Annotated in this window: 45 protein-coding genes; 24 read left to right on the top strand and 21 right to left on the bottom strand. The window is 43.9% G+C overall.

Annotation, left to right across the window (positions count from 1 at the left end; genetic code table 11):
- Nucleotides 1-81: 81 nt before the first annotated feature.
- Genes bcsA through QME20_RS15315 form a run of 4 tightly spaced genes read left to right on the top strand, consistent with a single transcriptional unit; the run spans nucleotide 82 to nucleotide 7911 of the window.
- Nucleotides 82-2118, top strand: a complete 2037-nt coding sequence (gene bcsA / locus QME20_RS15330; RefSeq protein WP_281716202.1) for a UDP-forming cellulose synthase catalytic subunit — start codon at nucleotides 82-84, stop codon at nucleotides 2116-2118.
- Nucleotides 2115-4391 (top strand): cellulose biosynthesis cyclic di-GMP-binding regulatory protein BcsB, encoded by a 2277-nt coding sequence (locus QME20_RS15325; RefSeq protein ID WP_049588724.1) that lies wholly within the window; start codon nucleotides 2115-2117, stop codon nucleotides 4389-4391. Before bcsA ends, QME20_RS15325 begins: the two co-directional genes overlap by 4 nt.
- Before the next feature lie 29 nt (nucleotides 4392-4420).
- Nucleotides 4421-5491, top strand: a complete 1071-nt coding sequence (locus QME20_RS15320) for a glycosyl hydrolase family 8 (protein WP_281716201.1) — start codon at nucleotides 4421-4423, stop codon at nucleotides 5489-5491.
- The gene (locus QME20_RS15315; protein ID WP_281716200.1) at nucleotides 5488-7911 is read left to right on the top strand and encodes a cellulose synthase subunit BcsC-related outer membrane protein; all 2424 of its coding nucleotides are present in this window, start codon (nucleotides 5488-5490) and stop codon (nucleotides 7909-7911) included. The genes QME20_RS15320 and QME20_RS15315 overlap by 4 nt, the downstream gene beginning before the upstream one ends.
- A 39-nt stretch (nucleotides 7912-7950) precedes the next feature.
- Here the strand turns inward: QME20_RS15315 and QME20_RS15310 are convergent, their stop codons facing one another.
- The 5 genes from QME20_RS15310 to QME20_RS15290 all read right to left on the bottom strand — a co-directional run bounded on the left by QME20_RS15310 (nucleotide 7951) and on the right by QME20_RS15290 (nucleotide 13331).
- Nucleotides 7951-9363: a collagen-binding domain-containing protein gene (locus tag QME20_RS15310; protein WP_049588727.1), complete on the bottom strand. Its 1413-nt coding sequence runs from the start codon at nucleotides 9361-9363 to the stop codon at nucleotides 7951-7953.
- Between the two features lie 181 nt (nucleotides 9364-9544).
- Nucleotides 9545-9955: a biopolymer transporter ExbD gene (locus QME20_RS15305; RefSeq protein ID WP_049588728.1), complete on the bottom strand. Its 411-nt coding sequence runs from the start codon at nucleotides 9953-9955 to the stop codon at nucleotides 9545-9547.
- Nucleotides 9956-10097: 142 nt separating this feature from the next.
- Entirely contained in the window at nucleotides 10098-10886 is a 789-nt protein-coding gene (locus tag QME20_RS15300) for a CLCA_X family protein (RefSeq protein WP_281716203.1), read from the bottom strand.
- A 25-nt stretch (nucleotides 10887-10911) separates the two neighbouring features.
- Nucleotides 10912-11448 carry a flavodoxin FldB gene (fldB, locus tag QME20_RS15295; RefSeq protein ID WP_014950744.1) on the bottom strand — a complete coding sequence of 179 codons (537 nt, stop codon included), beginning with the start codon at nucleotides 11446-11448 and terminating at the stop codon, nucleotides 10912-10914.
- Between the two features lie 17 nt (nucleotides 11449-11465).
- Nucleotides 11466-13331: an isoleucyl-tRNA synthetase gene (locus tag QME20_RS15290; protein ID WP_049588729.1), complete on the bottom strand. Its 1866-nt coding sequence runs from the start codon at nucleotides 13329-13331 to the stop codon at nucleotides 11466-11468.
- 271 nt (nucleotides 13332-13602) lie between these two features.
- Here QME20_RS15290 and QME20_RS15285 point away from each other — a divergent pair, with 271 nt between their 5' ends.
- Entirely contained in the window at nucleotides 13603-14724 is a 1122-nt protein-coding gene (locus tag QME20_RS15285) for a hypothetical protein (RefSeq protein WP_281716199.1), read from the top strand.
- Nucleotides 14725-14825: 101 nt separating this feature from the next.
- Here the strand turns inward: QME20_RS15285 and msrA are convergent, their stop codons facing one another.
- The gene (gene msrA / locus QME20_RS15280) at nucleotides 14826-15371 is read right to left on the bottom strand and encodes a peptide-methionine (S)-S-oxide reductase MsrA (protein WP_014950741.1); all 546 of its coding nucleotides are present in this window, start codon (nucleotides 15369-15371) and stop codon (nucleotides 14826-14828) included.
- A gap of 224 nt (nucleotides 15372-15595) precedes the next feature.
- On the opposite strand from msrA, the gene QME20_RS15275 reads away from it, so the two are divergent.
- From QME20_RS15275 to QME20_RS15265, 3 genes are all read left to right on the top strand, one after another.
- The gene (locus tag QME20_RS15275) at nucleotides 15596-15991 is read left to right on the top strand and encodes a DUF393 domain-containing protein (protein ID WP_281716198.1); all 396 of its coding nucleotides are present in this window, start codon (nucleotides 15596-15598) and stop codon (nucleotides 15989-15991) included.
- On the top strand, nucleotides 15981-16706 hold the full coding sequence (locus tag QME20_RS15270; RefSeq protein ID WP_281716197.1) for an SDR family NAD(P)-dependent oxidoreductase: 726 nt from the start codon (nucleotides 15981-15983) through the stop codon (nucleotides 16704-16706). Before QME20_RS15275 ends, QME20_RS15270 begins: the two co-directional genes overlap by 11 nt.
- A 311-nt stretch (nucleotides 16707-17017) precedes the next feature.
- Entirely contained in the window at nucleotides 17018-18439 is a 1422-nt protein-coding gene (locus tag QME20_RS15265; protein ID WP_014950738.1) for a sodium-dependent transporter, read from the top strand.
- A 113-nt stretch (nucleotides 18440-18552) separates the two neighbouring features.
- Here the strand turns inward: QME20_RS15265 and QME20_RS15260 are convergent, their stop codons facing one another.
- On the bottom strand, nucleotides 18553-19365 hold the full coding sequence (locus tag QME20_RS15260; RefSeq protein ID WP_281716196.1) for an NAD-dependent epimerase/dehydratase family protein: 813 nt from the start codon (nucleotides 19363-19365) through the stop codon (nucleotides 18553-18555).
- 167 nt (nucleotides 19366-19532) lie between these two features.
- Nucleotides 19533-20363, bottom strand: coding sequence for a DUF2884 family protein (locus QME20_RS15255; protein ID WP_039227391.1), 831 nt, complete (start codon nucleotides 20361-20363; stop codon nucleotides 19533-19535).
- 346 nt (nucleotides 20364-20709) lie between these two features.
- On the opposite strand from QME20_RS15255, the gene QME20_RS15250 reads away from it, so the two are divergent.
- The gene (locus tag QME20_RS15250; RefSeq protein ID WP_014950735.1) at nucleotides 20710-20901 is read left to right on the top strand and encodes a hypothetical protein; all 192 of its coding nucleotides are present in this window, start codon (nucleotides 20710-20712) and stop codon (nucleotides 20899-20901) included.
- Between the two features lie 75 nt (nucleotides 20902-20976).
- Here the strand turns inward: QME20_RS15250 and QME20_RS15245 are convergent, their stop codons facing one another.
- From QME20_RS15245 to QME20_RS15235, 3 genes are read right to left on the bottom strand one after another with little or no spacing between them, the layout of a single operon-like run.
- Entirely contained in the window at nucleotides 20977-22314 is a 1338-nt protein-coding gene (locus tag QME20_RS15245) for a mechanosensitive ion channel domain-containing protein (protein ID WP_039231214.1), read from the bottom strand.
- Between the two features lie 3 nt (nucleotides 22315-22317).
- Complete coding sequence (locus QME20_RS15240; RefSeq protein ID WP_014950733.1) at nucleotides 22318-23211, bottom strand: acyltransferase; 894 nt, start codon at nucleotides 23209-23211, stop codon at nucleotides 22318-22320.
- Nucleotides 23208-24122 carry an acyltransferase gene (locus QME20_RS15235; RefSeq protein WP_281716195.1) on the bottom strand — a complete coding sequence of 305 codons (915 nt, stop codon included), beginning with the start codon at nucleotides 24120-24122 and terminating at the stop codon, nucleotides 23208-23210. The genes QME20_RS15240 and QME20_RS15235 overlap by 4 nt, the downstream gene beginning before the upstream one ends.
- A 113-nt stretch (nucleotides 24123-24235) precedes the next feature.
- Between QME20_RS15235 and fghA the strand changes: the two genes are divergently transcribed.
- Nucleotides 24236-25078 (top strand): S-formylglutathione hydrolase, encoded by an 843-nt coding sequence (fghA, locus tag QME20_RS15230; protein ID WP_014950731.1) that lies wholly within the window; start codon nucleotides 24236-24238, stop codon nucleotides 25076-25078.
- Nucleotides 25079-25155: 77 nt separating this feature from the next.
- Here the strand turns inward: fghA and QME20_RS15225 are convergent, their stop codons facing one another.
- Genes QME20_RS15225 through QME20_RS15210 form a run of 4 tightly spaced genes read right to left on the bottom strand, consistent with a single transcriptional unit; the run spans nucleotide 25156 to nucleotide 30105 of the window.
- Nucleotides 25156-27276 carry an EAL domain-containing protein gene (locus QME20_RS15225; protein WP_239220255.1) on the bottom strand — a complete coding sequence of 707 codons (2121 nt, stop codon included), beginning with the start codon at nucleotides 27274-27276 and terminating at the stop codon, nucleotides 25156-25158.
- Nucleotides 27277-27285: 9 nt separating this feature from the next.
- Nucleotides 27286-27771 (bottom strand): Rab family GTPase, encoded by a 486-nt coding sequence (locus tag QME20_RS15220; RefSeq protein ID WP_049589127.1) that lies wholly within the window; start codon nucleotides 27769-27771, stop codon nucleotides 27286-27288.
- 15 nt (nucleotides 27772-27786) lie between these two features.
- On the bottom strand, nucleotides 27787-29550 hold the full coding sequence (locus QME20_RS15215) for an OmpA family protein (RefSeq protein ID WP_239220254.1): 1764 nt from the start codon (nucleotides 29548-29550) through the stop codon (nucleotides 27787-27789).
- A 3-nt stretch (nucleotides 29551-29553) separates the two neighbouring features.
- The gene (locus tag QME20_RS15210) at nucleotides 29554-30105 is read right to left on the bottom strand and encodes a hypothetical protein (protein ID WP_014950727.1); all 552 of its coding nucleotides are present in this window, start codon (nucleotides 30103-30105) and stop codon (nucleotides 29554-29556) included.
- Nucleotides 30106-30459: 354 nt separating this feature from the next.
- Between QME20_RS15210 and dusA the strand changes: the two genes are divergently transcribed.
- From dusA to QME20_RS15160, 10 genes are all read left to right on the top strand, one after another.
- A complete protein-coding gene (gene dusA / locus QME20_RS15205; RefSeq protein ID WP_075177889.1) occupies nucleotides 30460-31494 on the top strand; it encodes a tRNA dihydrouridine(20/20a) synthase DusA in 1035 nt (344 codons plus the stop codon).
- A gap of 192 nt (nucleotides 31495-31686) precedes the next feature.
- Nucleotides 31687-31974 (top strand): hypothetical protein, encoded by a 288-nt coding sequence (locus tag QME20_RS15200; protein ID WP_049588678.1) that lies wholly within the window; start codon nucleotides 31687-31689, stop codon nucleotides 31972-31974.
- A 332-nt stretch (nucleotides 31975-32306) separates the two neighbouring features.
- A complete protein-coding gene (pspA, locus tag QME20_RS15195) occupies nucleotides 32307-32975 on the top strand; it encodes a phage shock protein PspA (protein WP_014950724.1) in 669 nt (222 codons plus the stop codon).
- Nucleotides 32976-33036: 61 nt separating this feature from the next.
- On the top strand, nucleotides 33037-33237 hold the full coding sequence (locus QME20_RS15190) for a PspC domain-containing protein (RefSeq protein ID WP_014950723.1): 201 nt from the start codon (nucleotides 33037-33039) through the stop codon (nucleotides 33235-33237).
- Nucleotides 33237-33599: a hypothetical protein gene (locus QME20_RS15185; protein ID WP_014977415.1), complete on the top strand. Its 363-nt coding sequence runs from the start codon at nucleotides 33237-33239 to the stop codon at nucleotides 33597-33599. Before QME20_RS15190 ends, QME20_RS15185 begins: the two co-directional genes overlap by 1 nt.
- Before the next feature lie 154 nt (nucleotides 33600-33753).
- Nucleotides 33754-34746: a DUF2333 family protein gene (locus tag QME20_RS15180; RefSeq protein WP_014950721.1), complete on the top strand. Its 993-nt coding sequence runs from the start codon at nucleotides 33754-33756 to the stop codon at nucleotides 34744-34746.
- A gap of 3 nt (nucleotides 34747-34749) precedes the next feature.
- Nucleotides 34750-35505, top strand: coding sequence for a TIGR04219 family outer membrane beta-barrel protein (locus QME20_RS15175; protein ID WP_014950720.1), 756 nt, complete (start codon nucleotides 34750-34752; stop codon nucleotides 35503-35505).
- Nucleotides 35506-35703: 198 nt separating this feature from the next.
- Entirely contained in the window at nucleotides 35704-37527 is a 1824-nt protein-coding gene (locus QME20_RS15170; RefSeq protein ID WP_168463627.1) for an assimilatory sulfite reductase (NADPH) flavoprotein subunit, read from the top strand.
- Complete coding sequence (gene cysI, locus QME20_RS15165) at nucleotides 37527-39248, top strand: assimilatory sulfite reductase (NADPH) hemoprotein subunit (protein WP_039227383.1); 1722 nt, start codon at nucleotides 37527-37529, stop codon at nucleotides 39246-39248. Before QME20_RS15170 ends, cysI begins: the two co-directional genes overlap by 1 nt.
- Nucleotides 39238-39984, top strand: a complete 747-nt coding sequence (locus QME20_RS15160) for a phosphoadenylyl-sulfate reductase (protein ID WP_049588677.1) — start codon at nucleotides 39238-39240, stop codon at nucleotides 39982-39984. Before cysI ends, QME20_RS15160 begins: the two co-directional genes overlap by 11 nt.
- Here the strand turns inward: QME20_RS15160 and QME20_RS15155 are convergent.
- Nucleotides 39981-40817, bottom strand: a complete 837-nt coding sequence (locus tag QME20_RS15155) for a TIGR03899 family protein (RefSeq protein WP_049588690.1) — start codon at nucleotides 40815-40817, stop codon at nucleotides 39981-39983. The genes QME20_RS15160 and QME20_RS15155 overlap by 4 nt on opposite strands.
- A 214-nt stretch (nucleotides 40818-41031) precedes the next feature.
- Here QME20_RS15155 and QME20_RS15150 point away from each other — a divergent pair, with 214 nt between their 5' ends.
- Nucleotides 41032-43257, top strand: coding sequence for an EAL domain-containing protein (locus QME20_RS15150; RefSeq protein ID WP_168534063.1), 2226 nt, complete (start codon nucleotides 41032-41034; stop codon nucleotides 43255-43257).
- On the opposite strand, the gene QME20_RS15145 is transcribed toward QME20_RS15150, so the two are convergent.
- Nucleotides 43254-43832, bottom strand: a complete 579-nt coding sequence (locus tag QME20_RS15145; protein ID WP_168534061.1) for a uracil-DNA glycosylase family protein — start codon at nucleotides 43830-43832, stop codon at nucleotides 43254-43256. The genes QME20_RS15150 and QME20_RS15145 overlap by 4 nt on opposite strands.
- A gap of 114 nt (nucleotides 43833-43946) precedes the next feature.
- Here QME20_RS15145 and QME20_RS15140 point away from each other — a divergent pair, with 114 nt between their 5' ends.
- A complete protein-coding gene (locus QME20_RS15140; RefSeq protein ID WP_014950713.1) occupies nucleotides 43947-44252 on the top strand; it encodes a hypothetical protein in 306 nt (101 codons plus the stop codon).
- A gap of 56 nt (nucleotides 44253-44308) precedes the next feature.
- On the opposite strand, the gene sthA is transcribed toward QME20_RS15140, so the two are convergent.
- On the bottom strand, nucleotides 44309-45730 hold the full coding sequence (sthA, locus tag QME20_RS15135; RefSeq protein WP_014950712.1) for a Si-specific NAD(P)(+) transhydrogenase: 1422 nt from the start codon (nucleotides 45728-45730) through the stop codon (nucleotides 44309-44311).
- A gap of 179 nt (nucleotides 45731-45909) precedes the next feature.
- Nucleotides 45910-47037 carry a fatty acid desaturase gene (locus QME20_RS15130; RefSeq protein ID WP_014950711.1) on the bottom strand — a complete coding sequence of 376 codons (1128 nt, stop codon included), beginning with the start codon at nucleotides 47035-47037 and terminating at the stop codon, nucleotides 45910-45912.
- A gap of 341 nt (nucleotides 47038-47378) precedes the next feature.
- Here QME20_RS15130 and fabR point away from each other — a divergent pair, with 341 nt between their 5' ends.
- Nucleotides 47379-47975 (top strand): HTH-type transcriptional repressor FabR, encoded by a 597-nt coding sequence (gene fabR, locus QME20_RS15125; RefSeq protein ID WP_076011080.1) that lies wholly within the window; start codon nucleotides 47379-47381, stop codon nucleotides 47973-47975.
- A gap of 120 nt (nucleotides 47976-48095) precedes the next feature.
- Here fabR and trmA read toward each other — a convergent pair whose 3' ends face one another.
- A complete protein-coding gene (gene trmA / locus QME20_RS15120) occupies nucleotides 48096-49193 on the bottom strand; it encodes a tRNA (uridine(54)-C5)-methyltransferase TrmA (protein WP_081099447.1) in 1098 nt (365 codons plus the stop codon).
- Nucleotides 49194-49368: 175 nt separating this feature from the next.
- Between trmA and QME20_RS15115 the strand changes: the two genes are divergently transcribed.
- Nucleotides 49369-50682 (top strand): DUF5610 domain-containing protein, encoded by a 1314-nt coding sequence (locus QME20_RS15115; protein WP_281716194.1) that lies wholly within the window; start codon nucleotides 49369-49371, stop codon nucleotides 50680-50682.
- 78 nt (nucleotides 50683-50760) lie between these two features.
- On the opposite strand, the gene QME20_RS15110 is transcribed toward QME20_RS15115, so the two are convergent.
- Nucleotides 50761-51225 carry an RNA-binding protein gene (locus tag QME20_RS15110; RefSeq protein ID WP_239241625.1) on the bottom strand — a complete coding sequence of 155 codons (465 nt, stop codon included), beginning with the start codon at nucleotides 51223-51225 and terminating at the stop codon, nucleotides 50761-50763.
- Nucleotides 51226-51688: the final 463 nt, after the last annotated feature.

Here is a 51688-nt window from a genome sequence, read left to right as displayed (position 1 = left end):
AATTGTTTAAAGTCGTCGGCTGTATGCATATCAAAATCACTCGAATATGAATACCACTATTAGATCAAACTTTTAAGACAATTGGTATTATTTCGCATTTTAGCTCTGGTGCTAGCCATTGCGCTTAGCGTCAGGTATTTGCTGTGGCGTGGTATTTACACGCTAACCTACTCAGATTTTCTTTCAATGATTGCCGTCTGGCTATTATTTGGCGCTGAAATTTATGCGGGGATCACTTCAGTGTTAGGGGCGATCGTTAACGCGTTTCCGCTCAGTCGACCGCTTTTGTCCCTGGAAGGGGTAGATAAATCAACTCTGCCCAGCGTAGACGTCATGATCCCGAGTTATAACGAAGATGAAGGGATATTAGAAGTTACTATCCGCGCTGCAAAAATGCTCGATTACCCTAAAGAAAAGCTTCGTATTCATTTGCTTGACGATGGCGGAACCGACCAGAAAATTAACGCTGAAAACCCTGTGTCAGCGGCCACTGCAAAACAGCGGCGACAAGATTTGCAAGCACTGTGCAAACGTTTAGACATTACCTACCACACTCGAGCAAAAAATGAGTTTGCCAAGGCGGGTAATGTGAACAGTGCAATACAAAATACCACGGGTGATTTGATTGTTATCTTGGATGCTGACCATGTTCCTACTTCGGATTTTCTTGATAGAACCGTGCCGTGGATGCTTAAAAACGAGAAGGTCTTTCTCGTTCAAACCCCTCATTTTATGGCTAACCCAGATCCTGTTGAGCGTAACTACTTCTCTGCGTTTACTCGCATGCCTTCAGAAAACGACATGTTTTACGGCACTATACAGAAAGGCTTAGACTACTGGGGGAGTTCCTTCTTCTGTGGATCAGCCGCATTGATGAGAAGAAAGCACCTCGATTTGGTGGGGGGCATTTCCGGCCACTCTATCACTGAAGATGCAGAAACCGCGTTAGATCTTCACAAAATGGGCTACGAGTCTGTATATGTGGACAGACCTATGGTAAGCGGCCTTGCGCCAGAAACGTTTGATGCGTTTATTCAGCAGCGTATGCGCTGGGCACAAGGCATGACGCAAATTTTACTACTCAAAAAGCCTTTTAAAGCGCAAGGACTAAAATGGTATCAGCGAGTGGGCTACATGAGTTCAATCATGTTTTGGCTGTTCCCGTTTGCTCGCATCATCTTTTTGCTTATGCCACTGGCGTATTTGGTCTTTGGGCTTCAGGTTTACCATGCATCGATGCTGGAAATTTTTGCCTTCACCCTGCCTCACGTTATTGCCACATACATGATATCCACCATGCTCTTTGGGCGAACCCGATGGCCCTTAGTGTCAGAGTTATATGAAATACTACAGTGCGCATTTACGCTAAACGCATTAATCAAGGTTTTCTTAAAGCCGCGGGCACCTTCATTTGTTGTAACACCAAAAGGAGAGAGTCTTGACAGAACCTTTGTATCGCCACTATCGAGCGTGTTTTACTGGCTAATATTGGTAATCACATTCGCATTAGGGAGCGGTGTCTATAAGTTCATAACAGAGCCTCTTACACGCGAACTTACTGTGGTGGTCATGTTGTGGAATGTATTTAATTTGATTCTATTGTTGTCTGTTCTTAGTGTGTTATTAGAGCGGAAACAGGTGCGTAGTCAGGCACGCCTACCAGCTACGAACAGTGTCGTTATTAAGACTACAAGTGATGAAGCTTGGGTTGGAGATTTGGTCGATCTTTCGCTAGGTGGAGCTCGGTTACGCTTGAAAGGTGAGGGAGCGTTAGTACCTGAAAATGCCACGCTCACATCGTGGAGTCACGCACTGAATAAGAACGTTCATTTGCCAATTAGCGTTCTGCATTACGACAATAGGTCAAAAATTCTTCGAGTACGCTTTATGCCTCAAACCGAAGAACAAGAAAACGAAGTCGTCGCCTATTCACTGTGTGATAGTCTGCGCTGGATGTCGTTTCAACGAAGAAGAACAAGGGCTATCTCATACTGGTTCGGCGCAAAACATGTGTTGAAAGTTGGGTTAAAGCCTGTTTTATTGCATATGCTTGTATTAATGGGGAAGTTCGCCGGGAAATTAGGTTTGCTTGCTAAACCGGCAAAGGAAAATCAATGATAAAAAAATACCTTATGTTCATCGTATGTTTGTGCATGCCTTTTACCCTAGCGGCGCAAACTGACACGTATCGATTAACCGACTTTTTTGGCGGTGAAAGTACTGTGCGCTTGCAGGGAAAATCTGCCTCCATTGATATTCCAATTCCCCTTAGTTCAGTAACTGATGTGGACAGCGCGCTACTTACATTAGAAGTGGTCAGCTCGCAGGCGTTAATCAAAAAACGTTCTCAGCTGTATGTGAGATTCAATAATGCGACCATTGGACAGATTGCGTTCGACCCAGACAGACCTTCTCTTGTATCTGAAATTGCGATCCCTACTTCATTGTGGCGAGCCGGGTTTAACTCTCTGACACTAGCGGTAAGTCAGCACTATGCCGAGCAATGTGTTGACGGCAGTGCGCCTGAATTGTGGAGCGAAATTAATGCATACAACTCAACGCTAAAAATTGCGACGTCGGTGAATGAAAAGCGCTTCACGTTAGATGAGCTGAGCGGATTCTTTAATCCAGGAATTGGCGGACAGCGAAACGTTCAGCTTTACACGGCGCGAGAAGCTGATGATCAAATTAAATATCAGACACTTCCCATTGTTGCTCAAGCACTGTCTCTTAGGAATCAATATCAGCCGCTTATTATCGAGCATGACAGCTTTGATGATGGTTACGTTTTGCCCCAGCTAGAAGACACAGAAAATAGTTTTTGGAACGACCAAAATGTTGCTCGCTACGAGCGTGCTGCATGGTATCTCAAAGCCAAGCAAAAACAGCCTGTTCATATTCTAGTTGGTACAGTCGACGCGTTATCACCGGTATTATCTGACGAAGTGATTAACGACATTGATGGCGCGTTTCTAAAAGCACAGCGCACACCTGCGTTTGTTAAGGACAGCAACGTTATTGTACCGGCTAGTTACCGCCTTATTGTCAGCGGTACTACGCAAGATGAAGTACTTGAGGCAGCGAAAGCCTTGGCGGTAATGGACGATGCGATTAACCCTATTTCACAAGTTACCGTACTTTCACAGTCACAAATGCAGGCGGAAACGCTGCAGCGTCATCGCATTCTGAACCCAGACAATCACTACACATTCCAAGACTTTGGTGTGGCGACCACTCAGTTTAGGGATGAGGGGAACTTCACCAAACGGGTGTCATTCAGATTGCCTGCAGATTTTTATGTACCTGAAAACGCGAGCGTGAGCTTGCTCTTAGACTTTGGATATGGCGCAGGTTTTGGGCCAGGTTCGGTTATGAATGTAAGCGTGAATGACGAACTTGTACACGGTTTGTCTCTTAATAATATTAACGGACAATCCTACCGAGACTATCAGCTAAGAATACCTGCACGGTTCTTCAAAGGCGGGACGAATAATTTAGACTTTGCGGTAACCATGAGAGCGCCGTTAGCAGGTGTGCCTTGTGATGATATTCCTGGTTCCCACCTCGTGTTCCAGCTTGATGATTCTTCGGCAATAAAGCTACCTGATGCAGGAAACGTGGCAGTTCAACCTAATCTCGTCTTGCTTTCAGAAACGGCTTACCCGTTTGCGCGCTTTAAGTCAGCACCATCGTCAACCATTGCTATTCCGTCAGATGACTATTTAGATACAGCGTTAACTCTTTCAGCGAAATTAGCGCAAGTAGCCCAAGTGCCTTTATTGAACGTGAAAATAGCAACTGGAAACGACATTACAACCGAAGGTTCTGTGATTGTTCTAGGTACCCCTGAAAGCTTAACGAATATTGAGCAGTCTGAATTCAGTACGGCCATTGAGGCAACGAAACGCTGGTCTTATCGGTTACAGAACAATCTGTACAATCGCGTAAGAAACCTGACTGACGATCAGTCTTTCAAAGAAATGCGCATAGACGGTCATACCGTTCAAGAAAGTGACTTAGGTGAGCAAGCAGTACTTACTGCACAGGCACACCCTGTTTCATCACAAACCGATACCTTGTTCATTGTTGCAGCGCAGACGCCGGAACTTCTTCAAGCTAGAGTCGAGGATCTGGTTAGTTTGTCGATGTGGGGGCAGATGGCAGGGGATTTCTTCGCATGGAAAGATGGTCTTTCGCCATCACTCATCATGCAGGTAAGCGATAAATATGAAGTGGGTGAAGCCGACGACAGCTGGCTGCATTTACGACTATGGCTGTCTAACAACCCGTGGTATTGGTTAATAGGCTTTATATTGGTTGTATTTGTTGTAAGCCTACTTATTTACCTGTTGCTTAAACGCAGAAATAAACAAGTGCAAGACTCATGGTAAAGCTGCATTACGCTACAAAAGCGACGCTAGTGATAGGTTTTTTGTTCCTGTTGGCGTCGTGCTCTACCAAGGAAGATAGCGAATTCAAGTCTCAGTATATAGCGTATAAGGCATTGTTTGTTGACGGCGGGCGCGTGGTAGACACAGGAAATGATGATGTGTCTCACAGCGAAGGGCAAGGATACGGTATGCTCTTTGCCGTCGCCGCCAACGACAAAGACACCTTTGATGCATTATGGCACTGGACCCAACGTACGCTCATGCGCGAAGACGGGCTATTTAGCTGGCGCTACCGACCTTGTGTGGATAATTCATCTTCTTGTATCGATGACCCTAATAATGCCTCTGATGGTGAGATTCTTATTGCGTGGGCATTATTGCGTGCAAGTGAAAAGTGGGGCGTTGGTAAGTATGAGGAGGACGCCAGGAATATTGTACGTGCTGTAGAGCAGAAACTTCTGGTGGTGAATAATAACAGTGTAGTGCTCTTGCCTGGGGAATACGGATTTGCATCTGACCAAACAGGAAATAGCAGCCTTCAGCTAAATCTGTCCTATTGGGTTTTTCCCGCCATAACTGACCTGTCTTCGCTGTCGGATACTCCGTCACGTTGGGAAAGCCTGTTCGAGTCGGGCTTGATCTTGCTGTCGAATATGCAGTTTTCTACCTACCAATTGCCCAGTGATTGGGTGCGTTTCACCCCTAATAGTACTGAGTCCGATAACAGTAAGATTGGTGCGTTAAGTTTAGATAATGTGATATCGCCTGAGTTTGGTTTTAATGCGATCCGTATACCGCTTCAGCTTGCATGGTCCCCACGTTTTCGCCAAAACGCTAGGTTAACTGAGAAGCTACTTTCTCCCTACTATGCATGGTGGGCGATAACGCCTACGCCAGCTACCATCAACCTGTTAAACGAGGAAACAGCTGAGTACGAAATGTCTAAGGGAATGCGTTCAGTGCAGATTGCGGTAAACAGCTTGATGAAATCAGAAGAAAAGCAAAGGCCAGAGTGGCCTGAGATAAATCGAAACATGGATTATTACTCGGCAAGTTTAACGCTGCTTTCTATGCTAGCAGTTTTGGATAACGCATCGTGAAAACTCGGTTTACTCGCACCTCTTTGTATCTGGCACTAGGCGCTTTGGCCACGTCACTTGTGTCGGTGCAGGCATACGGACAAGCTAAAACAACGTACAAAGAAAAAGATCTGGGTATATTACCTGCACAACAAGATCAGCCGGATTTAACAGGGCTTTGGTACCATATTAATGAGCGACAGATTCAGCAAGCCAATGAAGAGTTTACGCGCTTAAAAGCTCGTTACCCTACGTGGCAGGTGCCACAAGAAGTCGAAACCGAACTAAACAGAATAAACGGCCGCTTAAAAGGTACTATCAAGCCTGTAGTTTCAGCGCCAAGAGAATCGCTTCAGGCTTTAAAAAAGCAGCCAGATAAGCCCGCTTCTAAAGCCCTCCCGCTCGAACAATTTGCTCAGTTAACGCCGAAAGCCAGAGCAAATACGTCGAAGCAAAAAGTAGAAACGCTTATTGCATTGAGCAATCAAATTAAGCGAACTGATTTTTACTTGCTTATGGGGTGGACCGCCATTGATAAAGGCATGTTAGAAATGGCAACGCAGCAGTTCTCTCAGGCCCAACAATCGGCAGTTCGTGATATCGATAAACAATCCGCTCAACAAGGCCTTAACAGTGTCACTGGTATTAAGCTACAGCAGGCATTGTCTTTGCGTGATACGACAACGCTGGAGCAATTTCTCAAATCTGATAACAGCGGCTACGTGAAAGAAGTGCTGCAGGGCGCGGCATGGCAACAATACGACTTGAAAAATTACGACTTTGCCGACGCGCTATTTAGTTTGGTGAACGGTAATGAAGGCAGGTATTTGTCACTTAGCGCGCAAAGCAGCGACACGGCCAAGCAAAGCGCGTTCGACCTAGCATGTAGTGTCAATACTGAGGTTTTCATTCGACGCTGTGCTGATGGTCTGGCTAGCCGACAGGCTCAGTTTTACGATACACGGCGCTACAAGCAAAGTATTGAGTCAGGCGAAGCACTCGCCCGTTTGAGACCGTTAAGTGTAGATGAGCAAGCACTAATTGGGTGGGCTGCTAAAGAGATACAAGACACCACAACCGCCACCGCGGCGTTCGAGCGAGTGCTCGCGAAGACGCCAACCGATGCGGTAATTGCCAATGAATTGGTTACAATTAATCAAGACGACGAAGCCACACTGAACCGATTGTCGCTGAGATACAGTGCGGTAAAAAGCATATTGCAAGAACGCACCACACGTAACGCCTGGCCCAGAAAACAGTTTTGGCTAGCCTATCAAAATCGGGATGCGCGGGAAGTTACAGCACAAACTAAAGATGGCCTAAGTGCAGTCTACGGTATTAATACTCGCAGTCGAAGCGGAAGTGAGGGGCTCGGTAATTTCGATGTTCTGTCGCAATATATTGGTATTGGCAGCGGTTATGAAAACTGGCTGTGGCAAGTATCACTCGACTATAAGCAATTCTACAGCGGTCGCCCTCAAGTTGGCGACTGGTTTGGTAACAACCAATTGAGTGGAGCATTTTCGGGAATAAGCGGCTTCGAAGATAAGGCGCTTCGCGCCGAAGCGCATTATCAGGCACCTGATTTCAATTTTTATGCAAACCTTGAATATGCCATGTTCGATCAACCCGTTGGCGCTAAAGTAACGGGGCAGATATCTGCAACCAAATTTCTTACCAGTACAACGGTAGCTGCAACCTTATTTAGAAAGGCAAAAGAAGACAGCTTATTAAGCCAAACCGGAACCTTCAATGCTGATCACGCGAAACCTTGGGGCTACGTGATAGAAAGTGGCATAAGAGGGTTAGTAGCGCATGCAGTGGCCGACAACTGGTCTGTTGCAGGTACTGCTCAGGTTAGTCGCTTAGAAGGCGAGCAGGTTGACGATAATAGCGCACTCTCTCTACGGGGTGATGTGAGTTACGATATTGCTACCATGATATCTCCCATGCTTGATTATTGGCGCGTAGGGCCATTCTTGAGCTATACAAGCTACGATAAAAATTTAAGCGGCTTTACGGTCGGCAATGGTGGCTACTTTAGCCCCAGTCAGTTTGTCAGCATCGGGGGCTATTCAGAGCTGTTAACGCTTGAGGCGCTAAACTGGCAAGTTAAACTTCGAAGTTCACTTGCGCTTTCACGTGTTGAACAAGACGATGATCTGCGCTTTCCGATTGGAGGTGCATTTCCTACGGCAGACGAGAACGCGACCCTTGGTGAAAGCTCAGATACGGGTTTAAGCGGAAATTTTATGGCTGAAGGTCAGTATCGAATCAATCACAACTGGATTGTGGCTGGGTATATAGGAAAAGCATTTGCGGTTGAGTACCAAGCATTTGAAGCGGGTATTCAGATAAGGTGGCGAGAAGGGCGAGGTGCTGGTGTAACAAGCGATGAGCTTTTGCTGTCTTCGCCAAGATTAAGCGGCTTTGCACTATAAAGCCGCTTTTGCCTGAAGATTCACTCTCTTTTTAAAGCGTTAATTCGCTTTTCTACGTCTAGCTAGCATGAAACATCCAGCGCCAAATAAAAGGGCGATTGATGCAGGTTCACTTACGTTGATAGCGCCGAACTGATAGTTATTTACTTGGCCTGTCGGCGCATTGTAGGTTTCGCCGTCGTCATTAATCAGTTGCACCAACGGAGTGACCAAACTATTAGCAATGACATTACCGTCTACATGGCCATTGTAGAAACTTAGCTCTGCATATGGCGCCAGTACACTACCTTTAACACCCACACTATGTAGTGTAAGAAAATCAGCATCAACAAAGTTAAACAAGATGTTGTTGGTATAAAGGCCATCATGACGCTGACCTACATTGTTGTCATTGTCTCTGTACTGGCCATTTTCTCTGAAATATTCATTTTCCTGCGTAAAGGCCGTATTAAAGAAGCCAGTGTTAAATAACTCAACTGATTCACCGTAGACATTGATGATGTTGTAGCTGGTGGTTGAGAAATCGTAAACAATGCCTTTATCAGCAGCGCTGAACCAACTAGCGTCAATATTGTAGATATTGATATCATCAGAGCCAGAGAAGGTAATGGTATTTAATACATCCTTGCTAGCGTCGGTACAAGCAACCGCTTGATCCGAATCGTTAGCGTCAGTGCACGACAATGTTGTTGTGCCATTCACCGACATTGACGCAAACTCCTGAGACTGCGCTGTTACTTCGGCAGCAATAGCATTAAAGTCGATATTGTTAACGTTAGCCTTACTCACGCTGCCCTGTTCAACAGATGTTGCTGTCGAACCATTGATAGCGGTGTAATTGTTAACGTCGTTAAGCGTTACGGTACCGTTAACTTCGCTGCTATCAAGTTCAACGCTAGACTCAGCAAATACGTTTCCGTTTTCAACTTGGGAGCCATATAAAGCAGGGTTGCTCACACTGTCGTAAACACTATTAGGCCCACCAAGTTTCACAGTATTGGCGTGCACATCACCTGATACAACATTTGAGTTACCTAGTTTGACATCACCTTTGGATGAGATACCGCCAGACTTCACCGTAGAATTAATGAGATTTACAGTCTGCTGAGCGTTAACCGCTTTATCGAATGTGAGTTCAGATCCAAACACCATACCTGACACGGTAGTTGAACCACCGTGAACATCACCGCGCGTGAAATGAAGGTTACCGCCTACGGCAAGAGCAGACTCAGACATATCTGGCGATAACAGTAAGCCAACATTGAAATCGGTTACGTTCATTTCGCCACCGACAGCTAGTCTTCCTTCAACATCGGAAGATTGGCCAGTAAAGCTATCGAAGATGAATGCGTTGTATTCAAACGCTTCACTCAATTCAATTTTGGCGGCAGACACTTGTGGTGCTGACATAACCGCTGCAAGTACAGCAGTGTAGAGTATTTTTTTGTGCATAATGGCTCCAGTGACATCAGAGTCTGGAACCGAGTTTCAACATGGATTTTCCAGACACACCGAATGGTACGATCTGAACAAAATTCATGCGATAGCACAAGAGATACTTTGGTATAAGGTCTTATACGAAAAAAGCCACCCGAAGGTGGCTTTCTTTATTTTGCGTGGTCAGAAAGGCGTTTTAGCTGCTCTTTTTAACCAAAACAGATACTTTATCAATACCTGCAATTTTAACTTGGTTCATAACTTCTACCACAGTACCGTGCTCACTGTCTTCGTGAGCCTGGATAGCAGCTGAATCCGTGTTGTTTTCCGCTAGGTATGTTTGCGCGTTTGCAACCACACGACGAATATCAACTTCGCGGCCGCCCATCATAATTGTGCCATCAGCATCAATACGGATAGAAAGCGCTTTTGAAGGCTTATCGTTTTTCGCTTGATTATCTTCAGGACGGTTTACGTCCAAACCTTTCTCTTTCACGAACGAGGTCGTTACGATGAAGAAAATCAACATGATGAACACGATGTCCAACATGGGGGTCATATCAATCTGAGCCTCGTCTTCAGCCGAGGTATGCTTCTTTCTTTTCATCTCGTCTTCTTTCTTCTGTTACGTTCGAGCGCTTTAGTATACTGCTTGTTACAAAAATATACAGGGTTTTGTACAAAAACAGCGTGCTCATTAACACTTGTTGTTGAAAAAATACTCAGTTTCACAGTAATAAAACAACAAACTAGGTTTGTTTATGTGAAATAGCGACACCTAATTGGTAAAAATACAACATCAATGCCTGATTGAGTGATGTACGCAAGTTACCATGAGGATAAATGCCAAGTCTAGCTTCCGTTGATTTTTTTGTCCCCTGCACCAAAAATGCGTTTTTGATCTCGTGATCTTGAATACAGGCTTCAAATGCGCGGGCAGCCATCTCCAGAGGCATAGCATAATAATACATTTTTAACGCGCGATCAGCTTCTACGGATCGCACAAAGTACTCATTTGGTCTTTTTTGATCATTTAGGAACAATAGCGAGAAACAATCGCTCAATTTTTGATTCAACGGATGAGGATTCATCGGGGCATTGTCGAGCCAGGCCTGTGTAGCAAAGCTGCCGGCGGCAATACCGTCGAACATGCGCGGCGCAATATAATGATCGAAAGCGTGAAACCATTCGTGGGCTAGCGCTCCCGCTCCTGCATTTTTTGCTAGCGCAAGCTGTCTCTTCGCACTGTTGTAGTGGGCACTACTGTGTTTTTGACCGCCACTGCCAAAAGCCAGTGACAGGGATCCGTTTAACGATAACACCTGTTCATTGATATTTAAGATCGCGACCAGATCGTAAAGCGCATCGAAAAAGAGGTTGGCAGCGATCTGTTGTTCTTCTGCTGTTACCCATCTACCCACAGTGATCGTAGCGAAATTAAACAGTTTGCGAATATCTTGAAATGAAACATCAGCGCCGTCCCTGTGGCTTGGGCCGTTGCGATAAAACTGCTGATGAATACGGCCTTTACTTTCCAACACTGACATCCGAAATTTATAGGCGTTAAGCCATCGAGACCAATAACTGTTCGCACCATGCTTCGATGCGCGCGTCTGTTTTGTCGTATTGGTTTTCATCGTCAAGAGACAGGCCAACAAACTGAGTTTTGTCTTCGGTTAACGCTTTTGAGGCGGTAAATTCGTAGCCTTCGTTTGGCCAATAACCCACGATCTTACAGCCTGATGGCAATATTGCATCGTGAAGCATGCCTAATGCATCTTGAAACCATTCACCGTAACCAAGTTGGTCGCCAAGTCCGAATAAGGCGATGGTTTTCCCTGATAAATCCAAACCGTGCACTTCTTCCCAATGAGACTCCCAATCTTCCTGGAGCTCGCCAAAGTCCCACGTTGAAATACCAAAAATGATAATGTCGTATTCGGCCGTGCGCGTTAGGTTAACGTCTTTAATGTTGTGAAGGTCAACAATATCTTCGTCGAAAAGGCTATTGAGCTGCGCTTGGATTTTTTCTGCTGCCATTTCGGTATAGCAGGTTGTTGAGCCGTAAAATAATCCGATGGACAGTGCGCTATCACTCATTAGATACCTCTTTTGAACTAATCGTCTTTAGAAGCTGGGAATTCTACCTCTTTACCGTTGCTCAACAAAGCTTTGCACTGAACATCGGTGTTTTTCTGTGAAATTTTTAATACACCAATGGCGCAACCGTTGAATAATTCGCCATAGCCCAAACTTGGCTCTCTCGCTTTTACTGACATATTTCGACGTCTTGTGAAAAGGTTTAGAGGCGATTTAGAGCGATAAAGCACGCGGTTTAATCTATCTAGCCATTTGATCAATCCATCCGGAAAGGCGTTTTTTAATCCACTGCAGGTGAACTGGGTGATGTGAGGGCTGTTGCGCCTAAAGCGCAGGCGTACATCGTATACAAAGGAATAGTGCACATCGCCAGATAGAATGATGAAATCGGGGGGCGTTTTGTAATGCCTGAATATGTTTAATATAACGTTCGCGGTGCCTTTGTGGGCCATCCAGTTCTCAGCATCAACAGTAAGCGCCTTGCCAAAAAACGTAAACACCTTTTGAATGGCTTCGATAACCTTTACGCCATAAATGGGAGCGGCAGAGACAACGATGACAGATTCTTTGCCGATTATGGAATGTTGAAAATCACACAGTGCTTCCCAGTCCATTAGCCCCGAGGGCTTATTCATATTAGATTCACTGCGCCAACGCTGCGTGCGGGTGTCTAAAACCTCAATAGGTGGTGTGGTATCTAAACGGTAATGCCACTGATCAAAATCCAACAGCTCATCAATGATTTCATCGTGCGAGTTTAAACCGCTTTCTCCCATTGATTCTTGTACTTTAGCAATTAATGGCGCTACTTTTTTTGGTGCATTTCCCCAGCCTTGGCAAAGCAAGTAGCCGATAAGCGCATTGCCGATCATGCGTTTTGATAGAGGGTTTCCATAGACTTCTTGTTCCCAGCCCCGGGTTAAGTTCCAATCGTCGGTAACATCGTGATCGTCAAAGATCATATAGGTAGGAATGTGTGCCAGGGCCCTACGTACCTGCGGTAGCTGTTTTACAAAGCCGTTAAGCGATTCGTGTTCTTTGTCGAAAATAGCGTGGTATTTTGGGGGGATCCCATCTTTATCTATATTGATATCAGCCCAAAGCGTGTCGGACCACACCAGTAAATACATAGCGATGATCTCCGCACTGCCAATCAAATGGTTTTGCGCGTTTACTGATGTGAATACCGGTTTTTTCTTAGCACCAAAGAATATTGAAGACAGTACCGTATTGGTCGCAATTTGTGGCAGAAGCTGCTCTCGTTCGTAATACCCATGTTCATGTGTGGCAAGTTCATTAGTGTTGGTTACTACTGCCCCTTCCAGTGCTTCATGATAAAGACCTAAACGGTCAATCACGCTGTGTATGGCTTTAAGCATAGGACCTGCGACATCATCAGCGTAAATTTGATCGCCCGTCATCAACAGGAGATCGGGAAAATCATTTTGCTTTTTGAACGCATTTTTATGGAGTACATCTACTTGTGCTAGGGCATCATCACTGTGAAAGTGAGGCTTACGGCATGAGCCGTGCAATATGGTCTCGGGAGTCTCGGTGTAGTGGAAACATAAGGAAGACTGCCCATCGTAAAGAAGCCCGCGTTGTTCATTTTCCCATGAAGCCTGCTGAGCATCGTCGCTAAAAGATAGCGAGTAACCTATCCGCGCAGTATCTTCGAAGGGCTCTGACGAAGTGAAAGAGAGCAAGTGTATAAATGCGTACTTACCTACGCGTATGGTTTCGCGTTGACAATTGCCGCTGACGACGACTTCATTTGCAGATAGATTTAGCGTAGGTGAATCGGCGTTACTGGTTACTACCCAAATATGACATTCTGTAGATGTCACCTTTCTTACTATCGGACCTGCAATAACTTGGGGCAAGTGCTGCGTAGAAATGACGCTCTCCTTTAATTTTCGTCAATATTAATACACGTAAGCGTGTTAACTAAATATGCTGCACATTAATCGAAAACATGATGACAGCACGACTATTTAACGTTGCCAAATCATATATGTACTCAGCAAACCTGATGTCTATCGCATAACCTTACTCTTTTTTGTGAATAAACGGTATGCTCGATATACTCCCTTACAATTTTTTCAGTTTTACCTTTTGCTCTCGTCTTAATAAACGGAGAGAGGACTTCACACTATGCTAAAATATTTAACCAGTGCTGTGCTAACCACTTTACTGATAAGCGCCTGTAGCGAGCCGAAAGACGTTGTTATTACTCCTGAACCTCAAGACTTAACAGAAGTCGCTGTGGGTAAATGGATCCTTGATGAAAAAGGCAACGTTATGTTTGATCCTCAAACCTCAGGGTTAGTGGTGCTAGACGGTCAACTTGTCACTATCGCAGATGCTAGCGCTGATACCACTCAACAGTTGAAACTTCATAGCATTTCACCGAATACCGCAACGCTGAGCGCATCGAGCGAACGCTTTTCATTTTCCAATACCGTGCGCCGAAGCTGCTTTTATAGCTATTTAAGCGAGCAACCTGATTTAGAAGCGTTAGCCGTAGACCCCAGAGACACCAACGTAATTTATACGGTTACCGAAGATGCTACCCGCACCGGCGCATTGAGCCCTCGTTGTGAAACCAAATACGAGGAAACAGGGTCAACAGATTACCCCACGTTGTTGGTAAAATTGACGCGAAAAGACAATGGCTCGGTTGAAATGTCGGATGTGCGACCTCTTCAGTTTCCCAACGATTTTGAAGTAGGTAATTTTCCTAACGACGGCATTGAAGGGTTGACGATGGCTGAAGACGGCACGTTATATCTGGCGCTAGAGAAAGATAAAGCAGGACAGCCAAGAATTTTTACATTGGCTGTCGATGAAGACTTTTTCTCGTCGAATGATTTTGCCACAGTGAGCGAGCCTAACCTTCAACTTCCTTCGTTTACTTCAGGCAATCACCCTATCAATGGACTGGCGTCATATACTCATTCAACGGGGGCATCCTATTTGTTTGGCGCAGCAAGAAACGACAATGAACTGTGGGTAATTGATGTGAGTGGCAATAAGCCAACAAAGCGTATCCCTATTACCTTCGACGTTGCCGGCGACCAGAATTGTGAACAGTACACAATGGATAATTCGTCGATGGAAGGATTAGTGACCATTGAAAATACCTTGTGGATCATCAACGACCCTTGGGAGAAAAACTACCTTAAAAACGCGACGTGTGAAGCGCATAAGAAGCGTTATGAAGACTTAGCGCCTTTATTATTCCCTTTAGAAATTAACAGCGTTTGGTTTGAATAATAAGAAAACGAATAGATTGAAAAATAAAAGGGTTGCTTTTAAGCAACCCTTTTTATTGTTGGCTAACGCTATTGATAGCGCGCTTAATATCGCTGTTTTATTTATGCGTCGCTGCGAAGTCGAGAAGCGAAGGTTTTTTTGAACTTCGCAAGTTTAGGTGCCACCACCATAGAGCAATATTGGTTTTGTGGATTATTTTTGAAGTAATCTTGGTGGTAGTCTTCGGCGTCGTAGTAGTTATTTACTGCTACTATTTCAGTCACTACGGGATCGGGCCAAATCTCTTCTTCTGTGATTTCTGCGATAATTTTTTCTGCTTCAGCTTTTTGTGTATCGTCGTGATAGAAAACCGCGCTGCGATACTGTGTGCCTACATCATTGCCCTGTCTGTTAAGCTGTGTAGGGTTATGCAGCGCAAAGAAAATCTCTAGTATCTCTCGGTAGCTAATGCTGTCGGCATCAAACGTTACTTGTACCACTTCAGCATGGCCAGTATTTCCTTTGCATACCTCTTCATAGGTTGGATCGGCCTTTTCGCCTCCAGCATAGCCAGAAATTGCTTTTTCCACGCCTTCAACGCTATTAAACGCTGATTCGATACACCAAAAGCATCCGCCTGCCAACGTGGCGACTTGTAAATTTGCCATAGTAAAAACCTCTCTTAATCTTTGTCTGTAGTGTGGGTGCGGGTAGGTCACAACACAAGTCATCCAAGCGTGTTTTTTTATCGTATAAACGAATATTAAATAAGAATAATGTGCGAGCTGAGTGAAAGGTTTTAACATGTGAGGCTAGCTGCTTTCTTTCAAGCAGTTTGCAACTGGTAAGAATGCGTATAAACGTGTTCAAAATTTGGCAGAGGTATTCAGTCGTGATTATTTTTTATGACGGGTATTGTCCGTTGTGTATCGCTGAAATGCGTCATTTAAGAAAAAGAGACAAGCACAACAAATTAACATTGGTAGATATTCAGGCCCCCGATTTTTCGAACCGTTATCCAACCATGGATTGGCATGCACTCAATGCAAGAATTCACGGACTTCGTGAAGACGGGACGTTGATAACTGGCCTTGATGTCACTCATGAAGCATGGAAATCCGTGGGCATGGGTTGGCTATATGCACCGCTTCGCTGGCCTGTTATTCGTTATGTAGCCGATGCTTTCTACAATGTATTCGCAAAACATAGATACACCATTTCATACCTGTTAACAGGTAAAAAACGCCAGTGCGATCGCTGCATACCAGGAGAAGCCAGTGAAAAATAACGTCCTAATAGTGGGCGCGTCGGGGGGGATTGCGTCTGCGCTTATTGAGCAATATAGCAGTGAAGGTGCTAGGGTGTTCGCGGTTAGTCGCGCCTCTATATCTGACACCAATCATTCTGGGGATGTTACCTATCATCAGCTGGCCGAACAGGACCATAGGCACATAAGCGAATTTGTTGAACAGCTGGCTGAACAGCAGGTTGTGTTAACTACGGTAGTAATAACAACCGGTTTTTTGCATAACGAAAGCGATGGCATTCATCCTGAGAAACGTTTGGAAGATGTCAGCGAGCAGGCCTTAGCGGCTTATTTTTCGACTAACAGCATTATTCCCGCAATGTGGCTCAAGTATTTAGTGAATATCATGAGTAAAGAAGGTTCAACCCTTGTTTGCTTAAGCGCGAGAGTAGGGAGTATTTCAGATAATGGACTTGGAGGGTGGTACGGCTACCGCGCGTCGAAAGCGGCGCTCAACATGTTGGTTAAAACGGCGTCGGTAGAATACAAGCGCAGATTGAAAGACGTGATGCTTGTTTGTTATCACCCTGGGACGGTTGATACGGGGCTTTCTAAGCCTTTTCAAAAGAACGTCGCTGCCAAGAAACTGTTCACGCCTGAGTTTACCGCTAAACAGCTTATTCATCACCTTTCGGCGCTTAATCGAGACCAAACTTGTCATTTTATCGACTGGAATGGCGAAGTGGTAACTTGGTGATACGGTCTAACATCATTTCAGCAAGTCCAACATCAAGACTTTTTATTTCACTGCTGTTACCATGCTATTTTTGGGAATGGTGCAGCGTATTGATAAGCCCATAGAGGTAGCAATACAACGCGTTGACGCCACACGTGAGTCATAACAATAAATGCCATCCTGATAATAAATAATACCAGTTCGCTAGGCTTGATTCTTACGAATAGTAAGTACCGACAACCAGCATAAATTGTGAGCACACGACGTTTTTGTGCATCACAAGGCGTGATACGGCGAACTGCTATAACAATAACTCAACAAGAGGAAGGGATATGAGCGGGGCCAGAGAACAGTTCGGATCGCGCATAGGTTTTATTTTGGCTGCTGCAGGTTCTGCGGTAGGCATAGGTAATTTGGTAGGGTTTCCTGTCGGTGCAGCTAAAAATGGCGGTGGTGCATTTCTTTTAATGTACGCTATTTTCGTTTTTGCCATTTGTTTACCGGTAATGCTGGCGGAAATGTCAGTTGGTCGCCATGCTAAAAAAGACCCGCTTGGTGCATACAGTGATATAAGCGGTAATGAAAAGAAATGGAAAGTCGCGGGGTGGCTAGCTATTGCTACGCCATTCATGATTGCCGTTTTCTACATGGTTATTACCGTGTGGCTTTTCGGCTATTTGTTCGAAGCAGTAAGCGGAAATCTAGACAAGTTAGCTAACCCAGAAACCTTTGGGCTGTTTATTAACTCAGAAGCCATCTTTTTATATATGGCGGCCGTTGTTGGTGTGGTCTACCTCATCCTTCAAGGCGGTGTAAAAGAAGGGATAGAAAAAGCGGCAAAGCTGCTCATGCCTGCGCTTTTCGTGATGCTAATCGGTCTCGTTATCTTCGTATTAACTCGCGAAAATGCGATGGCTGGCGTTGAGTTCTACATCGTTCCTGAGTTTTCAAAAATCACTGCTGAAGTGGTGAATGGTGCGCTATCGCAGGCCTTTTTCTCTCTATCGTTGGGCATGGGTATTCTTATAACCTATGGTAGCTACATTGATAAGCGTGCAGATGTACCGAGCGCAGCCAAGCTGGTGGCGTTAACGGATACGGCCGTGGCGTTCACTGCGGGTTTGATGATCCTTCCAGCCATCTTCTCTTTTAACCCAGACATTAACCCTGATGATTTAAGTGAATCGTCAGTGGGCATGATTTTTACTTACCTGCCTAGTATCTTTCTAGCGTTACAAGACTCGATTGGATATATGGGCGCATCGATTGTCGCTAGCTTGTTCTTCCTACTAGTGTTCTTTGCGGCAATTACGTCGCTAGTGTCTATTTTTGAAGTACCTGTTGCGGCGCTTATGGATGAAAAAGGTGTAAGCCGTAAATGGGCGCTTGGGTCGCTAGGAAGCATTATGATTTTGCTAGCCATCCTAAGTGCGTTGTCATTCGGTAAAGTTGATATGCTTACGTCGTTTATGCACTACGCTGGCGCAGATAAATCACTATTTGATGTCATTTACGATGTGTTCTACGACACGATTTTGCCTTTAAACGGCTTGCTAATTTGTTTGTTTGTTATTTATCGTTGGAAGAGTGCAAACTTCAATGCTTCTTTGGAAGAGGGCAGCAGTGGTTACAAAGGCAGCTGGTTTGAAAAGTACGTGGATATTTCGCTTAAAACCTTTATTCCGCTTATTTTACTCGTGATTTTTGTAAACACGGTAGCGGTAAAATACTTCGGGTTGAGCCTATTCGGATAGTCAGGTTTTATAAGAAATGACGTGAGCTAGCAGTGAGCTCAACTTAAAAACGGCAAGCCTAAAGCTTGCCGTTTTTGTTTGTGTCAGAGTATGTATTTTCACTAAGTGAAAGCCTAAAACATGCGATAGGGGTCGCTATACTCTGGTGTAATATTTAGCCTTGCCCAGCTTTGTGCGGCGTCAATCACTTTGCCAGCAGGTTCTGCTTCAGTATCAGAAAAGCGAGGAGCATCAATATCCATCGCCTTCGCTGCATCCACGTAATAAATACCGCGCTTAGGATGAGACAAGCTGCAAAGGTGAATAACATCGTTAAGCGGCATGCCACAAATGATGGTCGTCAGCGCAGATACAATGTCGTACACATGTACAAGGTTTATTCGCTTATTTCCTGCATCTAACTGTTTTCCACTTAACGAGCGGGCGGGGTGACGGTCTGGGCCTACTAAACCGGCTAGGCGAACAATACTGATATCAATCTGACCTCGTTTAGACAATAAATAGTCTTCAATAGTCACGTGGGCTTTGGCCGAGGCTGTTTGCGGCTGTGTAGTGCTGACTTCGGACACTACCTCATTTGTTGCATCGCCGTAAACCGACGTGGTGCTGATAAACACGATATGCGCCACCTTTACGCTGATGGCTGCGTCTATCAACTGCAGCATATTGTTGGTGTATGACGCGAGATCTGTGTTTCTCCTGCCAGGGGGAATATTTAGCAACAAGGTAGCGTTTGGCAAATGGTTACAAAGCGCTGATGTATCTTCGCCCAGGGCATATTCAATTGCGGTGATACCTTGGTCTTTTAACGCGAGACGTTTCTGTTGGCTTCGAGTGGTGCCAACAATATTGACCTTTCCTGAAAGTGCGTTGCCCACATAGCTGGCTAACCAGCCGTAGCCACTAATTACTACATTTTGAGTCATCGATTAAATACCCCTTTGTTTAGGGCTTAAGAGTACATTAATTGGAGGGCGGTTGTCGTTAACTGTAAAAAATGAAAAACCGACTGGGTTACAGTCGGTTTTCTAAGGTGAGTGGTTAGCGTTGTAAGTCTTTTCGCTCTGCGCGTTTAGTTCGCTAAATTCTCCAACTACATTTTCATTTCGTCGTTGTGGTCATGGTGGTTGCCTTGATCAATATCTAGCAGGTTCAAGTCATCTAGCCCCGATATGGATGCCTGCATTTTGCCTTCGGCATAATCTGCTTTCTTCAGTACCTTACACAATGCATCGCCTTTTTCTTCTAGCGCAGCCGCTTGGCTTTCTAAGCGATATTCTAAATCTTCACCCCAGCGCTCCATCTTTTGCTCAAACTCAGACATATCACCGCCTTCCCACAACATTTGTGTTCCTACCGCAATAAGTATTCTACCCATAGACTCACTGATTAAAGACTCAATTTGCGCTTCGAATTCTTGCTCCCAGCTTTCGTCAAACCAACCTGGCTCATCGAATTTAGTAGAATCAACGCGAATATTCCCTGCGTCATCATAGAATGAAGTGTTTAGTTTGGTTTCAAGTGAGTCGAACAGTTCACGAAAATCGTCACCCATTTGATCGCCGCCTAACAGTTCAGTAAATACTTCAGTCACTGCCACGTTGGCAATTTGCAGCCCTTCACTGGCGATATTCAAGGTCATAGGGATGGCGATATCAATGTTGTTGTAATATTCACTTACCCAGCGCTGTTGTTCGCTGTCAAGCGATACTGATTCACCGTTAATGGTCATATTGTGATGGGAGTCAATCGTCATCACTGAGCCATTGTCCATCTGTACCGTTAGGTCACCTTGGTAATATTGAATATGACCATCAAGCTCCATGTCACAACTGTTGTTTTGAAAGCTGCTGTCATGCGCAAATGCGTGGCCGCTCATTAAAGCACTGGTAAGGGCAACTGAAAGTAATAGTTTCTTAGACATTGTTCATTCCTTAATTTACGTGTGACGCGTTAACGAAAGTGCTCGAAGCAAACTGCAATGCGTTGTAGTGTCACTGTCAGATAGACGCTAACGATACTCGCTGTTATACCTAAGGTAGAGCAATGGCCTTGCCAATATTTAAAGTCTATATCTTTCAAATGGTTAGTGATATTTGATGATTTCTTTATGCTTTGCTAAATACACTATTTAGTGAGATTACCAACTAATTAGTAGTTTTGACTAAGATCAATTAATACCAATAGCGGTACATTTAAGCCAATCCAAGCATGGTTAAATCTTATTTATTGGTGCATAATACCGCCAATATTTTTAAGGGGTTATCACAATGGCTGATTGGATTAATGCAATTATGTTTGGTGTTGCGCTAATTGCCTTTACGCTAGGGCTAAGCAGCATCGTTATGGGCTTTATGACTGCTAAAGCAGGTGCTGAAGGTATGCAGGAAAAAATCGAGTACGGTTTTTTTGGCGTTACTGGTTTAGTACTTTGCTTACTGATGGCCTACGCATTGGCTTAAGCGATAAGCATTAAAAAAACCGGCTATCTCAGCCGGTTTTTTTTCGTCTTGAACAAGTCTTTATTCATCACTGCCTTATCGATTAGGTTCGCTCTTCTCCAGAGCATCCTCAGGCGCATTGTCGCTTTCGGGACTGTTTCTATAAGCGCTTTGTTCGCGATGGGCAAGCAGCGACAAATGTCCATCACGTTGATAAGCGCGTAAATCGAACAAATCCAGCATAGCCATAACGTGGTCGAAAATATCCGCCTGTACTTTTTCGTACCTCACCCATTCCTTTTGTGCACTGAAGCAGTAAATTTCTAAAGGTAAACCAAGCTCATTAGGCGGTAGCTGCCTAACCATTAGGGTTAGTTCTTGGTTTATATCTGGGTGCTTGCGCAAGTATGCCTCTAAATAAGCTCTAAAAGTGCCGATGTTGGTAAGGCGACGGCTGTTTAGCAGATCCGACTCATCAATGGAGTAATCTCGGTGATAAGCGCGGAGCTCATTTTTCTTCTTATCGATATATTCGTTGATATAGCGAATTTTCGAAAAGCGCTCTAGCATATCGTTGTCACAAAGCTTAATAGAGTGCACATCAATATAAATGGCGCGCTTAATTCTGCGTCCGCCAGACTCTTGCATACCGCGCCAGTTCTTTACTGCTTCTGTAGTAAGGCTGTAAGTCGGCAGCGTAGAAATGGTTTTATCCCAGTTCTGTACTTTGACGTTGGTAAGGCCTATCTCGAGTATTTCACCATCTACTTCATACTTAGGCATGGCAATCCAGTCGCCCGTATTAAACATGCGGTTAGCGGCTATTTGAATGCCGGCAACAAAGCCCAGAATGGTGTCTCTGAATATCAATAGTAAAACAGCGGCAATGGCGGTTAAGCCAGACACAATAAGTAGCGGGCTTCTGTCTACAATTAAAGAGATACTTAATAGTATGGTGACAATAGCAAATGCCAATTTGGTAACTTGAATAAAGCCAGTGATAGGTGCGCGTTTAGCAAGCGCTGAGGCGTTATAAACGTCTTCCACTGTGCTCAACATGGCATATAAGGCAAGAAGGCCGCTATATAGCATGTATAGCTGAGCGCTCTTTATCACCATACCGTGCATCACGGCTTCATCGCTAATAAGTACCGGTGTGGTTAAGTAAATAAACAGGGCAGGAAACAGGTGCATTAAGCGACGGAAAAATCCGTGCTGCTGCAAGGCGTTGTCCCAGAGGTTATTGGATTTGTATACCCAACTGGCTATCTGGGGGCGCACCAATAGCCTTGCGATAATATAGATTACCGCCGATACCACTAAAATACTACTTAGTGCGATGACGTTATACAGCGGATCTTCAGTAGTAAGATTCGGGAAAATATCATTAACTATGTGAATAAAGTTATCGCGTACTGAAGCACTGACTTCCATTAATTACGACTCCAACATTTTCTTTATACGGTTGTCTTTATTTTCCCATAGACCGTTCAACCAGTTTTGGAAATAAAGACGAAACTCAGACTCAGTGCGTTCTGAATGCTGTTGTAATTCAGGTACCGGCGTAACGTTCACATCGATCACGATTTTTGTCATCTGACCGCTAAGCATTGCCATCATAGGGTGGCGCTTATTTTCCGGGTAAAGCAGCGAGATATCTAACACGTTGGTAAATAATTCGCCCATAGCTGAGAGTGTAAAGGAAACGCCGCCGGCTTTGGGGGGCAGGAGGTTTTCATAGGGACTTTGCTTTGACAGATGCTTCAATGAAGTAAATCGAGTTCCCTCTACAAAGTTAATGACCGTTGTGGGCACCGTTCTAAACTTCTCACAATACGCTTTGGTGGTTTCGAGATCCTTTCCTTTTTTCTCTGGGTGCTTTTCTAAATACGCACGGGTGTATCTGTGCATAAACGGCATATCAAGTGCCCAGGCACCCAGTCCGACAAATGGCAGCCAAATAAGCTCTTTCTTAAGGAAAAATTTGGGTGCAGGAATGCGGTTCGTTGCGAATTCAATGAGCAGAATAATGTCGAGGTAGCTTAAATGATTGGCAATAATCAGATACCAACGGTCTTTTGACAGCTCGCCGTGTACCGAACACTCAATATCGACGCGGTTAAACAAGCGTATCATGAGAACGCTGACCCGACCGAAGCTAAACATTAGCCCGTGCATCACTTTATTCCATGCCGTTCTTATCTTTCCGTTAGGCATAATAAGTTTTACCAAACCCAGTAAGATAATTAGGCCTCCCCACAACGCAAGATTGAGAATTTGTAGTGAAGTGTGTAATACGAAAATAAAAGGAGCGAGTACTGCGCGAATCATAATGGTTTCTGTGTTGCGTTTAGTGAATCTAAAAGTTGATCTTTGGCATGCCAGCGTTCATTTAACCACGTCTGAAAACGGGCTCGAACTTGCGGATCATCAAAATAATTGTCGTTGAAAATGCCGTTTTCCATAATGTCTTTGATGGGCATTACGTTGATATTCACACGAATATCACGAACCTTACCACTAACGAAGTCCCAGAAAGACGGTACGCCGTTCGGGTAATCAATTGTAACATCAATAAGCTTATGCAAATGATCGCCCATCGCAGATAAAACGAATGCAATGCCGCCTGCTTTAGGCTTAAGTAAATGAGTGAAAGGCGAGGCCTGCTTGTCGTGCTTGGCTTGCGTAAAGCGGGTGCCTTCAACAAAATTCATAATACTTACAGGCTTATTTCTAAATTTCTCACACGCTTGGCGCGTGGTTTCCATATCCTTTCCTTTCAAATGCGGGTTTTTAGCCAAAAATGATTTGGAATACCTGCGCATAAATGGAAAATCGAGTGCCCACCAAGCCAGACCTAAAATGGGAACATAGATAAGCTCTTTTTTGAGGAAAAACTTCAAAAATGGGATTCTTCGGTTAAAAACACGCTGAAGAACTAAGATATCGACCCAAGATTGATGGTTAGCAATAACGAGATACCAATCATCTCGAGTGAGTTTTTCTAGTCCGTTTACTTGCCATTTGGTGCGTCCGCTGATGCGCTGATTCAGGTTATTAACGCCGATCCACGCAGTCGCGCATGCATCGAGTAAATAAGAAATGAATCGTCGCCATGGCGCAATAGGTATAAGTTTAAAAATGGCCAATATAAAAATAGGCGTTGACCACACTACCGTATTGACGAAATAGCAGATGACCGAAATAGTGCCAACAATATGATGCAACAGTGCTTTTACCATTGTACTTACCTCAAAAATTAGGCGCTTAGTGTAAACGAACTTGATCTAAAATCCGATAGAGCCTTTACTGATTCCACAATAAAGGTGAAAATTTACGTATTTAAGGAGCTGAAATGGAGCTTATTGGCGAAAATAGAGCATTCGGGGGACGGCATTTACGCTATACCCATAAAGCTGAAACAACACAATGCGATATGACCTTCGCAATTTTTCTTCCCCCTTTCGCCTCGAAAGAAAAGCCAGTGCCCGTGCTTTACTGGCTGTCAGGGCTGACATGTACCGACCAGAACTTTATGCAAAAAGCCGGTGCAATGAAGCTAGCGGCGGAATTAGGTATGGCTATTGTTGCGCCCGATACATCCCCCCGTGGCGAGAACGTTCCTGACGACGAAGAAGGATCTTATGACTTTGGCCTTGGGGCAGGCTTCTACGTTGACGCTACGCAGGCGCCGTGGGATAAGCATTACAAAATGTATAGCTATATTGTGAACGAGCTACCTGCGCTTATTGAAAGCGAGTTCCCTGTAACCAAAGAGCGCGCTATTAGCGGTCACTCAATGGGCGGACACGGTGCTTTAGTTATTGGCATGCGTAATCCTAATAAGTTTGTATCGGTATCGGCCTTTAGCCCTATCTCAAATCCTTCAGATTGTCCGTGGGGCGAGAAAGCCTTGGGTCGATACTTAGGCGATGACAAGGCGGCATGGCAGGATTACGACGCCTCGTTGCTATTAGCAAGCAAAACACACAGCGTACCTCTGCTAGTAGAGCAAGGGACAAAAGATGAGTTCTTGCACGAGCAGCTGAAACCTCAGTCTCTGGTTCATGCTGCGCAACAGTCAGATACGCAACTTACGCTTAACATGCATGAAGGTTACGATCATAGTTACTTCTTTATTGCATCATTTATTGAAGAGCACTTGGAGTTCCATGCAGGACACATGGGGCTAATTTAAGCGTAAAATACAAGCTGTAAAAAAGCCGGATCGTACTCCGGCTTTTTTGTTTATGGCTGATGAAGCTTTGCTTAAGCTTACTTTAGCTTTTGCGCTAAAGTTATAAATTCAGGTATGGCAACGGGGCGCTGATATAAGTAACCCTGACCATAAGCACACCGATGATTTTGCAAAAACTGTTGCTGCTGTTGGGTTTCAATACCTTCTGCAATAATCTTAATGTTTAAGTTGCTCGCCAGTCCAAGAATAGCCTGAACGATAGCTTGGTCGTCGGTGTTTTTCTCAAGTTCACTGACAAAGGAACGGTCAATCTTAAGCTCATCGATAGGCAGTTTCTTCAGGTAAACCAGTGAACTAAAACCTGTACCGAAATCGTCAATCGACACGGTGATCCCCATTGCTCGAAGCTCGTTGAGTAATACTGAAACAGTATCCAAGCTTTCCACAAACACGCTTTCGGTTAACTCGATAGATAAGTTTGAGCCGGGGATTTGGTGATCTTCCAATGCGTTTTTAATTTGGTTTAGTAGTGCTAAATCTGACACTTGGCGGCCAGAGATATTAATGGCCAACCTAATGTCTAAATTAGAGGCCTTTAACGCTTCTATAGCATCACAAGCTGCATTGATAAGCCATTCGCCGAAAGGGAAAATGAGTTCACTTTTTTCAGCAAGAGGAATGAAGACTTCTGGGGAAATAAACTTACCTTCCGACGTTATCCACCTCGCCAAAGCCTCGCATTTAACAATCTTGCCAGTCTCTAAATCGACAATAGGCTGCAAAAAGAGTTTGAGTTCATTGTTTTCGATGGCAGAACGTAGCTGACTCTCAAGCTCGTTGATTGCATGATGTTGTTTGTGTAGTGCTTCACTGTAGGTAAGTGCCACATTGCGACCTTGATATTTAGCGGCCTGCAAGGCGATGTCAGCACATTGAAGAAGTGATTCGGTTGACGGGCAGTGCCGGGGAAAGTTTGCTTCGCCAATATTTATGCCTAAATTCGGCTCGCTGCCATTGAGAACGGTATAGGTTTGAGTGAGCTTTTTGACTAGCTGCTCCATATACTCGGCACTGGTAAGTTCGTTAAAGGTATCTTCACGTTTCACCAATGCAAACTCATTACTGCCTATTCTCGCTATAAACCCGCTGTTGCCGACAAAGGTTTGCAGTCGCAGTGCGAACGATTTAAGGATCTCGTCACCCGACTGATAGCTAAGTGATTCATTTATCTTTTTAAAGTCGCATATATCTATGATGAACAACTTGAATGCGATTTCTTCCTGAACCAGTCTTCTTACTGTATCGGTAAACAAATTGCGATTGGCTACCTTTGTTAACGAGTCCATTCCACTGGCAGTTAATACGCTCTCTTCTTTATTGTGGATATGGGTAATATCGGTAAGTAGGTAAACCCAATGGGTTAACTCATCCCCTTGTAATACAGGGTGAATGGTAACCTGAAGCCACACACCATAATCGTCAACAGGTTGCCAATAAAGCTCCCCTTGCCAGGGGGCTTTTCGCTGCACCAGTGCGGGAAGAAACGTTGCCGGCGCATCAATATCAGTAAGAAGCTCGTTGACGCGAATAGAGCTTGGCGTTGTGCTATTACACAGCAGCAATCTATGAGACGCTTTGTTGTCCAATATCAATCCGCCTTTGTCGTCTAAAATGACAACGCCAGTTTCCAGGTTGTGAATAGCTTGCTGAATGGGCGGAACGAGCTTTTGAAGTCGGGTGTTCTTGCGTAAAACACCATTTAATTTGTGCCTAATATACTCATGCTGACCTACAATTTCGTGATGGCGTAGCAATAATTCCCGCGCGGCTTGCAGCGTTTTGCGTTTTTCGTCAAATTGCTCTTCTACATTTTTAACGACCAGATAGCGAGAACCCGATTCGCTATTAATTGCCAATGCTTCTAAGCGAAGTACTTGGCTCTCATTGTGCTCCGTCCAAAAGCCAGATGAAAGCGTAAATGACGTTTCGCCTTTCCATACTTCGTCGGCATCGAGAAAAAAGTCGTCTAAAAAAATAGAGGGGATATGCTTCTTTTGCAGTTTGTTGTTTTCGTCAATCGTTACAACATTTGCTAGCCATGGAAGTTCTGGCGTTAAGCATTCAATGTCGCTTTCGGAGTTACACCTAAATAGCGCGCAGTTCGTAATGCCCAATGCATTTAATAAATGAATATCCATGGCAATCTCCTACCAAAACGCAATTGTACTGAATAAATTCTCTACATTTTCACCGGTCTTTGCGCTGGTCTTCGTTAGTGAAGTGAATTTTTGAGCGTAAGAATTGAGTTCTTCCTCACTCCAGTGCCAACTTGTGGGGAGATCGGTTTTATTTACAACAAAAAATGCGGGGATATCGGGGTAGTGTTCGCGTGCGAGTTCTAGAATTTCCATGCCTTCAAGCAAGGATTGAGACCGAGTTTGGTCAACTACAATAATGTAGGCGCTTGCGCCGCGAAGGTAGCGAGGGTTGAAGCCACAGTATCTGTCGATACCTTCTAAATCCCAAAGTAGAAGCTGAACGCCGCGTCCGTCTTTATTGACTTGTTTCTTGTCTATTTTTACGCCAATAGTGGTCTTGTATTTTTCGGAGAAAATACCTTCAACGAACTGTTTTATCAGGCTTGTTTTGCCAACACCAGTGGGCCCTAAAATACATACTTTTTTCTGTATCACTGCAAAGCTTCCTTACTACTGCTCACTGGATATTAAAACGTTTAACATAACTGAACGCCCCATTGATGCTTTCTGCAATGGTAGCTCTCCTAAGCTTACAGGTATAAGAATATCACTTTCTACGCCAAGTGAAATTAATGAATTCACAACATTCTCTGCTCGTTTTTGACTCAATGCGCGATTTCGTGCGCTTGAGCCTGAATTATCACTGGCACCCATTACAACAATACTGACAACAGTTTTTGTCTTGTCAGCAAGAGTTAACAATTGTTTTATGTCGTTTGCCAGAGGTTCTAATTTTGCTAACTGTACTTCAGAAAGCGCTTCTTGGTTAGTAGCAAAAAGTACATTCTGTGAGGAAACCTTATAAACTAATCGGTTCAATGCGGCTTTCTGGAGCTCAACATTGTCAATTTGATAGGCTGCTTTGACGTTAAGCGCGGTGGTATCAACGTTAACTGTCGAAATACCAGGAATAGCGTTTATTTGCTGAGTAAAGTTAATTGCGGTTGGGGTGAACACGGTTCCTGAAATAATAAAGCTACGGTCATCACCTTTTTTAATTAATAGGCTTTCTGATTCGCTGAGAGGATAGTCGCTCACGAGCTTTTCAAGTTTGCGTTCAACCACACTTGGTTTTAAAGAAACAAAGGGTTCTTCAATAACAGTAACTCTTTCTGCATCGATGTTATTATCGCTAAACCATTGTTCGATGCTAGTGGCGACCGGGTCGCGAAGGACTTTAGCGTGCACGTTCCCATTGGAAACATAAGTATCAGTTACTATGATGCCAGGTGGAGGAGGAAGCTCGTGCAAGTCGCTTTTTAAGATGCTTAGCGACAAACGCATAAAAGACAGCACTGCAAGTGCGAAAAAAATCACAAGAAGCACTAGTGCACCTATTAATCGGTTTGATTTTTTTCCTTCACCCTCTTTTTTTTCGCTTATTAAGCAGTCTGAAAGAATGGTTTCGCAACCGTCGAAGGGCGCATTGTCACCTTCATAAGTGAGCAACGGTTGCTGATAGAACTGATGAAAATCTTCCAACGCCTGTTGAAGTTTCCCGCGTACCTCAGGAGGAATACTGCCCGTAACTGCAGCAACAAGCAGCGCTTGTGGCCCAATTTTTATTAGCAGCGTAAAGTCTTCCGTTTTTATCTCGCCGAGCTCGTTTTCTGACTCGGTACTGGTAACGCCAAACGCATCTGCCACAAAGTCATTAATGGCCACTAGCATTGACGAAATTAAGTCTGCGTCTTTTTCTTTATCAGGATCTGAAGAAATGCTGTGAAGTAACGTGCCGGTCTCTCGATGAATGACCAGCAGCTGTTGGACTTGGTATTGGTAAATTTGAGATGCGACAAATTCAGAATACCTGACTCCGGACTGCCAAGCTTTGAATCGCCAAGATACGCTTTTGGGACTTAAGCTGTTTTCGATAAGCGCGTTAGTGCGCTCGACAAACTCAACAAGAAATGAAGATACCGCCTTTCTTACAAGCGTGCCAACCAAGGGATAAAGTGTACCAACAATCTTGTCGCTATTAGCTTCTATAGAGCGGTGAAGCGACTTCTCTACAAGAGGAACAAGTACTTTGTTAACTGAGCCGTCCTTTGTTTCGCGTTCAAAGAGCGCTTCAGAAACGACGTTTGTCACGATGCCTTTCGCATCGCGATTCAACTTTTCTTGAACGAACTTATCGTCCCTTCCAATGAGTAACTCTCTGACTTTGTCTAGAGAGTTGTCAGATAGCTCCGACGGCGGCACTTTTTCAGTCATTAATTAATGATCTGTAGCGAGGTTGGTGGCCATAGTCGAAAGTAAGTTTGCCAACGTTTTTCTATCGGTTTTACTTTCTGAAAGCTCACTGGTTACCTGCTGAAGCTTCTCTAACAGCTCTTGGTGACGCTTACTAAATAAATTATCAAGCGACTCTAGTTCTTTAACCACATGAGCTTCCAATGCATCGTTGTCATTCTTTGCAGCAGTTTCCGCTATCTCCAATTCACTTTGCAATTTGTCAGTGGTGTTTTGAAGTTGCTCTTGCACGTTACTGTGGTTGTCGTTAGCACTGGCCAACTGATTCGATAATTCTGTGATCTGTTGGTCAATAAGCTTACGTATATCGTTGAACTGATTATCAAGATGCGTATTCAGTTTAGAGAAGCTGTCGTTGACCCGTGACTCCAACGCAGAAAGATCTGCACGGAATGCACGGTTTGTTTGACCAAACAAAATTTCTCTAAGTTGAGCAAGTTCGTCTGCTGGTTTGGGCGCGCCTTCAGTTTGAGTTACGTCTTGCGCTTGCTGATCCTTCGGCTTCTTGTCCGCCATAAAATGTCTCCGGAAGGCGCAGTTCTTTGCGTTGAACACGCTAATGAGCTGCAATCACATTTTTGTCTGTGCTAATAATTATGGTTATTACTTTATACAATAGCCGCTAATCGTGAACTTTGAAATACGCTAAAAGCATAATAGTGGCAAATACCTACAAAAACCCTTATACAAAAAACGCCATCTTTTCAGTAAGTTGAATAATCTATGAAGATTTACTTATGCGTTCTACGATTTGAGCTGTTTTTTAAGGCTGGAATAGGCCTATCAAATAATGGCAAGCGACATTGTTTTTTTATTGAACATAGGTACTATACGCCGCTCGCGCGTACGCGAGGTATATAAGTAATAACTGTGTCTGAGGTTCCTGTCGTGTCTATCACTCCGCTAAATCGTAAATTCTCTGTCGCTCCAATGCTGGATTGGACAGACCGCCATTGTCGCTACTTTTTACGATTAATGTCTAAGCACACACTTCTCTATACAGAAATGGTAACCACAGGCGCGATCATTTACGGCAAGGGTGACTATCTGGGTTACAACCAAGAGGAACACCCTGTTGCTGTCCAACTGGGCGGAAGCGATCCGTCTGACATGGCCAAGTGTGCTGAGCTATCACAAGCGCGCGGTTATGATGAAGTTAACATAAACGTAGGTTGTCCAAGTGATCGAGTTAAGAACGGTAGCTTCGGTGCCTGCTTGATGGCCCAGCCAGAGGTGGTAGCAAGTTGTGTCAAAGCCATGCAGGCTGCGGTAGATATTCCCGTTACGGTAAAGTGCCGTATTGGCATTGATGATATGGACGAAGATGAAGACTTCGCTCGTTTCATCGATACCGTGGCAGATGCCGGATGCGATACCTTTATTGTTCACGCAAGGAAAGCGTGGCTACAGGGATTGAGCCCAAAAGAAAATCGCGAAATTCCGCCGTTAAACTATCCGCGGGTTCATAGACTTAAACAGGCTCGCCCTGAATTATCTATTAGCATAAATGGTGGGGTTAAAACGCTAGAAGAAACCCAGCAACAGCTAGAACTTGTTGATGGCGTTATGGTAGGGCGTGAGGTTTACGCCAATCCTTACATTATGGCTACCGTAGATAAAGAGATTTTCGGAGATACTGAAGCTCAGAGCATGTCACGACGAGAAATTGTGCTGAAAATGCAGCAGTATATTGAACGCCAAGACGATCCCTATTTCAAACCCTGGCATGCAGCTCGGCATATTTTGGGTCTTTATCAAGGGCAAGCGGGTGGACGTATTTGGCGTAGATACTTAAGCCAAAATGGAACAGGAAAAAATCCAGATCCCAATCTGCTGCTAAATGCGCTAGACGCTGTAGAAAGTGCACAAAAGGAAGTCGCTGCGTTTAATAGTCAAAAAGACTAACGATTTAGTAATTTTGACCAAAGTTTAATATTTGTTCAATTCTTAAAAGCTCGCTGTCTCGCGAGCTTTTTTATTTAAATTTATATATATCAATTCCTTAACTGTTTTTAAAGGAGTTGGCACAGCTCTCGCAATCCTCTAAGTATCGCAACAACGGCGTGTTGTTGCACTGACTAACTTCAGAGGGAAATTATGAAAACTTCACTAATCGCAGCAACTTTACTGACAGCAAGCATGGCAAGCAGCGTAGCAAATGCAGAAGAGTCAGTGCTTCAAACGTTTTTAACTAATGTAGTTTCAAACGCAGTGGCTACCACATCACAGGAAATTAAGGCTGACGTGTACCAAGCAGTAGCAAACGCAACGTATCACTTTGAGCTAAGCCCACAAGAAGCGCGCGGAAGTGGTAAGGTCAGCGTGACTGATTTAGTTGTCGCTACCCCGTCTGAAGGTAGTTCTACAGAACAAGATGCCGACTAATTCGATATTGGTATCTAGCAAAAGCGCCGAAAGGCGCTTTTTTTGTGCGTGTAGCACAGTGACTTAAACATTAAAAACGCAATAAACAGGGTTGGTCAAATTAACAAATTTGTTGGTTAAATACGCTAAAAAATTGTATTTGGTTGCTTGGTGAACAGTTGGTAATTTCCGGAATTAAATTAAAATCATTTAAAAACAGTGCCTTAAATAAATGGCATGGTGATTGTAATAGTTAGAGTGTTGAGGAGAACTCAGTCAGCGGTAACCAGAGGTCAGCGTAACTAAGAATAAGTGCTGGAAACCACAACACTACTTTTAACGGAGAAATAATCATGGGTATGTTTTCGCGCATTAACGATATTGTTCAAGCAAACATCAATGCAATGTTAGATAAAGCGGAAGATCCTGAAAAAATCATTCGTTTGATTATTCAAGAAATGGAAGAAACCTTAGTTGAGGTTCGCACTGATGCAGCGCGCTTTATTGCTCAGCAGAAAACCCTTGCACGCCATATGGCATCAGCAAACAAAGAAGTGGAAGGGTGGCAGCACAAAGCACAGATCGCAATGAATAATGACAAAGAGTCATTGGCTAAAGCCGCACTAATCGAAAAACAAAAGTATGTTGCAAAGCTAGCTTCTCTTGAAGAACAAGAAGCGCATATTGCAGAAAGTATCGAAAAAATCCAAGGCGATACTGCGCGCCTGAACAGTAAGTTAGCCGAAGCAAAAGCCAAGCAAAAAACGCTGGTTCAACGCAAGCATTCAGCGCAAACACGCTTAAAAGTGAAGCAAGCTGATCACGAAGGAAAAATTGATGATGCCATGATGCGCTTTGAAAGTTACGAGCAGCGCATTGATCATCTAGAAGCGCAAGTTGATGCGTACGACCTAACAAAGTCGAATGAAGCAACGTCACTGCAGGCCGAGTTCGATGCAATGGAAGCAGATGAAGCTATCGAAAAGGAATTGGCTGAACTTAAGAAGAAGAAGGTCGCGTAGGCGACCTTGAGAGCCGCAGCCCGCATTGTAGATATCGAAGTAAGCATTTTTGGAGAAGATGATGAAAGTACCATCACAAAAACGAATTTATAGAGACCTTGATTCTGGAATCATTTCAGGTGTGTGTGCAGGAGTTGCACGTTATTTTGATATAGATGCAGTATGGGTTAGAGCGGCAGCTGTAGCAGGCTTGTTCATCGCTACGCCTATTACGCTAGTGGCTTATATTGCAGCCGTTATCTTATTACCGAGATTAGTGTAATGAAAAACTTTCTGATTGCATTGGTCATCGCCATTATTTTGGTGAATTGTTTAGGCAGCTTAGTAGATAGCTGGTTGGGTATGCACTTAATCATGTCAGATGAATTGCTAAGTCCTTGGGAAAACGTAGCAGTGTTATCGCTAGTCGGCGTAGTCCTCGCTATCGTTGGATTCGTTGTTGCTGTAAGCGTTATGGGCACAATTCTTTTAGCGCTAGGCGCAGGATTTTTAGCATTATTAGTGGTGGGAGTAAGTGCATTTTGGCCAATTATACTTATCGCGATAGCGCTATATGCTTTGAAAAATCGAAACTCTGCCGCTTATAAGCAGCAAAATGACCGAAATATGCACCATAATGTATAATCATCATAATTTTATTTAAGTTGTGTTAACGTAGTAAAAGATGGTGATATAAAGACGACCGTCACAAAGGTTTCGCATTTTTCACATAGTATTAAGACTACAAATAGCTGACCTCCGTCGGCTATTTGTTATTTAAAAGGAAGGTTGGTGTTATATGAGACAATCTATTAACTCAAAACGGATAGCGATTGTCGCTGTAGTGATAGTTTTACTTTTCTGGCTAATAGGATGGTATTGGAGCCTATCCCCAGACACGTTTGATGTTAGACAACGTTTAAAGCAAAACTCGCCTGTTGAGAATCCAACTAATATTGCGGGTTACACATTAACAACAACCATGATTGATGTGTCGGAAACCTTACTTGATAAGCCTGGTGGATATCTTTCTAACGACATTACGCCTCCTGGCATCTTTTTAGATAACATGCCCGCATGGGAATTCGGTGCGCTGGAAATGGTGCGAGACCTTGCACTCTCTATGCGTAAAGACTTCAGCCGCTCTCAATCCCAGTCTATTGAAAATCCATACCTTACAAAAGCTCACCCTAAGTTTAATATGGATCACAAAAGCTGGGCGTTGCCTTCTTCTGAATCGAGTTACTCTGACGGTATAGAGCTTCTAAAAAAATACCGTGACGAGCTAGCGAATACCCGAAACACCGACAGTCAGTTTTATACTCGCGCAGACAACTTGCGCGAATGGTTGAAACAGGTAGAAAAACGGTTGGGCAGTTATTCACAAAGACTTAGTGCCAGCGTAGGATCGGCTAGATTGAACACTGATCTGGCGGGTGACTCGAATGCAAAGCAGTCTTCTCCTGTAGCCAGCCAGCGTGTAGTTAAAACGAGTTGGTGGAAACTAGACGATAATTTCTATGAGGCACGCGGTGCTACGTGGGCTTTACTTCACTTTCTAAAAGCCGTGGAAATTGAATTTTACGACGTATTGGAAGATAAGAATGCATTGGTTAGTCTTCAGCAAATTATTCGTGAACTGGAAGCGACACAGCAGTCGGTATTCAGTCCAATGATTTTAAATGGTAGTGGATTTGGCATGTTAGCGAACCATTCTTTGGTAATGGCAAACTATATTTCTCGTGCAAACGCTGCTTTAATTGAACTTTCAGAACTTCTTAATCAAGGATAATTAATGAAAAAGGGTCTTATAGCTGCCGCATTGGGATGCGCATTAGTTTCAGTTTCATCTCATGCAGACACTATCGCAGGCGTATATGTTGGAGCCCAAGTATGGCAAACCGACACGCAGGGCGGGTTTGCTGATAGCAACAACACCGCTGACTTTAACTTTGATGATGAGACCAATACGGCGCTATACATTGCCTTTGAGCATCCGGTACCGTTTTTACCTAACGTAAAAGTAAATCACACGACATTAGATAACTCGGGCACCACAACGCTTCAGTCTGAATTCACTTTCGACGGCGAACTGTTTACTGAAAGTACCACGGTTAATACAGATGTAGAGCTTGATGCTACAGATTTCATTTTGTACTACGAGTTATTTGATAACGATTTAGTGAGCTTTGACTTAGGTGTTAATGCAAAGTACATCGACGGCGCACTGTTCGTTGTGGATAGAGCGAGTGACACAAGCGGATCTGCAGAATTCTCTGGTATTGTTCCAATGGCCTACTCAAAGGTTCAGCTAGGTTTACCGTTTACAGGTTTATCAGCATACTTTGAAGGAAGCTATTTGTCGTTCGACGACCATGAGCTTAGTGATTATCAAGCTGCAATTCAGTACTCGTTTATTGAAAGTTTAGCGGTTGATATGACGCTTCAGGTGGGTTACAGAAATGTAACGGTAGATATTGAAGACCTTGATGATGTGTACGCTGACATGGAATTTGATGGTGTATTCGCAGGGCTAGAACTTCACTTCTAAGCCTCAACTACGGATTTTAAAGGGCGGGGCTGCGATTGCAGCCTCGCCCTTTTTATTGCTTCTCGCCCAAATTCAATTGTGTTATTACCTATTCGCACAGTCATTAGCACTTTCAGTAATAAAAAAGTTTCATTTATTCTTTTCTCTTCTTGAAGAAAGCCGTTAGCCTTAGCGCCATTGATAAAAGGCTAAAAGACTATGTCACAAGATTCTAATTCGAACTCAGCGCCAGGCGCGGTATTAAACGAACAGCAGTGGAATGCAATAACGCAAGCCATTGCAGGCTTAAATCGTGAGCAACTTACTTGGGTAAGTGGTTATGCTGCGGGCATGGCTGCTGCACAAGGTGGTTCGGTTGCACCAATGATGCAAGGCACTCCTGCAGTAGCGGGTGACGCGCCAACGCTTACTATTTTGTACGGTTCACAAACCGGTAATGCAAAAGGTGTTGCAGCGCAGTGTCAAGCGAAAGCAGAAGAAGCGGGCTTTAATAGCAAGCTGGTTAGCATGGCAGATTACAAGCCACGTAACTTGAAAGCAGAAACTCACGTTGCGGTATTTGTTAGTACCCATGGTGAAGGTGATGCACCAGACGATGCTATTGAGCTACATGAATTCTTGGCTGGCAAAAAAGCCCCAAAGCTTGCTGATACCAAATACGCAGTTTTGGGTTTAGGTGACAGTAGTTACGAGTTTTTCTGCCAAACGGGTAAAGACTTTGATGAACGCTTAGGTAAGCTTGGCGGTAAAGCTATTGTAGAGCGTCTGGACTGCGACGTTGATTATGAAGCGGAAGCCGAAGCATGGCTGAGCAAGCTCATCGACTCGCTAAAAGACGATTTCAGTGCAGCTCCGCAAGCAGCGGTAGCGGCGCAAACTGGCGCGGCAGTGCAGGGTGTAGCAGCGCAAACTTACACCAAGAAAGCGCCGTTTAAAGCGACCTTAATTGACGCACAAAAAATCACAGGTCGTGATTCTGTTAAAGATATACGCCATATCGAAATAAGCCTTGAAGATAGCGGAATTACCTATAAGCCAGGTGATGCGCTTGGTGTATGGTTTAAAAATGCAGCATCTCTAGTGTCAGAGCTTATTAGTATCTTGTCATTAAACGGCAATACAGAAGTGTCTGTGGCTGACGCGACCATGTCACTCACCGAAGCATTAACGTCGAAGCTTGAATTAACTTTAAGTTATCCTAATTTCATTAAGTCATATCAAGAGGCGACAGGCTCTGAATCATTGGCTACATTGATGGAAGATAAAGCGCAGCTGCGTACCTACATGGCCGAACGTCAAATTATTGATATTGTGCGCGACCATCCGGGTAAGTTGTCTGAACAACAGCTTGTCGATGCTTTGCGACCGCTAACGCCTCGCTTGTACTCGATAGCATCAAGCCAAGCCGAAGTGGAAGAAGAAGTACATTTAACCGTAGCTCACGTTGACTATGAAGCGTTTGGACATCGTCATCAAGGCGGCGCATCTGGCTTTTTGTGTGAATATCTAGAAGAAAATGGCGACGTAGAAGTGTTCGTAGAAAGTAACGATAACTTCCGTTTGCCCGCTGATCCAAATACGCCAGTGATCATGGTCGGTCCGGGTACGGGTATTGCACCGTTTAGATCGTTCATGCAAGAGCGTGACGTACAAGGTGCTGAAGGCAAAAACTGGTTGTTCTTTGGCAACCCACATTTCACGCAAGATTTTCTATATCAAGTGGAATGGCAAGGCTACGTTAAAGAAGGCCTGCTAGACAAAATTACGCTGGCATTTTCTCGTGACCAAGAAGAAAAAGTATATGTTCAGCACCGTTTACTAGAAAACGGTAAAGAGGTGTATGAATGGCTAGAGCAGGGCGCACACTTCTATGTGTGTGGCGATGCAATGCACATGGCGAAAGATGTAGAGAACGCCCTAATTAGTATTGTGCAAGAGCACGGCGGTAAATCTGAAGCCGATGCAAAAGCCTATGTTGTAGAGTTACGTAAAGCGAAACGTTATCAGAAGGATGTCTATTAATGAGTAACGAAAAATCACCATTTATCGTTGAGGGCAAACTGGCTGACAACGAGCGTTTAAAGCGTGAAAGTAATAATTTGCGTGGCACCATCACTACCGATCTTAAAGATGATCTTACTGGTGGTTTCACCGCTGATAACTTCCAGCTTATTCGCTTTCACGGTATGTACCAACAAGACGATCGTGATATTCGCGCTGAGCGTGCAAAGCAGAAACTTGAGCCGCTTCACAATGTGATGTTGCGTGCCCGTTTACCTGGTGGTGTTATTACGCCTGACCAATGGTTAGCGATTGATAAGTTTGCAGCCGATCACACCATGTACGGCAGCATTCGTTTAACAACCCGTCAAACTTTCCAGTTTCACGGTGTGTTAAAGCCTAAGATTAAGTCCATGCACCAAATGCTAAACAAGGTAGGCATCGACTCTATTGCTACGGCAGGCGATGTAAACCGAAACGTACTATGTACGTCAAATCCGGTTGAATCTGAGCTTCACCTTCAGGCATTTGAATGGGCGAAGAAGATAAGTGAACACTTACTACCTAAAACCCGCGCGTATGCTGAAATTTGGTTAGACGGTGAAAAAGTTGAAACGACTGAAAAACCTGTAGAGCCTATTTTGGGTGATAACTATTTACCGCGTAAATTTAAAACGACGGTGGTGATTCCTCCGCAAAACGATGTAGATGTTCACGCGAATGATCTTAACTTTGTTGCGATTGCTGAAAATGGACAGCTAGTTGGCTTTAACGTACTTGTCGGTGGTGGTCTTGCAATGACTCACGGCGACAAGAGCACGTACCCGCGTAAAGCCTCTGATTTCGGATTTATTCCGCTTGAAAACACGCTAGACGTTGCCGCAGCGGTTGTAACAACTCAGCGTGATTGGGGGAACCGTGTTAATCGTAAGAACGCGAAAACCAAATATACGTTAGAGCGTGTTGGGGTAGACAACTTTAAGGCTGAAGTTGAAAAACGCGCAGGCGTGACTTTCCAAGACAGCCGTGCGTATGAATTTACGGGCCGTGGCGATCGCTTTGGCTGGGTTGAAGGTATTGACGGTAAATATCACCTGACCGTATTTATTGAGAACGGTCGTATTTTAGATTACCCAGGTAAAACGCTAAAAACAGGCTGTGCCGAAATTGCGAAGATCCACAAAGGTGATTTCCGCTTAACGGCAAACCAGAATTTGATTATTGCCGGTGTAGCGCCGCAAGACAAAGACAAAATTGAAGCATTAGCCCGCGAACATGGCTTAATAGCGCCATCGATTTCTAACCAGCGACTTGACTCAATGGCCTGTGTTGCATTGCCAACCTGTCCGTTAGCCATGGCAGAAGCTGAGCGCTACTTGCCGGATGCCGTTACGGAGCTAGAAGGTTTGCTTGCCAAACACGGATTGGAAGAAGATAGCGTAATCTTCCGTGTAACAGGCTGCCCGAATGGCTGTGGTCGCGCGATGTTGTCTGAGGTTGGCTTAGTAGGTAAGGGCCCAGGCAAATACAATTTGCATTTGGGTGGAAACCGAGAAGGTACACGTATTCCACGTATGTATCGAGAAAACATAAGCGAACAGGAAATCATGGCAGAACTAGATTCACTGTTTGGCCAGTGGGCCAAAGATCGTGAAGCGGGTGAAGCCTTTGGTGATTATGTTGTTCGCGCTGGTGTTGTAAAACCAGTAGTAGACTCCGCACGGGATTTCTATGACGAATAATACAGCGATTAAGCAGCAACCACTAACGCTTGATATCAGTAAGGAAGCCCTTGCTGATATCAATGAAACGTTAGAGAAAATGACAGCGCAGGAGCGAGTAGCTTGGGCGCTGGACAACTTGCCTGATACTCATATTGTGTCTTCAAGCTTTGGAGCACAATCGGCGGTTATGCTGCATATGCTTACCCAAGCACAACCGGATATTCCTGTTGTGCTTACCGACACAGGTTACCTTTTTCCTGAGACGTACAAGTTCATTGATGAACTTGTAGAAAAGCTCAATTTAAATTTGCACGTGTACAGCGCAGAGATGTCTTCTGCGTGGCAGGAAGCGCGCTTTGGCAGACTTTGGGAACAAGGCATCGAAGGTATTGAGAAATACAATAAGATGAACAAAGTTGAGCCAATGCAGCGCGCCTTACGTGACATGAAAGCAGGTACGTGGTTTGCAGGTTTGCGTAGAAGCCAATCAGATACCAGGGGAAAGCTTCCAGTTCTACAAAAAGTAGGGCAGCAGTTTAAACTTTACCCGATCATTGATTGGAGTAACAAAGACTTACATTACTACCTGAAAGATAACGACTTGTCTTATCATCCGCTTTGGGAGCAAGGATATGTATCCATCGGTGATTGGCATACCACGCAGTCGCTCCAAGAAGGGATGAGTGAGCAAGACACGCGCTTCTTTGGTTTGAAACGCGAGTGTGGATTGCACGAATTTGGTGACGGTATTTAACTCACGTTAAATACCTCGCCTAACACCGACTTAATGCTGGTTAAATACGCTTCATTAGGCGACTTAGTCACTAATTTATACAGCTCACTGCCAATCGAAGTGAACTTGTAATACACCAATGCAACCCCCGACGTTTTACTGGTTAATGAAATATTTTCATTTACGCATCGCCAGGTTACTTGCTGACCTTCATTGTATTCGGCGCTTTCAATTTCGCTGGTATAAATCAACTTCATCTCTTGCAAAGACAACAGATCAGGGTAACTCAACCCTACGTTGGCTAAGTTAATTTGCTCAGGAACAGGGCGTCTCAATAGTGAAAGCAAGCCTTTGCGTTTGTGATACCCCACAAGAATACGCGGGACCGCATCGTTATTTCTTCTACTCGCAACATTGACAGCCTTATTGAATACTTGTGCATCCCTGTGCGTTAGCGTCTTTAATAGCTGTAATGTACGAAGGGAAAAACTGCCCGGGCGAGCCACCTCAACGGCAAAAATCTTTCCCCATAATTCCTGCATGGGTGGGCTGTAAATTTCCTCAGCCATGGTACTAAATGCGAAAAACCAGTCGGGATCAAGATTATCGTTAGTTTGTTCGTTGATCGTCACATTTAATGCTATATTTAATACAGCTTGAAGATTGCTCGCTTTTTGGGTTTCTAATATTTGTTTTCTTCTTTCTAGTGCATGCTTTTGCTTTTTAGGATCAGGGGACATCATAGAGGGGCTTATACCCACTCTGGCAAACCAGGAAAGTATGCGTTGGCGACTAGCATCGGTTTTCACTGCGTTGCTGGCCGCTTTTTCAGCCGCAGGCGATTCGGCTGTCACCTTTACAGTCTTCTCTTCCGTTTCCTGTGGTTTTTTTACCTCAGGGGAAAAGTGCTGGGATGTAATCTTCATAAATGCTTAAATGATCGAATGTAAAATGGCATGTAACATGAGAGCACTATTGCATTGCGTAACCCATTTATCAATGTAATCGTTGCCTTAATACAATGAGTAGCGCATTCTTGTTTTGTTTGTATCGAGGAAATGAGCGGTAATGTCGGCAATGGATTATGATAACGACGAATTAATTTTTTTAGATGATGATGGTTCAGTTGAAGAGCAAACCTTATTGGGCAAAGACTGGAACATTCTTATTGTCGATGACGATGAAGAGATTCACACCGTAACGCGTCTCGCGCTATCTGATCTCATCGTAAACGATCGCAAATTAAACTTCATCCACGCTTATTCAGCAAAACAAGCCAAAGAAATGCTGCACGAATATGGCAACAGCATTGCCATAATTTTACTTGATGTCGTTATGGAGACTGATGACGCGGGTTTTGATGTTGTTAAATACATCCGCGAAGACATGAAGTTAGTTGAACCTCGAATTATCTTACGTACGGGACAGCCCGGCTACGCGCCTGAAGAGCAAGTCATTAAAGTTTACGATATCAATGACTACAAAACCAAAACAGAACTTACTCGCGCCAAATTACTAACTACTATCATTTCCTCACTACGCTCTTATCAGCAAATTGTAACGATTAGTCAAAGCCGTGCTGGTTTAGAGAAAATAATCACCTCTTCAGCGAACTTGTTTGAAGAACATTCGGTGAAAGAGTTTTGCGAAGGTGTAGTTACTCAGATTAGTTCGCTTATTGGTTTAGATTCCGAAGGTTTATTGTGCGCAAGAGCGGGTTCTTTGCTAGACCGAGAGGACGAAGAGGTTTACGTGCTTGGCGCTGCGGGTGAGTATGCGAAATTTATAAACCAGCCTGTGTTCACGCTTAAAAACCTTGAAATTGAAGAAAACATTAGTCGGTGCCTACGTCTTAAAAAGCACATTTTTGAGCCCAGTTGCTCTGTGCTGTATATCAGCCGCGCTGGTTTTGAAGCTGCCGTATTTGTTCGACAAACCCACGAGATTAGTGAGCTAGACAAGCACTTACTTGAGGTTTTTCTATCCAGTATTTCAGTGGGATACGAAAACGTTAATCTTTTCCATGAATTAAGAAATGCGGCGTTCAGAGACTGGTTAACCCGTCTGCCAAACCGCAATGAGTTTATCAATATGCTCGATAAACCTCATTTGTTTGCCGGAGAAAACTATAGCGTAGCTCTTATCGACGTAAATCACTTTTCCGATATAAATGATGGTTTAGGGCAAGAAGTCGGCAACGAATTGTTGCGAGCTATTAGCGATCGCTTTCAATCTTCTTTCGATAGCATAGTGAAAAAAGGCCGCATAGGTGCTGATGTATTTGGTCTTATTGGTCCTGACGATCTGGTATGCCCCAAGTCCATTAACAACATTTTCCAGTCTTCATTTCAGGTAGGTGATCACACCCTTCCGGTGAATATAACACTTGGATTGTGCAAGTTAGACAATAAACGCCACATCGGCATTGAGATTTTAAAGCGCACGAATATTGCGTTAAACCGTGCTAAGAAAAATCTAACAGATAACTTCGAATATTACGCCAAAGATATTGAAGATCAGACGACTTGGCGCCTAGATATGATTCGCCAACTCCGAAGTGACTTTGCAGCAAGAAAGCTGGAGCTGTGGTTTCAGCCGCAAGTGGGCTTACTGAATGAAAAAGTTGTTGGCATGGAAGGCTTACTACGCTGGCCCAATGGTGAAGGGGGATACATTTCTCCCGCCGTGTTTGTACCACTTGCTGAGTATTCAGGTCTTATCGTTGATATCGGTGAATGGGTGCTAGAAGAGTCATGCCGTCGTCTTCAGGAATTGAAAGAAAAAGGCTACGGCCATCTAAGAGTTGCCGTTAACATCTCTATTCCGCAGTTCCGCGACAGGTTATTTGTAGAAAAAGTTAAGCAGGCACTATCTAACGCCAACTGCGACCCAAGCCTGTTAGAGCTAGAAATAACAGAAAGCGTGGTGATGGATGAGCCGCAAATTGTAATAGATGCATTGCGTTCGTTAAAAGAATTTGGGGTGAAAATAGCCATTGATGACTTTGGAACAGGCTTTTCCTCCATGAGTTATCTACAGCAGCTTCCGTTAGATCGATTGAAGGTCGATCGTTCTTTTGTCAAAGACATTAAACCGGGTGCAAGCGCAGTGCTTGCTGAGACAATTGTGACTTTGGGGAACAAGCTAGGCTTATTGACTATTGCCGAAGGCGTAGAAAAAAGAGAGCAGGCGAGTTACATGATAAAGCTTGGATGTGACGAAGCACAGGGCTACTTGTACGCGAAGCCTATGCCGTTCGATGCGCTTTTAGCGTTTCTTGAAGAGCACGACTAAACTTTTAATACAGATTTGACAGTGTCTCGCAACTTGGGAAGGATATCTAATTCAAACCAAGGGTTTTTAGCGAGCCACCTGTTGTTTCTTCCTGACGGGTGGGGCAGTACGAAATGTGTTTCAGTCGGACTGCGTACAGCTTCAGTTAACGTTTTGTGTTGCGGTAAATAATACTGTTGCGAGTAACGTCCCACGTAAAGCGTTACTTCAGGTTTTAAATAAAGAAGAAAGTCATTATGCCAAGCGGGAGCACATTCTTTTCTTGGCGGGGCATCGGCTCCATTTTTATAACCTGGAAAGCAGAAGCCCATTGGTAGCACCGAAATTAAGCTAGGGTTATAAAAGGTCTCCCTCGAGACAGACAACCAATCGCGTAACCGATCTCCGCTGGGATCATCAAACGCAATGTTGCGTTCATGAGCTTTCAACCCCGGTGCTTGCCCAATAATAAGCACTTTAGTTGATGGTGCAGTGCTAAATATGGGGTTGGGTTGATGCGGTAGGTGAGGGGCACACAGTCTACAATTTCTCGCTTTAACCACCAGTGCATCGTGGCCTTTCACATTTTTCTCCAAATATTTCTCTTTGTCATACTTTTGTCACAAAACTATGATCTCAGTTTGACTATCTTATGTATATACAGTATGTTTAATAGTGACAGTAGTAGACTGTAACACAGGAGAAGAAACATGCGTAAAGTAGTACTAACCCTAGCTCTATCAGCGGCCTTTGGTATTGCGCATGCGGAATCTGGTGATAACCAGCTTTTCGATTGCATGGATGCGAAAACATTCGAAATGAATAACCAATGTATGTCTGACAAAATCGGCAATAACATTCGTTTCCGTGATGCACAAGCAAAGTTGATCGACATTGCAAGCGATAGTCAGGGTGACTACGCCATTGCAACAATGACGTTCGATCAAGAAAATATGCACATCGACATCGTAGCACATAAAGATTCGCTTAACGCGCTTGCTGCGAACCGTAACTAATTTCTTAGTTAACGCATATTAAGCCGGCGACAATCTCGCCGGCTTTTTTGTGTCCGTTAGAAAATTCTATTAAGTCCATTAATAGCAGCAACTCGATAAGCTTCTGCCATGGTTGGATAGTTAAACGTAGTGTTAACGAAGTAATCTATGGTATTGCCTTCGCCCTTTTGCTGCATGATCGCTTGGCCGATGTGAACAATCTCGGAGGCACGTTCACCGAAACAATGAATGCCCAAGATTTCTTTAGTTTCGCGATGAAACAAGATTTTCAGACTTCCTGTCTGCGTTGACGCGATTTGGGCTCTGGCCAAATGTTTGAACTGAGCTCTTCCCACTTCATAAGGCACTTTTGCTGCAGTAAGCTCTTGCTCTGTTTTACCAACAGAACTTATTTCCGGGATGGTGTATATGCCTGACGGAATATCTTCTACCAATGCCGAATGTGTTTTTATGCCAAGCATAGCTTCAGCGGCAAAGCGACCTTGGTTATAAGCCGCAGATGCTAAACTTGGATAGCCAATGACATCGCCGACTGCAAATACATTGTCTACGTCAGTTTGATAATTTTCATTAACCTTGAGTTGGCCTCTGCCATCGGCTTTTAAACCAATATTCTCGAGTTTAAGTGTATCTGTATTACCCGTTCTTCCGTTAGCAAACAAGAGACAATCTGCGCGCATACGCTTGCCCGACTCTAAGTTTAAAATAACCGAGTCATCGGTAGCTTCAACCGAAGAATAGGCCTCATTGTGCCGGATGAGTACGCCATTGTTCCACAGGTGATAACTGAGTGCGTCTGATATCTCGTCATCAAGAAATGACAGTAAGCGATCGCGCATGTTAACGAGGTCAACTTTTACGCCTAGTCCTCTGAAAATACTGGCATATTCAGAGCCAATGACCCCAGCGCCATAGATAATTATTGATTTGGGATCGTGATCTAAAGATAGGATAGTGTCTGAGTTATAAATACGCGGGTGATTAAAGTCGATGTCTTTAGGACAATAAGGACGCGACCCTGTGGCAATAGCAATTTGGCCTGCAGTGACAGTATCTTTAGAGCCATCTTTACGGGTTATCTCTAACGTATGCGCATCTACGAAACTGGCTTCGCCGTGAAATAGCGTCACACGATTTCTGTCGTAGAAAGAAGAGCGAAGTCGAGTTTGGCTTTTTACCACACCGCTAGCATGGCGCATGATGTCAGAAAACGTAAGACTCTTACTTAAGTGGTTGTCGGCAAACAAGGGAGAAGAGTTATATTCAATAAGACGACTTACTGAGTGACGAAGCGCTTTCGATGGAATGGTTCCCCAATGGGTACAACCCCCTCCCACTGCCTCGTAGCGCTCAACAACCGCCACTTTTTTTCCGGCTTTGGCAAGCTGCATTGCAACGCCTTCTCCACCAGGACCTGTGCCAATAACGATAGCGTCGTAATGATACGACGGGGCTTTGGTTTTTTGCTTCGTTGCCATCTTACTTTCCCATGTTGTTACTTTTGTAATGCGATGTCACCACTAGGTTAGCCGTAATACAAAATGAATGATTCTGGTTTTAGTATAACGACCTTATCCAACTATAGAATAAAAAAAAACCACATAAGCAGACACTTATGTGGTTTTTAGCGTTCAAACGTATAAAAGAGGGCGTTAATTTACGCCATTTGCAATGACAAACTATGTAACTGTGTCCATTTCTCTTTCTGTACAGCAAATGCGTGTTTCAGCTCTTTGTACTTGTATGCAAGCTCAAGCCCTTCGATACTGCGCTTTAGGGTGCGTTGTTTAACGCGCATAACACGTTTTTTCGTGGCGTAGTATTCACTCATGCGCTGCATTAACAAGTCGTATTCTTCTTGAATGGTATGCATCATTTCTTCAGCATTAGGCAGTAGCGATACTTTTTCACTTGCTCTTTGCAGCTGCATTGCTGCTAACGCTTTCTCGATGCGCTCTTCTGGCACTTTGCGAAGGTTGGATGTCAGTCCTACCAGTGATAATCCCTTAATAAGCCATTTTGTAGGATCAAACTGATACCAGCGAATGCCATTACGATAGTCGTACTCAAAGATGTGATGGTAATTGTGATAACCTTCACCAAAGGTAAAAAACGCAAGAATACCGTTATCTCGTGCTGTGTTCTTATCGGTGTAAGGCTGGCTACCCCAAAAATGAGCAAGAGAATTGATAAAGAAGGTTACGTGATGCACTAGCACCAGGCGAAGTACACCGGCTACCAAGATCATGCCTAATACGTCACCATTTAAATAGCCCAGAAGACCTGTGATACCAAAGTTGGCCGCCAGCACGATGGGCAAATAGTAGTTATGCTGCCACATCACCACTTTATCTTTTTGAAGATCTTTACAGTTACTGTAGTCATCGTAACGTTTGGCCTGATACTCACGCAACATCCAGCCGATATGCGCAAACCAAAGCCCTTTCTTGGCAGAGTAGGGGTCTTTGTCGTTATCATCAACATGACGATGATGAACGCGATGATCTGACGACCAGTGCAAAATACTATTTTGCAGCGCCATAGCGCCACCAATCGCAAGGATCACACGAACAACCACATTGGCGTCGTAAGTTTTATGCGACCATAAGCGGTGGTAGCCGGCAGTTATAGACATACCGGTAAAGTAAAATAGGAATATAGCCGCACCGATTTCTGCCCAATCGATGCCTTGATACGCCACCCATAGCGGCACACCAATAAACGCAATTGCGCCAGATATAATAAATACCAGCACATTAGTAAGGATAAGAGGAGGTTTTTTCATTTTATACAACTTGGCTTACAACTGTTCGCTAATTTATCGTTTTACGAGGCTTCAGGCAAGCAAAACCCAGATTAGTTCTGCTTACATGTGTAAAGTTTAATTATAGTAAAGCTACGCTGAAGCGCTCGTTAATTGTGGCTTTTTCCGCTTAATGCTTGTTTATAAAAGAGATGATTCTGTTTCTCTTTCCCCACTGGTGTGTGTTGCGATAAACTACACATGCTAGTCTTTGATGTACGAAGTTTGATTGCGTTAATGGCTATACAGATGACGTAAGGGCTTCAACCCTAAGCGCTAAAAATCATCAAGCCGTTTAGAGCTAATCAACCTATGGTGCGAATGTGAGTCGACAAGAACAGAAATTAAAAACCCGCCAAAATATCATTCATGCTGCGTTTTCTTTGCTCGATGAAAACCGCAGCTTATCTGCAATCAGCTTGCGTGAAGTTGCCCGAGAGGCAGGTATAGCACCTACGTCTTTTTATCGACACTTCAAAGATATGGACGAATTAGGTTTAACGCTGGTGGATGAAGCCGGTTTAGCATTGCGGCAGCTTATGCGTCAGGCAAGGCGGCGTATAGCCTCTGGAGGTGGCGTAATACATACTTCTGTTGAAACCTTCATGGAATTTATTGCGGCAAATACAAACGTATTTCGTTTATTATTACGCGAGCATACTGGTACGTCGTCGGCTTATCGGTTGGCAGTATTTAGAGAGATTCAACACTTCATCGACGAGTTGACCGACTACATTATTGAACAGCAGGGCGTAGAATACTCATGCGCGCAGCTTCAAGCTGATGCTATGGTTAGGCTCGTATTCAGTGCAGGTGCTGAAGCACTAGAAGCTGATGATAAGCTTCGCCGCGAAATTGGTGAGAGAGTGAAAGCACAGCTTCGCTTCGTTCAAGTAGGTGCAACGCAAAAAAGCGTATAATTGAATTAGTGGCGATTGGCCTTTTAAGTCCACATCGTTTGCTCTAATCAAAGCCACCTTATTCTAATATGTCTTCATAGGCCTTTGTGACTCCAAAGGCCTTGTCAATTTTTACCAAAACTAGCTTTTGCGTGTAAGTAAAACGCCAGCCTCAATGTGATGAGTAAACGGGAATTGATCGAATAATGCCGATTGAGCAACGTCGTGAGTTTCACTTAAAAGCTCAAGATTTTGCGCCAACGTTTCAGGGTTACACGAGATATACACGATATTATCGTAATCCTGAATCATTCTAAGCGAGTCTTCATCCAACCCAGCTCTTGGTGGATCGACCAATACAGTTGTGAAATTATATGTACTTAGATCAATGCCTTCTAAGCGACTAAACGTACGTTCACCTTTCATAGCCTGAGTGAATTCTTCAGCGGCGAGTCTTACGATCTTCACATTATTAAGCTGATTTTGTTCAATATTAAACTGCGCAGCTTGTACAGAGGGCTTGGCTATTTCGGTCCCCACAACATTATCGAAGTGAAGCGCTAGCGGCAGTGAGAAGTTACCTGCACCGCAATACATCTCCAGTAAATCGCCAGAGAGCGGCTTTACGCAATCTAGTGCCCATTCAATCATGCTACAGTTCACTTCGGCATTGGGCTGAGTGAAGCTATTTTCGATATGCTTAAATATGAATTCTTTGCCATTAACGGGTAAGCGCTCAATAACAAAATCGTTGTCGATAATAAGCTTTTGTTTTCTCGCACGGCCGATGATGTTTACTTTCGGAAAGTGAGCCTCGAGTTTCGCCTTTAATTCTTTTGCAGCCTCTTGCCACTTCTCATCTAGTTGACGATGGTATAAAAGGCTGATGACAAGCTCGCCAGATAGTGCAGAAAGATAATCGATTTGAAAAAGCTTCTTTCTTAGCACTTCATTTGGTCTTACTTCTTCAAGCAACAGCGCCATAGCATCGTTTATTGCTTTACAAGCAGGAGGAAAGCTATCTACGCGGTACTTTTCTTTTGTTTCCTGGTTGAACATGATGTGAAACAAATCATCGCCTTCATGCCATACTCTAAATTCGGCGCGCATACGGTAGTGCGTTGGTTGCGATGGAAATACGGTTAAGTCAGGCGCATTGAACGGAGAAAGTAACGCAGTAAGACGTTCTACTTTTTCGTCCAACTGAGCTTGATAGCGTTGTTGTTCGGTCGCGGTCATAAAATTCTCCATTCAATATTGAGGTCGCGAATTGTAGTCCCTTATAAAATAACTGCAACAAGCTCTATCTACTTCTGCATTATTATTAGGAACGAACTAGTAAAAAAGCTGTATTAAAATTAAACAATACTGATTCTTTGCCGATAATAAGATTGAGGATAGTGAGGATCAAATTATGAACGTGGGTCAAATTAAGGCTTTTATGGGCGACCAGAAGGTCGATCAAAAAGCAGATCAAAAGGCATCAGTTCACCCGAACGAAATGTTGAAAAAGCAGTTACAGCAAGACGGATTGCAGCAAGCGGCTGAGTTTTCTAAACAACAAGCGGCATCAGTATCTGTTTCCAGTAGCCAAACTAGCATCGGCTTACGTGTGGTGAGTAGCAGCCTTAACCAAGCGTTGGTCATAGATGGCCAAAAGCCACAAGAAGCCAAAGAGAAAACCATTGAAGATAAGTCGAACAGTTTGTTCGACTTTGAAAAAGTTGCCAGAAACGTACTTAAGTTCGTAGGTGGCGTCATTAGAGGTGCGGCAAACGGTGGTGCCAGCGAAGAAAAGCTTAATGGCTTATTTAGCCAAGCGAGAGAAGGCGTAAGCCGTGGATTCGCTATGGCTGAAAAAGACCTCGCTGGTTTTATGAATGAAGAGATTGAGCAAGGGATGACAAAAAGCCGCGATCTCATCGATACAGGAATAAACGATCTGGAAACTGACATATTTGGTCGACAGCAGCCGAACGCTGTAACGCTTTCGTCCTTAAACGCGGTAGCTGCATCGGATGAGAAAAGCGGAAGCTTGCTGATTCGAACTAAAGATGGCGACGAAGTGAGTTTTAGTTTTGAGAGTCTTCGCTCGTTCCAAGCGTCTCAACAACTTAATTTCCAAGCACAGGCATCTCAGGAGCAATCAGGCGGTAGTGACGAGCAAGGCGATAACAATTTTTCAACGTCATACCAACAACAAACTTCGTACCAATACTATGAGCGAAGCGGTATTAGCTTTTCATTGAAAGGCGAGCTTGATGAAGATGAGTTAGAGTCGATAGCTGATTTGGTTGGTCAAGTTCAGGATCTCGCCGACACCTTTTACAGTGGTGACATCGACAAAGCATTTGAAGAAGCGTTAAGTTTAGGCTTTGACGATAAAGAGTTAGTTGGCTACGCGTTACAGTTAAATAGAACAACACAGACCGAAGTGCTAAAGACGTATGAGAACATCCAACATTACAATGAAGACAAAAGCGATAATTCGAAGTTTGGGAATGTGGTTAGCCCTATAGCGCAATATCTAGAAAAGATGATGGATACTTTTGCTAATGCCGAAAGTACGTTAGGAAGTAACGAAGACTATAATACCTTAATAGGTGGGTTGATTAATGAGATGAAAGACGTGCAAGTGCCAGATCTTGTATCTGCTATAAATAGGTTTCATGCTTTCAATCAAACGTTACTTAATGGACTTCCTCAATCTGCTGAGACAAGTGAATAACTATTTATTTACTAATATAAAAGCCCGGTAGCGAAAGCTAGCCGGGCTTTTTTTATAGCCTTTAAACCGTACGTAGAATTACGCGTGTTCGACTTTGTCCTTTGCAGGGCGAACTTTTAGCGTTCGTTCCTGGAAGATTGAGTCGTTGGTTTTATCGATAACACTGTTTAGGTCGTCTGTTACAACCTCGATAAAACCGTATCCTTTTCTTTTTCCAGTTTTACGATCCTTCATTAAGCGAACCGACTGTACTTCAATAAAGCTACTGAAGTATTCCTTTACAGCGTTCTCGTTTGCTCTATAAGGCAAATTACCCACATATAAAGTTTCTACTGATCCGTCATTAGAATGTGCTCTGGCATCTGAGGAAGATGGACTTTGAATAAGAGACGCTAGCCAAGGAGTAACGATACCGCTGATCAGCAGAGCTGCTGAGACGGTCAGTGGAACATGGACGTTTAAACTAGCAGAAGAAAATAACAAGTAACCTGCAATTGCAAAAATAGCGCTAATAACAGCGCATCGAATAAAGCCTACTTTCATATACCTACCTTTCTATTGTTTATTATGGTGTTGGAGGCTGTATATAGTTTACTCATTTGTAACAAATTGAACAATAAAATGTGAAAAAACTAGTCTAAAGATGGATTGAGTCGCTAGAAATGATGCAGAAATGAGCGGTTAACACCAAAAGTGGCTTAAAAAGCAAAAAAATCCAATTTAAGTGTTGATCTTTCACAAGAGGTATCTATAATGCGCTCCACGTTCTGAGGGGGCTTCGAGAAAAACAAAGCCAACTCAGCAACAAGTGCGAAACCAAGTTTTCAAACAAATAAAAAGTTTAAAAACATGGTTGACATCGAAAACAAACGATGTAAAATGCGCACCTCACTCGAACAGGGTGAGTCACTAAGAAGCAACGGCTTCTGGTGAATGTTCTTTAAAAATTTAGACAAGACAATCTGTGTGGGCACTCGTTAAGAGTGTCACAACGACGATTCATATT

Origin of the sequence: Alteromonas sp. CyTr2, assembly GCF_947311905.1 — a bacterium.
GTDB lineage: Bacteria > Pseudomonadota > Gammaproteobacteria > Enterobacterales > Alteromonadaceae > Alteromonas > Alteromonas macleodii.
The sequence above is the reverse complement of the archived record's forward strand: the minus strand, read 5'-3'. Positions and strand labels throughout refer to the sequence as shown.

Bases quoted from the DNA above. Each gene is read 5' to 3' on its own strand.
- QME20_RS15325 (WP_049588724.1), top strand. From the start codon at position 2,115: ATGATAAAAAAATACCTTATGTTCATCGTATGTTTGTGCATGCCTTTT.
- QME20_RS15310 (WP_049588727.1), bottom strand. From the start codon at position 9,363: ATGCACAAAAAAATACTCTACACTGCTGTACTTGCAGCGGTTATGTCA.
- QME20_RS15305 (WP_049588728.1), bottom strand. From the start codon at position 9,955: ATGAAAAGAAAGAAGCATACCTCGGCTGAAGACGAGGCTCAGATTGAT.
- fldB (WP_014950744.1), bottom strand. From the start codon at position 11,448: ATGAGTGATAGCGCACTGTCCATCGGATTATTTTACGGCTCAACAACC.
- QME20_RS15285 (WP_281716199.1), top strand. From the start codon at position 13,603: ATGCTAAAATATTTAACCAGTGCTGTGCTAACCACTTTACTGATAAGC.
- msrA (WP_014950741.1), bottom strand. From the start codon at position 15,371: ATGGCAAATTTACAAGTCGCCACGTTGGCAGGCGGATGCTTTTGGTGT.
- QME20_RS15265 (WP_014950738.1), top strand. From the start codon at position 17,018: ATGAGCGGGGCCAGAGAACAGTTCGGATCGCGCATAGGTTTTATTTTG.
- QME20_RS15260 (WP_281716196.1), bottom strand. From the start codon at position 19,365: ATGACTCAAAATGTAGTAATTAGTGGCTACGGCTGGTTAGCCAGCTAT.
- QME20_RS15255 (WP_039227391.1), bottom strand. From the start codon at position 20,363: ATGTCTAAGAAACTATTACTTTCAGTTGCCCTTACCAGTGCTTTAATG.
- QME20_RS15250 (WP_014950735.1), top strand. From the start codon at position 20,710: ATGGCTGATTGGATTAATGCAATTATGTTTGGTGTTGCGCTAATTGCC.
- QME20_RS15245 (WP_039231214.1), bottom strand. From the start codon at position 22,314: ATGGAAGTCAGTGCTTCAGTACGCGATAACTTTATTCACATAGTTAAT.
- QME20_RS15240 (WP_014950733.1), bottom strand. From the start codon at position 23,211: ATGATTCGCGCAGTACTCGCTCCTTTTATTTTCGTATTACACACTTCA.
- QME20_RS15235 (WP_281716195.1), bottom strand. From the start codon at position 24,122: ATGGTAAAAGCACTGTTGCATCATATTGTTGGCACTATTTCGGTCATC.
- fghA (WP_014950731.1), top strand. From the start codon at position 24,236: ATGGAGCTTATTGGCGAAAATAGAGCATTCGGGGGACGGCATTTACGC.
- QME20_RS15225 (WP_239220255.1), bottom strand. From the start codon at position 27,276: ATGGATATTCATTTATTAAATGCATTGGGCATTACGAACTGCGCGCTA.
- QME20_RS15215 (WP_239220254.1), bottom strand. From the start codon at position 29,550: ATGACTGAAAAAGTGCCGCCGTCGGAGCTATCTGACAACTCTCTAGAC.
- QME20_RS15210 (WP_014950727.1), bottom strand. From the start codon at position 30,105: ATGGCGGACAAGAAGCCGAAGGATCAGCAAGCGCAAGACGTAACTCAA.
- QME20_RS15200 (WP_049588678.1), top strand. From the start codon at position 31,687: ATGAAAACTTCACTAATCGCAGCAACTTTACTGACAGCAAGCATGGCA.
- pspA (WP_014950724.1), top strand. From the start codon at position 32,307: ATGGGTATGTTTTCGCGCATTAACGATATTGTTCAAGCAAACATCAAT.
- QME20_RS15190 (WP_014950723.1), top strand. From the start codon at position 33,037: ATGAAAGTACCATCACAAAAACGAATTTATAGAGACCTTGATTCTGGA.
- QME20_RS15185 (WP_014977415.1), top strand. From the start codon at position 33,237: ATGAAAAACTTTCTGATTGCATTGGTCATCGCCATTATTTTGGTGAAT.
- QME20_RS15180 (WP_014950721.1), top strand. From the start codon at position 33,754: ATGAGACAATCTATTAACTCAAAACGGATAGCGATTGTCGCTGTAGTG.
- QME20_RS15175 (WP_014950720.1), top strand. From the start codon at position 34,750: ATGAAAAAGGGTCTTATAGCTGCCGCATTGGGATGCGCATTAGTTTCA.
- QME20_RS15170 (WP_168463627.1), top strand. From the start codon at position 35,704: ATGTCACAAGATTCTAATTCGAACTCAGCGCCAGGCGCGGTATTAAAC.
- cysI (WP_039227383.1), top strand. From the start codon at position 37,527: ATGAGTAACGAAAAATCACCATTTATCGTTGAGGGCAAACTGGCTGAC.
- QME20_RS15160 (WP_049588677.1), top strand. From the start codon at position 39,238: ATGACGAATAATACAGCGATTAAGCAGCAACCACTAACGCTTGATATC.
- QME20_RS15150 (WP_168534063.1), top strand. From the start codon at position 41,032: ATGTCGGCAATGGATTATGATAACGACGAATTAATTTTTTTAGATGAT.
- QME20_RS15140 (WP_014950713.1), top strand. From the start codon at position 43,947: ATGCGTAAAGTAGTACTAACCCTAGCTCTATCAGCGGCCTTTGGTATT.
- sthA (WP_014950712.1), bottom strand. From the start codon at position 45,730: ATGGCAACGAAGCAAAAAACCAAAGCCCCGTCGTATCATTACGACGCT.
- QME20_RS15130 (WP_014950711.1), bottom strand. From the start codon at position 47,037: ATGAAAAAACCTCCTCTTATCCTTACTAATGTGCTGGTATTTATTATA.
- trmA (WP_081099447.1), bottom strand. From the start codon at position 49,193: ATGACCGCGACCGAACAACAACGCTATCAAGCTCAGTTGGACGAAAAA.
- QME20_RS15115 (WP_281716194.1), top strand. From the start codon at position 49,369: ATGAACGTGGGTCAAATTAAGGCTTTTATGGGCGACCAGAAGGTCGAT.
- QME20_RS15110 (WP_239241625.1), bottom strand. From the start codon at position 51,225: ATGAAAGTAGGCTTTATTCGATGCGCTGTTATTAGCGCTATTTTTGCA.